Genomic DNA, 56,424 nt, shown 5'->3' on the forward strand with positions numbered 1-56,424 from the left:
CACCGATGTCACCGGCCGGCACGTCCACGTCGGCACCGATGTGCCGGTACAGCTCGCTCATGAAGGCCTGGCAGAAGCGCATGACTTCGGCGTCGCTTTTGCCTTTCGGATCGAAGTCCGAACCGCCCTTGCCGCCGCCCATGGGCAACGAAGTCAGCGAGTTCTTGAAGGTCTGCTCGAAGGCTAGGAATTTCAGTACGCCGAGGTTCACCGAAGGATGGAAGCGCAAACCGCCCTTGTACGGGCCGATGGCGCTGTTCATCTGGATGCGGAAACCGCGGTTGACCTGCACTTTGCCATGATCATCGACCCAGGAAACCCGAAACACGATCGCCCGTTCCGGCTCACAGATTCGCTCCAGAATGCCAGAGGTCAGGTAGTGCGGATGGGCTTCAAGAAACGGCCACAGGCTGCGCAGGACTTCTTCCACAGCCTGGTGAAACTCGGGTTGATCCGGATCACGTTTTTTCAGGCGCGCAAGGAAGGATTCGACGGATTCGATCATGGAAAAGTCTCGGCAAATTTATTGTCGTTGGAGGTGATTGAGCCGGACTGTAACAAACGGATCGCGCACACGAACAGAGCAAAATGTCGCGTTTGTGAAATTAAATGGTGCACAGGATATAAATTAATCCTGATTTTCGGGCAATGTTGCACCTGAATGGGGATTAGACAATCAAGTTATGCACCAACAGTTACACCGCTATCGCTGGCAAGCCAGCTCCTACAGGGATGAGTAATGCCCGGACACCGCTGAACCTGCAGGAGCCGGCTAGCCAGCGATGAATACACCGCGGTCTACCAGAAAAGGCGCAAAAAAAAACGGAGCCCGAAGGCTCCGCTCTTTATGCAACCAACCCGAATCAGGCCAGTTTTTTGTGGCGTACCCGGTGCGGCTGGGCAGCGGCTTCGCCGAGGCGTTTTTTGCGATCGGCTTCGTACTCGGTGTAGTTGCCTTCGAAGAACACCGCTTGCGAGTCGTCTTCGTACGCCAGGATGTGCGTCGCGACGCGGTCAAGGAACCACCGGTCGTGAGAGATCACAATGGCGGCGCCCGGGAAGTCCAGCAGGGCTTCTTCCAGGGAACGCAAGGTTTCAACGTCGAGGTCGTTGGACGGTTCGTCGAGCAGCAGGACGTTGCCGCCCTCTTTCAGGGTCAGGGCCAGGTGCAAGCGACCGCGCTCACCACCGGACAGGTCCTTGACGAACTTCTGCTGATCGCCGCCCTTGAAGTTGAAGCGACCGACGTAGGTACGCGACGGGATCTCGTAGTTGCCGATGCGGATCTGGTCGGAACCGTCGGAGATCTGCTGGAACACGGTCTTGCTGCCGTCCAGGTCTTCGCGGCTCTGGTCCACGCAGGCCAGTTGCACGGTTTCGCCGACTTCGATGCTGCCCGAGTCCGGCGTTTCCTTGCCCATCAGCATGCGGAACAGTGTGGATTTACCGGCACCGTTACCACCGATCACGCCAACAATGGCGCCTTTGGGCATGGAGAACGACAGGTTGTCGATCAACACGCGATCGCCGTAGCCCTTGGTAACGTTCTTGAACTCGATGACCTTGTCACCCAGGCGCGGACCGGCCGGGATGTAGATCTCGTTGGTTTCGCTGCGTTTCTGGAATTCCTGCGATTGCATTTCTTCGAAGCGTTGCAGACGGGCCTTGGATTTCGACTGGCGGGCCTTGGCGCCTTTGCGCACCCACTCCAGTTCTTCCTTCATGGCTTTTTCGTGAGCCGACTGCTGCTTGGATTCGGCAGCCAGACGATCGGACTTGGCTTCCAGCCAACCGGAATAGTTGCCCTCGTAAGGAATGCCCGCGCCGCGGTCGAGTTCCAGAATCCAGCCAGCGACGTTGTCCAGGAAGTAACGGTCGTGCGTGATCGCGACCACGGTGCCCGGGAAGTCGTGCAGGAAGTGCTCCAGCCAGGCAACCGAATCGGCGTCCAGGTGGTTGGTGGGTTCGTCGAGCAACAGCATGTCCGGAGCGGAGAGCAGCAGGCGGCACAGGGCCACACGACGTTTTTCACCACCGGAGAGGAATTCGACCTTGGCGTCCCACGCCGGCAGACGCAGCGCATCGGCGGCGACTTCCAGCTGGCGATCAAGGTTGTGACCGTCGCTGGCCTGCAGGATGGCTTCGAGCTTGGCCTGTTCGGCAGCCAGTTTGTCGAAGTCGGCATCTTCTTCAGCGTAAGCCGCGTAGACCTCGTCCAGGCGTGCCTGGGCGTTCTTGATCACGCTGACCGCTTCCTCGACCACTTCACGCACGGTCTTGGTCGGATCAAGTTGTGGCTCTTGCGGCAGATAACCGATGTTGAGCTCCGGCATCGGGCGGGCTTCGCCCTCGAACTCGGTGTCGACGCCGGCCATGATTTTCAGCAGCGTGGATTTACCCGAACCGTTGAGACCGAGCACGCCGATCTTGGCGCCTGGGAAGAACGACAAGGAGATGTTTTTCAGGATTTCCCGCTTCGGCGGAACAACTTTACCCAGCCGATGCATGGTGAATACGTATTGAGCCATGGAGAACCTAGGGTCAGTGACAGATGAATGATCAGGGCGCAGGGGATGCCTGGCCAGGCCGTGCGCGTCGCCCGATTGAAAGCTTTCAATATGTGCGCGCTGAAAAAGCCTGATTTTAGGAGCTGGAACGCTCCCGCGTAACCGGCAAAGCTACCTGAATGACGGAAGGCCGTCCAGCCGAGCAGGGCTGGCACTTTGCCACAACTCAAGGCATGCTAGCCGCCCTTCGGGCGTCCGGCTTATAGTGCACGTCGCGCCAGCCCAGCCAAACCGCAGGATTAAAGTTTGTCCAACGTCCCTCCGCCCCTGACCACCAGTGCACCGACTGCGGCGCCCGGTTCGCCCCTGCGCGGAACCCTGAAAAGTGCGCTGGCAACGCTGGTGCTGATGCTGCTCGCCCTGATGTTCTGGCAGTTGCTGGATCAGTTGCGCGAAACCCAGAAAACCCAGCGCCAGTACACCATCGACCACACCGCCGACCTCGCGGCACAAGTCAGTCTGAACATGGCGCTCAACGCCCAGATTGCCCTGAATCTGCTGCCGATTGTCGAGCAGCCGCAAAGTGCCGACGAACAGCAGGAGTTGTTGCGCAAGCTGCAAAAGTCCTTGCCCGACCTGGTCAGCCTGGCCCTGCTCAGCCCCTCGGGCAGGATCCTCAATGACAGCGCCAGTAACAGCGAGGATGCCGATTATCTGGCCGAACTGGTCCGGCGCAGTCGCGCCCAGCCACATTATTTCAGCAATGCCATTGATGGCTCTGTGGTGCACCTGTTGCTGCATCAGGCCAGCGGCAGCACTCGCGGTTACTGGGCCTTGCGCCTGAAGCCGACGTTTTTCTCGTCCCTGACCAACATCAATGAAGCGGGCGACCGCCCCCTGTGGCTGGTGGAAAACCGCTTCAACCACCAGATCATCAGTCGTGACGAATCACTGCCTCTGGTCAATCCCGGCACGCTGACCGAGGACGATGTGGCCAACAGCGTGCTGACCGTTCCCTTGAGCAGCAGCGACTGGCAACTGCGCGGTTTGTTCGATCGCCAGCGCGTGCTCGAAGAGCTGTTGCCCGCATTCATCGGCAAATGCCTGTTGGGACTCGCCTTCTCCATGCTGCCGTTCATCGTTCTACTGAACATGCGCCGCCGCCAGCGCCAACTGCATGAAGGCCGTCGCCGCTATCAGGAGATTTTCGAGGGTACCGGCGTCGCGCTGTGCGTGCTCGATATGGCCAGCCTCAAAAACGTCTTCGACAAGGCCCAATTGCACAGCAACGAGCAACTGCATGCATGGCTCGCGGTCCCGGAACAACGTCGGCAATTGCTGCAAGCGCTGCGGGTGACCGAAGTCAACCAGGTCGCCCTGCAACTGCTCAACGTCAACACCTCCCAGCAGGCCTGGGACTTGCTGATAGACAGCAATCCAGTGGATGGCAGCGCCATCGGCAATCAGATGCTCGAAGCAGTGCTCAATCAGCAGGAGCAGTTGGAGCTGGAAATCAAACTGCTGGACGCCACCGGCCGCGACCAACATCTGTGGCTGGTGCTGCGCCTGCCGCAAAACCCGGCCGACTATAAAGCTGTGATCCTGAGCATCACGGACATCACCAGCCGCAAGCTCATCGAACTGTCGCTGCAAGAGCGCGAAAGGTTTTGGTCCGACGTAGTGCGTACCGTGCCCGATCACCTGTACGTGCAGGACGTGATCAGCCAGCGCATGATTTTCAGTAACCACCACCTGGGCCAGACCCTCGGTTACAACCGCGCCGAGCTGCAGCAGATGGGCGAGTACTTCTGGGAAATCCTCCTGCACCCCGAAGATGCCGACTACTACCACCGCTCACGCCAGAGCCAGCGCCTGGGCGGTTACAGTCAATTGATGCAATGCCAATTGCGCTTCCGGCACCGCGACGGCAAATGGCGGCGCTTCGACATTCGCGAACAGGCCCTGGCGCGGGACAAGCACGACCAGGTGACTCGCATCATCGGCGTGGCCAAGGACGTCACCGAACAGATCGAAGCCAGCGAGTCCCTGCGCGACAGCGAACAGCGATACCGGATGCTCGCCGAAAGCATCAGCGACGTGATTTTTTCCACCGACAACCGCATGACCCTCAATTACGTCAGTCCGTCGGTGCAAGCCGTGCTGGGCTACGACGCCGAGTGGATTTTCCAGAACGGCTGGCAATCGACCATCGCCAACCCTCAACAACTGACCGGTATCTACAGCCTGATGGAACGGGTCAACGAAGCGCTGGACCAGCCCGACCAGTTGGCGCTGTTGCGCAACCAGGTGCAGACCCAGTTGTTCCTTTTCGACTGCCTGCGGGCCGACGGTCGCAAGATCCCGATCGAGTTGCGCCTGGTGCTGGTCTGGGACGAGCACGGCGCCTTCGAAGGCGTGCTCGGTGTCGGACGCGATATCAGTCAGCAACGCCGCGCCGAAAAAGACCTGCGCATGGCCGCCACGGTGTTCGAGCACTCGACCTCGGCGATCCTGATCACCGACCCGGCCGGCTACATCGTCCAGGCCAACGAGGCCTTCAGCCGAGTCAGCGGTTATGCCGTGGAGCAAGTGCTCGACCAGCTGCCGAACATGCTGACCGTCGACGAGCAACAGGAAGCCCACCTGCGTTATGTGCTCAAGCAACTCAATCAGCACAGCACCTGGGAAGGTGAAGTGTGGTTGCGGCGCCGCAACGGTGAGCACTACCCGGCGTGGGTCGGCATCACCGCGGTGCTGGACGACGAAGGCGACCTCGCCAGTTATGTGTGCTTCTTCAGCGACATCAGCGAGCGCAAAGCCAGCGAGCAGCGGATTCATCGCCTCGCCTATTACGACGCGTTGACGCACCTGCCCAACCGCACCCTGTTCCAGGATCGTTTGCACACGGCGCTGCAGGCAGCCGAACGGCAGAAGTCCTGGGTGGTGCTGATGTTCCTCGACCTCGACCGTTTCAAACCGATCAACGACTCCCTGGGCCACGCCGCCGGCGATCGCATGCTTAAGGAAATGGCCACGCGCCTGCTCGGTTGCGTCGACGATGACGACACGGTCGCACGCATGGGCGGCGACGAGTTCACCCTGCTCCTGCAACCGCGTGCCAACCGCGAGATTGCCTTGAACCGGGCCATTCACGTGGCCGAACAGATTCTTGCCAGCCTGGTGAAACCGTTCGTGCTCGAAGGCCGCGAATTCTTTGTCACGGCCAGTATCGGCATCGCCCTGAGCCCGCAGGACGGCAACGAACTCAGCCAGTTGATGAAGAACGCCGACACGGCGATGTACCACGCCAAGGAGCGCGGCAAGAACAACTTCCAGTTCTATCAGGCGGACATGAACGCCAGCGCCCTGGAGCGTCTGGAGCTGGAAAGCGACCTGCGCCACGCCCTGGAGCAGAACGAATTCGTGCTGTATTACCAGCCGCAGTTCAGCGGCGACGGCAAACGTTTGACTGGCGCTGAAGCCCTGCTGCGCTGGCGTCATCCGCGCCGTGGCCTGGTGCCGCCAGGGGATTTCATTCCGGTGCTTGAAGAGCTCGGGTTGGTGGTGGATGTGGGGGACTGGGTGATCAGCGAGGCCTGCCGTCAACTCAAGACCTGGCATCAGGCGAAAGTGCGCGTGCCGAAGGTGTCGGTGAACATTTCGGCGCGACAATTCTCCGACGGCCAGCTCGGCACGCGGATCGCCACCATTCTCAAGGAAACCGGCCTGCCGCCGGCGTGCCTGGAGCTGGAGTTGACCGAAAGTATCCTGATGCGTGAAGTCAGCGAGGCCATGCAGATTCTCGATGGCCTGAAAAATCTTGGCCTGAGCATTGCGGTGGACGACTTCGGCACAGGTTACTCATCGCTCAATTACCTCAAGCAGTTCCCGATCGACGTGCTGAAAATCGACCGCACTTTCGTCGATGGCCTGCCCTCGGGCGAGCAGGATGCACAGATTGCCCGCGCCATTATCGCCATGGCCCACAGCCTCAATCTGGCGGTGATCGCCGAGGGCGTGGAAACTCATGAGCAGCTGGATTTCCTGAGGGAACACGGCTGCGATGAGGTTCAGGGCTACCTGTTTGGCCGGCCGATGCCGGCCGGGCAATTTGAAGTGCAGTTCAGCAATGATGCGCTCTTCATGTTTGATTGACTGGAGCCCAAAGCTCCAATCAATCAAACATGAAGACCCGCTGCGAGCTTGAAGCCACAAGCTGTAAGCAAGGGCGAATCGGCTTTTACTTGGCGCTTGAAGCCCGCTTATCCACAACCTGACTGTGTTTCATATCCCTTCTAAAAGCGGTTGGGTTAGAATGCCCCCCTTTTCTGCCCCCGATCCTTGAGGACCGCCATGTTCAGCCGTGATTTGACTATTGCCAAGTACGACGCCGATCTCTTTGCCGCCATGGAGCAAGAAGCTCAGCGCCAGGAAGAGCACATTGAGCTGATCGCTTCGGAAAACTACACCAGCCCTGCGGTGATGGAAGCTCAAGGCTCGGTACTGACCAACAAGTACGCCGAAGGCTACCCGGGCAAGCGCTACTACGGTGGCTGCGAGTACGTCGACGTTGTCGAGCAACTGGCCATCGACCGCGCCAAAGAACTGTTCGGCGCCGATTACGCCAACGTTCAGCCGCACGCTGGCTCCCAAGCCAACGCCGCGGTCTACCTGGCCCTGCTGTCGGCCGGTGACACCATCCTGGGCATGAGCCTGGCCCACGGCGGTCACCTGACCCACGGTGCCAGCGTTTCGTCTTCGGGCAAGCTGTACAACGCCATCCAGTACGGCATCGACGCCAACGGCCTGATCGACTACGACGAAGTCGAGCGCCTGGCCGTTGAGCACAAGCCAAAAATGATCGTCGCCGGCTTCTCTGCCTACTCGCAGATCCTCGACTTCCCGCGCTTCCGTGCAATCGCCGACAAAGTAGGTGCTTACCTGTTCGTCGATATGGCTCACGTGGCCGGTCTGGTCGCTGCTGGCGTCTACCCGAACCCGGTTCCGTTCGCTGATGTCGTGACCACCACCACCCACAAGACCCTGCGCGGTCCACGTGGCGGCCTGATCCTGGCTCGCGCCAACGCCGACATCGAGAAGAAGCTCAACTCCGCGGTATTCCCAGGCGCCCAGGGCGGCCCGCTGGAGCACGTGATCGCTGCCAAGGCGATCTGCTTCAAGGAAGCATTGCAGCCTGAGTTCAAGGCTTACCAGCAACAAGTGGTGAAAAACGCCAAGGCCATGGCCGGCGTGTTCATCGAGCGCGGTTTCGACGTGGTTTCCGGCGGCACTGAAAACCACCTGTTCCTGCTGTCGCTGATCAAGCAGGAAATCTCCGGTAAAGACGCCGACGCCGCTCTGGGCAAAGCATTCATCACCGTGAACAAGAACTCCGTGCCAAACGATCCACGCTCCCCGTTCGTCACCTCCGGCCTGCGCTTCGGCACTCCGGCTGTGACCACTCGTGGCTTCAAGGAAGCAGAGTGCAAGGAACTGGCTGGCTGGATCTGCGACATCCTGGCTGACCTGAACAACGAAGCGGTGATCGACGCCGTTCGCGAGAAGGTCAAGGCTATCTGCAAGAAACTGCCGGTGTACGGCGCTTAATTGCGACGTTAAATCTGCAGCCTAAAAACCGGCCAGTGATGGCCGGTTTTTTTTCGTCTGCACGAATGGTATGGCCGTGTCCTGACCATAACTGGAGCCATTCCAACGCCATCAATTTTAAAAGCCTGAAACAATAAGCACCGGCGAGAAAAGATATTCAGAACTATTTAACTGATACTGTTATCCGCGTTTAAGCCACAACTAAAAACCGCTATCGCTATTCTATTAACTTGATAAAAATATTCGCCAAAGCCACATTCAAATCAACCCAATGGAATTCAAGGATGAATTCATGAGCACCAATAGACAAAAGTCTTTCATCGCAACACTGGAACTTGATGATCACCACGTCGACCTGCTCGGCGAGTTACATGGCACTCCGGTTTTACGCCATGACACATTATTTTCAGGCGGCTTTTATACCGGGGCATCAACCACCCGGGACGACTCCCACCTGCTGGGATCTCGTTCTATTCAGGAAGTCCAAAAACACCCGCCGTTGACGATTTACTTTCGTTGCACCGATGATTACTACCACCTCTACATCCGCTCACACCCCACTTACACCGGATATTGCATCAGCAATGGCGCCGACCGGGTGCTGGGCGCCTATCGGCCTGCGGGCAGCGCCACCACGTCTTTCAATCTCCTGAACCTTGATGACCGAACCATCACCTTGCAAGACATGGGCGGCGTCGAGCAATGGGTTCGGCTACAGGCCCGTCATTCGCAGCCTGTTGGCCACATTCGGCGCGCGGGCGCGCCTTATCGCTATCTGGCCGAGATCGATGGCCAGGGCGTGGTTTTCAAGTTGCGCATCATCGAGCGCAACGCCTCATTCCTGAGTGATCCGGACGAGGTTTGATTGCCCACTGTCAACATTCCACGGCGCTGTACTTCTTCGGTTGTACGGCGCTGCCAATATCTATAACTATCAGGCAATACCATGAACACCGACCAGGAAAAATCCTTTACTGCAACAATGAGTACCCGTTTCGGCTATCCGCACTTCCCCAAGTTGACGTATGGCAGAACTGTCACTACTCCACGCCCCGATTATGAAGCCTTTGCCTTTTCCCATCATCTGGACGTTTCAAACTATCTCTTCCTCAAGCCCGATGTAGCACCCGACGCACTGACCTTTTACTTCCGGTGCCTCCACGATTATTACACCCTCTATATTTTCACCCCTGGCGAGTATTACTACAGAACCATCAGCCGTGAAGAGAAAGACTTCCTGAATTCTTATTCAACCGTAGATGGAGACCAGACCACGTTCAACTTGCTCAACGCCAAGGGCAACATCATCACCCTCGATCAGATCGACACGGATACGCCCACCGTCAGAATACAGACCCGAGGCGGTGCGCTGTTGTGCGCGGGGCAGAGTCGCAATAAACGCGATCCTAAAGTGGGCACTTTCGTGCGCACCGACCCGAATCGCAGCGCAGGTGTACTCGACTTCAAACTGAACATCCTTCAGCGCAACGTGCCTTTTTGAGCTGACCCGTAACCCGTAAAGCCAACCCCTGCCGCCCGGCCAATCAAGGCCGGGCATTTCTCGACTCGGATTCACCTGCAAACACTGATCGATCACCACTGGTCAGACCGGTCATGCCAATTTCATGATTCCCCCTTGTATTCCAGAAAAACCCGAGCGTAGACTGCGCCTGCACTGGACATACCGGTAAGACCACAATAATTAAGTCCTGAATCTGATGTGCCCCGCACACGGCAGCCAGGACACCGACCAGGATTCCTCCCATGCTCAGATGGTGCTCGCGTTCAATCTTCCTCCAAGTGGTTCTCGGACTGGTGCTCGGCATCGTCTGCGGGCTGACCCTTCCCGAATACTCCGCTCAGCTCAAACCACTCGGTGACGGTTTCATCAAACTGATCAAAATGCTCATCGGCCTGATCGTGTTTTGCGTGGTGGTCAGCGGCATCAGCGGTGCGGGCGATCTCAAGAAGGTCGGGCGCATCGGCCTGAAATCAGTCATCTACTTCGAAGTGTTGACGACCATCGCCCTGGTGATCGGCCTGGTCTTAGCCTTCAGCACCGGAATCGGCAGCGGCGCGAACATTCATCTGGAGCAACTCTCCGCCGCCGACATGGGCGACATCGCCCAGCGCGGTCAGCACATGCACACCACCACACAGTTCCTGATGGACTTGATCCCGTCTTCGGTGATCGGTGCTTTCGCTGACAACAACATCCTGCAAGTCCTGCTGTTTTCCGTGCTGTTTGGCAGTGCGCTGAACTTGGTGGGCGAGGCGGCGTCGGGCATTTCGCGATTGATCAACGAGCTGAGCCACGTGATCTTCCGCATCATGGGCATGATCGTGCGTTTGGCGCCGATCGGCGTGTTCGGCGCCATCGCCTTCACCACCAGCAAATACGGCCTGGACTCGCTACAGCACCTGGGCAGCCTGGTCGGTTTGTTTTACCTGACCTGCGTGGCCTTCGTGGCGTTGATTCTCGGCCTGGTGATGCGCCTTTCCGGCCTGAAGATGTGGCCATTGCTCAAGTACCTGCGCGAAGAGCTGATGATCGTCATGGGCACCGCCTCGTCCGACGCCGTGCTGCCACAAATCATGCGCAAGCTTGAGCATCTGGGCATCGGCAGTTCGACGGTCGGGTTGGTGATTCCTACCGGCTACTCGTTCAACCTCGACGGTTTTTCGATCTACCTGACACTGGCCATCGTGTTCATCGCCAATGCCACCGGCACGCCGCTGGCCATGACCGATCTGCTGACGATTCTGCTGGTGTCGTTGATCACCTCCAAGGGTGCACACGGTATACCGGGCTCGGCGCTGGTAATTCTGGCAGCCACCCTGACGGCGATTCCCGCGATCCCGGTGGTGGGTCTGGTGCTGGTGCTGGCCGTGGACTGGTTCATGGGCATCGGCCGGGCGCTGACCAATCTGATCGGCAATTGCGTCGCCACCGTGGCCATCGCCCGCTGGGAAAAGGACATCGATATCCAGCGGGCAAACAAGGTGCTTTCCGGCCAGGTGGGTTATACCTTCCAGCCGAGAAAACCGGTCGCATCGGCGCATCAGCAGGAATTTTGAATGAACGCCGTGCCTGCTCCCGGGCAGGCACGGCCAACAACGTTTTAAAGCTCATGGAGCGAACAGTGATTACCTCGTCGACCGTTGTAAATTCAGTGGTAGAAAAACTTCGGGCCGCGCTGGCCCGTGGTCAGTGGCGCTCCGGTGAAATGCTGCCCGGGCAGCGCGAGCTGGCCGAACAACTGGGCATCAGCCGCCCGAGCCTGCGTGAAGCGGTCACCGTTCTGGAAACCCTCGGTCTGGTGCGCTCGATGCCGGGCAAAGGCGTGGTGGTGCTGGAAGCCAATCTCGCTGACAGCCAGTCGCATGACCGTGCGGTGGCCGCGGCGAGCCTGGAAGACGTGCTGCAACTGCGCTACACCCTCGAACCGTTCATCGTCGGTCTCGTGGCGCAGTCCATCAGCAGCAAAGAAGTCGGGCAACTGCGCCTGACCCTGATGGACATGCGCGAAGCGCTGGAAGCCAACGACAGTGAAGCCGGTGTGAATGCCTACATCGCCTTCCACGAAGAGCTGTTCACGCTGACGTCGAATCCAATCTTCCAGAGCGTGGTCCAGCAGACCAGCAACGCCCTCAAGCAAAGCGCCGAGGTGCTGCGCAACTCGCCGGAGCATCTGGCTGAACGCCTGGAAGAAAACGAAGCCGTGGTGCGGGCAATTCGCGGCAAGAACAGCGCTCAGGCGAGCGCCGAGATGCGTCGACACATTCTTCGCGAGGGCCAGCGGATGGGCATTGAACTGAACATCCCGGAAGACAACATCGGCAGTTGAACCTCTTTGAACCGGAGAAAGGCCATGAACAGCTTCGTTTCAGCGCAAACGCTTACCACCCTACCCTTTCCACCGGCGAAGGATGATCTGTACTCAAGGGTCCTCGACGCCATTCTTGAACAGCGCATTCATGAAGCCAGTCGCTTTACCGAGGAAAGTCTGGCGCAGATGTTCGATGCTCGACGCAGCGACATTCGTGGCGTGCTGACGCGACTGTCCCATCAGCAGATCATTATTTCGCGGGTCAATCATCGTCCCCGCGTCGCGTCGCTCGGTGTCGATCAAGTGCGGCAAACGCTGCATGCCCGGCGACTGACCGAGCTCATGCTGGCGAGGCTGACCTGCCAGAAACCCTGCACGCATGCCATCAAGCGCCTGCGGACGCTGGTCGATAGTGAACGTCGATGCGCCGAGCGTGGCCAGGGGATTCGTCTGTCGGGTGAGTTTCACCTGCAGTTGGCAGAAATGGCGGGCAATGCTCCGTTGGCGCATTTTCTCGGCAGCCTCGTGCCTCTGACCTCCTTGGCGATTGCGCAGTTTGATGCGTGCGTAGAGGACAATTGCGGTTGGCAACTTCACGAGAAAATAGTCGACGCGATAACGCACATGGATACCGCGATGGCCGTGGCATTACTGGATCGTCATCTGGACCATCTGGAGGCGGCGTTGCTGAGCGCTCGACCGCTACCTCGTCAAAACCGTATTGCCGGTTAGCTCGCCGCCACTCGGGCGAACCCTTGGCGTATCTTTTCCTGCGGCAAATCATCGGCAATGAACACGATGACGCTTTCACGCACTTCGTCATCGGCCCATTCGGTATCCCAATCAAAACCGTAAAGCTTCAGCACCCCCTGGAACACCATGCGCCGTGGTTCGCCGAGAATGTTCAGCACGCCTTTGTAGCGCAGCAGTTGTTTGCCGTGATCTTCCAGCAACTCGTTCATGAACTCGCTGAGTTTGTCGATATCCAGCGGCTTGTCGGTACGCAGCACGAGGCTGGAAATGCGATCGATGGACGGAGCCTGGCTCACCGGGCGCAAACTTACGCCACCGCCGAGGTCGGCATTGAGATTGAAACCGCGCACGTCGAGCAATTCGGCCAGGTCGATGTTGCCGTGATCGACCACTCGGATCGGGGCTCGGCGGTTGATACGGGTCAGGCGTTCGCTCAATGCGTTGAAGGTCGGCTCGTCCACCAGATCGCGCTTGCTCACCAGCAAGCGGTCGGCAAAGCCGATCTGCGCCTGGGCGATGGTCTGCGCCAGGTGAGTCTCGGCATGTGCCGCGTCGACCAGCGTGATGATGCCGTCGAGAATGTAGCGCTCGCGCAATTCTTCATCGATGAAAAAGGTTTGCGCCACAGGCGCCGGGTCGGCCAGGCCGGTGCATTCGATCACCAGACGGTCGAAGGCGATGTCGCCGCTGTCCAGGCGTTCGAGCAGCAGGTACAGGGCTTTGGTCAGGTCGGTGTGGATGGTGCAACAGACGCAGCCGTTGGACAGTGTCATTACTTGCACCGGCTCGTCGCCCAACAGTTGGGTATCGATGCCGGCGTCGCTGAATTCGTTTTCGATCACGGCGATTTTCAGGCCGTGCTCGGCTTTGAGTAAATGGCGCAGCAAAGTGGTTTTGCCGGCGCCGAGAAAGCCGCTGAGGATCGTGACGGGGATTGGAGCTGACAAAAGAAGATCTCCCATGCGCTGAAAAAACTGTAGGAGCCCGGCTTGCCGGCGATAGCGACCTGAAGATCGCTATCGCCGGCAAGCCGGGCTCCTACAGTGGTGTGTGCCTAGACCTCGTGCCTCAACAGCACTTCGGCCCACCCTTGCCACCGTAACGGGCTTCCTGACGTTCGCGAAAGAACATCTCGTAGCTCATCACCGGTTTGTCCGGGTGCTTGGTTTGCATGTGCTCGACGTAGTTGTCGTAGTCGGGCATGCCGACCATCAGGCGCGCGGCCTGACCGAGGTATTTACCGAGGCGACTCAGGTCATTGAACATGATCAGGCGTCCGGCAGCGCTTGGTAGGGCGCTTCTTTATCCGTACGTTCTTTTTTACCCCAGGCGGCAATGCCGACCTTGAGCGCATAGAACAGGATGCTGAACACCACGAACAGGAACAAAGCAGTGAGCGTTGCGTTGGTGTAGGCGTTGAAGATCACGTGCTGCATCTGAGTGATGTCCTTTGCCGGAGCGAGAATCTGGCCGTTGGCCAGGGCATCGCTGTATTTTTTCGCCAGGGACAGAAAGCCGATCGCCGGGTTAGCGTCGAACAACTTGATGAAGCCCGCCGTCGTGGTGCAGATCAGCAACCAAACGGCCGGCAACATGGTGACCCAGACATAACGCTGGCGTTTCATCTTGATCAATACAACGGTGCCGAGCATCAGCGCGATACCAGCCAGCATCTGGTTAGAGATACCGAACAGCGGCCACAGGGTGTTGATGCCACCCAGCGGATCGATCACGCCCTGATACAACAACCAGCCCCACATCGCCACACAGCCAGCGGTGGCGATCAGGTTGGCGGTCCAGGACTCGGTGCGTTTCAGCGCCGGCACGAACGAACCAAGCAAGTCCTGCAGCATGAAACGACCGGCACGGGTACCGGCGTCCACAGCGGTGAGGATGAAGAGCGCCTCGAACAGGATCGCGAAGTGGTACCAGAACGCCATGGTGTTTTCACCCGGCAGCACACTGTGCAGGATCTGCGCGATACCGACCGCCAGGGTCGGTGCACCACCGGCACGGGCCAGGATCGTGGTTTCACCGATGTCATGGGCGACCGCTTGCAGCGCTTCCGGGGTGATGGCAAAGCCCCAGCTGCTGACCGCTGTCGCTACCGACACCACATCACCGCCGACCACCGCCGCCGGGCTGTTCATGGCGAAGTACACGCCTGGCTCAATCACCGAAGCGGCCACCATGGCCATGATCGCCACAAACGACTCCATCAGCATGCCGCCGTAACCGATGTAACGGGCGTTGACCTCGTTATCGAGCAGCTTCGGCGTGGTGCCGGAGGAAATCAGCGCATGGAAACCGGAGACCGCACCGCACGCGATGGTGATGAACAGGAACGGGAACAGACCGCCCTTCCATACCGGTCCTGTGCCGTCGACGAACTGGGTCAGTGCCGGCATTTTCAGCTCGGGCATGGTCACCAGAATACCGATGGCCAGGGCGACGATGGTGCCGATTTTCAGGAACGTCGAGAGGTAGTCTCGCGGCGCCAAAATCAGCCACACCGGCAACACTGCCGCGACAAAACCGTAGCCGATCAGCATCCAGGTGATCTGGATACCGGTGAAGGTAAAGGCCTTGGCCCATACCGGATCGGCAGCAATCTGCCCACCGAGCCAGATCGAACCCAACAGCAACAGCACGCCGATGATCGAAATCTCGCCGATACGCCCCGGGCGGATGTAGCGCATGTAAATGCCCATGAACATCGCGATCGGGATGGTCGCCATCACCGTGAAAATACCCCAAGGGCTTTCGGCCAGGGCTTTCACCACGATCAGCGCCAGCACCGCAAGGATGATGATCATGATCAGGAAGCAGCCAAACAGCGCGATGGTGCCGGGAATTCGGCCCATTTCTTCGCGAACCATGTCGCCCAAAGAGCGACCGTTGCGGCGGGTGGACATGAACAGGACCATAAAGTCCTGAACGGCACCGGCCAGCACCACGCCGGCGATCAGCCACAGCGTGCCGGGCAGATAGCCCATCTGCGCCGCCAGAACCGGCCCCACCAGTGGCCCCGCGCCAGCGATGGCCGCGAAGTGGTGACCGAAGAGGATGTGTTTGTTGGTTGGAACGTAGTCCAGACCGTCATTGTTGAGTACGGCGGGGGTAGCCCGTCGCGGGTCGAGCTGCATCACATTGTTAGCGATGAACAGACTGTAGTAACGGTACGCGACCAGATAAATGGCCACGGCAGCGACCACAATCCACAAGGCATTGATTGCCTCACCTCGGCGCAATGCCACTACACCCAGGGCGCACGCCCCTACGATTGCCAGCACCAGCCAGGGTAGATGGCGTAGCAGGCTATTATTATTTTTCATTTTATTATTCCAGCCAGAGTGGACAAGAAAGAAAGCCACACCGAGTTTAGCTCTCCTGACGCTAAAGACCATACCCCAACGTTGGTCTAGAGCCCTGTCCTGGCTGGCAGGTTTGAACAATGCGGGTCTATAGTCAGCGAACATCCAGAGGATTACGCCATGAGCGAGCACCCCGCCAATCGCCGTCGCTTCAAACGAATTGCGTTCGATGCCAGGACCGAGCTGCGCCAGGGCGAGTACATCTGGCCGGTAAAGCTGATCGACCTGTCGCTCAAGGGGCTATTGATCGAGCGGCCCGAACCCTGGCTGGGTGATGGTGAGCAAGACTTTCAGGTCGACATTCAACTGAGCGATGACATCGATATCGAAATGGACGTGCACCTGGCCCATGAAGAAAACGGCCAGCTCGGATTCGTCTGCCGGCACATCAGCCTGGAATCGATCCAGCGCCTGAGACGATTGATTGAGCTGAACCTGGCCGATCCACAGGAACTGGAGCGGGAGTTGGGTGCGCTGATCGAAGTTTGAACGCTGCCCTGTGCAGGGCTGCCGCGAGCTGCTCCTGCAGGGGAGATTGTCGTTATTCGAAGAGTGCGTCGAGGGCTTGTTCCAGACGGGTCACGGCGATGATCTGCAACCCTGGCGGCGATTCCTTCGGCGCATTGCCCTTGGGCACGATGGCCCGCTTGAACCCGTGCTTGGCCGCTTCCTTCAGGCGTTCCTGACCGCTGGGCACCGGGCGTACTTCGCCGGACAGACCGACCTCGCCGAACACCAGCAAATCGTGGGGCAGTGGCCGGTTGCGCAGACTGGACATGACGGCCGCCATCAACGCCAGATCGGAGGCGGTTTCCAGCACCTTCACCCCGCCTACCACGTTGAGGAACACATCCTGATCGTGGGTCGGAATGCCGCCGTGTCGGTGCAGCACCGCCAGCAACATCGCCAGGCGGTTCTGATCCAGCCCCAAGGTCACCCGCCGAGGGTTGGCCAGGTGGCTGTCATCCACCAGCGCCTGGACTTCCACCAGCATCGGACGGGTGCCTTCCCACGTGGCCATGACCACACTGCCCGGGACTTCCTCCTGAGCACGGGTCAGAAAAATCGCCGATGGGTTGGAGACTTCTTTCAAACCCTTGTCCGTCATGCCGAACACACCGAGTTCGTTAACCGCACCGAAACGGTTTTTCACCGCCCGCAGCAAACGCAGACGACCATCGGACTCGCCTTCGAAATACAACACGGTGTCGACCATGTGCTCCAGCACCCGTGGACCGGCCAGCGCGCCTTCCTTGGTGACATGCCCCACCAGGAAAATCGCCGTCCCGCTCTGCTTGGCGTAACGCACCAGCAATGCCGCGCTTTCGCGCACTTGGGACACGCCGCCCGGCGCGGATTGCAACTGTTCGGTGAAGATCGTCTGGATCGAGTCGATCACCATGACCTTGGGTTTCTCGAGACGCGCCGTGGCGATGATGGTTTCGATACAGGTTTCGGTCATGACCCGCAGTTGATCCTGCGGCAAGCCCAGGCGACGGGCACGCATCGCCACTTGTTGCTGGGATTCTTCTCCCGTGACGTACAGGGCCGGCATGGTTTTGGCGAGATTACACAAGGTTTGCAGCAGGATGGTCGATTTGCCGATGCCAGGGTCACCGCCGATCAGCACCACCGAGCCGTCGACGAGTCCACCGCCCAACACCCGGTCCAGCTCACTCGACGCAGTGGAGAAACGCGGGATCTCTTCGACACTGACTTCGGCCAGGGTTTTGATCTGCGCCTGTTGACCGGTCCAACCCGTGCGTCCAGTGGGCGCCGCCGCCCCGCCGCTTTCCACCATGGTTTCTGTCAGCGTATTCCAGGCGCCGCACTCGCCGCACTGGCCGGCCCATTTCGGGAAGGTTGAGCCGCACTCCGTGCAGCCGTACATGCGCTTGGCCTTGGCCATCTGAACTCCCGGCAAAAATCGCGATGATAGCTCAGGTGAGAGCGATCAGCGCGATGCTGTGGTCGGAACGGGTGGAGAATTGTATTTGGCGGTTCTGAGTATTTCGGCCTATATCCATCACTGTTATTAACCAAGTGACAACCAGGCGATTGAAGTCTCATCGTGCACTGGACAAAAATAATTCTGACGCAAAGATCAAAGCATCCTGTACAAGTTTTCGGCAACACACTCCATCACACTCAATGAACCGACAATAAAACCTGTACAACAGTTAACGATCTTAATTCACGATGTACAACTATCAAAGTCTAACGAACGCTGCAATGTAAGCTCACGACCAAGTAACCACGCCTTAGCCGGGGAAAATATCGATAACTTCGTTAATAAAATCCAGTCTTTCAAATCTGCCGAACACCACAGGAACCCGGAGCAGGCAACTGTTACGACTTCGATAGTAAAGACGCATACAATTTCCATTCATTTGCCCCATCCGCCGTTGAGCTCATGATTAACAATCAGCAACAGCCCCCCCTCAAAGGTTCGTCCGCAAAGCTCTCGGCTCTGTGTGGTGGGCTCGCTAGCAAAACTTTTCGCCATGGGCCCGGTCGATTGCAGGCAAGCTTCGTAAGCAGTTGTTTCGGGCAGGGAGCACATGACTGATTTACACTGCGTTGACCAATCTCATCTGTAACAAGGAAATAACCTATGGGCGTGATAAACGAGTTCAAGGCCTTCGCGGTCAAAGGCAATGTGATCGACATGGCCGTCGGTATCATCATCGGCGCCGCTTTCGGCAAGATCGTGACGTCGTTCGTAGGCGATGTGATCATGCCACCCATCGGACTGCTGATCGGTGGTGTGGACTTCAGTGACCTGGCCATTACGCTCAAGGCCGCTCAGGGAGACGTCCCGGCGGTGGTGCTGGCATACGGCAAGTTCATTCAGACGCTGATCGACTTCATCATTGTCGCCTTTGCGATCTTCATGGGTGTCAAGGCCATCAACCGTCTCAAGCGTGAAGAAGCTGCCGCCCCTACCCTGCCGCCGGTTCCGACCAAGGAAGAAGAGTTGCTGGGTGAGATTCGTGACCTGCTCAAGGCTCAGAACAGACTGCCCTGAATGCCTGCTCAAAAAATGGCGCCCTAGAGGCGCCGTTTTTTTACCAGAAATTTTCCACTGCCACCTGACCAGGGCGGCGGCTGAGGCTTAACTGCATATCGCGCTGTTTGAGTAATTTACGCGTGTCATCGATCATCTGCGGATTACCGCAGAGCATGACCCGCGAGTGCTCAGGCGTCAGGGCCACCCCGGCAGCGCGCTCCAGTTCGCCGTTTTCAATCAGCGAAGTAATCCGGCCGTTCAGGGCGCCTTGATGTTGTTCCCGCGTCACCGTATTGATGAGCTGAAGCTTGTGGGCGAATTCCGCCAGATACTCGCGCTGTGCCAGGCCCGCAATCAGTTCCTGATACGCCAGTTCACTGGATTCGCGCACGCTGTAGACCAGGATGATTCGCTCGAATTTCTCCCAGACCTCAAAGTCCTGCAGGATCGACAGAAACGGCGCAATGCCGGTCCCCGTGGATAACATCCACAGATCACGCCCGTCGACAAAACGGTCGAGGGTCAGATAACCAAAGGCCTGACGATCGACCAGCAAGGTATCGCCGACACCCAGTCGGCTCAGTTCGCTGGTGAATTCGCCTCCCGGAACAACGATGGAAAAGAACTCCAGAAACTCGTCATGAGGCGATGACACCATGGAATAGGCGCGCCACACCGTACTGCCATCGGCCCGGGTTACACCCAGTCGGGCGAACTGGCCTGCGCGAAAGCGATACCCGGCATCCCTCGAAGCCCGAAGGGTAAACAGGTTTGGGGTCAATGGCCGGACGTCGAGCAGGGTCTGGCGAGTAAATTTCTCTTCACTGACACTCATTGGGCTCTCCAATCAACAGACGATCCCAGTGTCTCGCAAAGAGCCCGGCATAAACACCGATGATTTGTGGTGCCTTTACCCAGGGCCTCCACTTCTCATTTCCGTTTCAATTATTCCCCAGCATAACTAACTACGCGGTTAAATATTCTCTGTTTGTATTAAACCCACCATACAAATTCACCCTGCCATCAAGGGAAATGTTCAGAACCAGAAACAGCGTTAAACGTGTATTAGCAAAACAAAAAAATCTCAGTGAGCTCTCAGACTTATCCTACAATCCAATTCGCGCCCCTTTGGATCCAAGCGCCCCCAAGCTGAATTTACACGACGGAGCCGATAATGGAACGATGGAAGGAGCTACAACTCATACAGTTGTCCAAAACAACCGAAATGAAGAGCGCCTATCAGGTCTCATTAAGTTTTGCGAAAAACATCGGGTACAAATTTTTTTCTTTTTCAACAACTTGCCCGGCAGAAAATGAGTATTTTCACTCGGTACGTTTTAACAACTATCCGACCGACTGGAATCGCGAATATGAAAAAAACAAGTTCAGTACCATTGACCCGATAGTGGCACATTGCAATCAATCCATGCTGCCAGTCCTGTGGACTGAGGAACTCTTCACTAACACGCCATGGTTATGGGATGCATTGGAGCAACAGGGGCTGCAGCATGGTTGGTCACAAGCCATCCATGACGAGGAAAGTGGTCTTTGCAGCACGTTGAGCCTGGCCAGAAGCCATTGCGCGATCAGTGCGTGGGAGCTCTATGAAAACCTCGGTTTCTCTCTGTTTATTGGTAATCATCTGCATAAACTGATGGTTCAGGCGATGCCCCACGCAGCGAAACCACCGCCAATGACGCAGTTGACGCCACGGGAAGTCGACGTATTGAAGCTGGCGGCAGATGGCAAGACAGCCTACGAAAGCGCCAGGATCCTCAATCTCAGTGCTCGCACTGTCAATTTCCATGTACAGGAATCCATTCGCAAACTCGGGGTCAACAACAAGATTTCCGCCGTCATTACCGCCGCCAAGGCGGGCTATCTGAACCGCAATGCGATGCGCTGAAGCGAAACCTGCGAGTAATCCGATACAAAAAAACGTACCATTCGCGGTCCCTCCTGAGTGATGACGTGTGACTTGTCCACGACGCAGTCCACTCGGTCGGCCCCGCCGCCAAGACGCCTCCGGGCCGCGGGATACCCGTTGATTACCCAGAGCCCCGCCCCATGCCTTTGCTCGAAACACCTTTCGCCAGCCTCGACCTGATCCGCCAGCCTGAACAGCAGAATGAACCGCTGCAAGCCTTCGATGCGGCAGATGAATACCTGCTCAATCATCTGGCCGAACAGCAGCCCTCGATCGATACACGGGTCCTGGTGCTGAACGACAGCTTCGGCGCATTGGCAGCCAGCCTGGCAGGCAAGGTCAAGGTGCTCAGCAGCGGTGATTCGTTCCTGGGCTATCAAGCGCTGGAAAAAAACCTGGCCCGCAATGGTCAGGCGTTTGATGCGGTGTCGCACGTGCCTGCCAGTGAAATCGTTGCCGGGCCCTTCGACCGAGTGTTGATCCGGGTGCCCAAGACCCTGGCCTTGCTGGAGGAGCAGTTGATCCGCCTGCAAGGGCAACTCGCACCCGGTGCCCAAGTGGTCGCCGGTGCAATGATCAAACACCTGCCGCGGGCGGCGGGTGACTTGCTCGAGCGCTACATCGGCCCGGTACAGGCGTCGCTGGCGGTCAAGAAAGCCCGGCTGTTGATTGCCACGGTTGAAGACAAAATGCCTGCTACATCACCCTACCCGACCCGCTATCGTCTCGACGAGCCGGCCATTGAATTGCTTAACCATGCCAATGTGTTCTGTCGGGAAGGGCTGGACATTGGCACCCGGGCTTTTCTGCCGCACCTGCCAAAAAATCTAGGCACGGCGCGCGTCGCCGACCTCGGTTGCGGTAATGGTGTGCTGGCGATTGCCAGCGCGCTGCAAAATCCCGACGCCCAGTACACACTCGTGGACGAGTCGTTCATGGCGGTGCAATCGGCTGCCGAAAACTGGCACGCTGCATTGGGCGACCGCGGCGTTATCGTGCGTGCCGGCGATGGGCTGGCCGGGCAGGAACCTCAGTCGCTGGACGTGGTGCTGTGCAATCCACCGTTTCACCAGCAACAAGTGGTCGGCGATTTCCTCGCCTGGCGCATGTTTCAGCAAGCCCGGGAAGCGCTGGTAGTCGGGGGCGCGTTGTACATCGTCGGCAACCGTCACCTGGGTTATCACAGCAAACTCGCGCGCTTGTTCCGCGGTGTCGAGCAAGTGGCGGCCACGCCGAAGTTCGTGATCCTCAAGGCGCGTAAGTAACGGCAAAAAAAACCCTCCATCAGGAGGGTCATAAATCCGTGCCGCAAGGCAGCGAGATGGGATGTAAGGGGTTTCAGTGAGTGGCCAGGCCGGCGGCGTTCATGAACATCCGCATCAGGCTGGCGACGATGAACAGCGCACCGACGCTGCCGGCCCAAATCATGGCCAGCCAGCCGAGCCGCTGCCACAGCGGTTTTTTTTCGGCTTCTTCGATGTCGTGCAGGGAATGTTTGCCAGACATGACTCAATTCTCCGTCAAAGCTGGATGGCGTCTGTGAGGACGCCATCGCGAGCAGGCTCGCTCCCACAGGTTCGTGGTGTTGAGGTTTAGTGGTAACCGTCTTCGTGGGTGACCTTGCCGCGGAAGACGTAGTAGCTCCAGAAGGTGTAGCCCAGGATGAACGGGATGATGAACAGCGTACCCACCAGCATGAAGCCCTGACTCTGCGGCGGTGCGGCGGCGTCCCAGATCGAGATCGACGGCGGCACGATGTTCGGCCACAGGCTGATCCCCAGGCCGCTGTAGCCGAGGAAGATCAGCACCAGCGTCAGCAGGAACGGCGTGTAGTTCGCATTGCGCGCCACCGCGCGAATCAGGCCGTACAACGTCACCAGCACCAGAATCGGCACCGGCAGGAACCAGAACAGGTTCGGCAGGGTGAACCAGCGTGCGGCGATATCCGCGTGGGCCAGCGGGGTCCAGATACTGACGATACCGATCACCGCCAACAACACAAACGCCAGCGGCCGCGCCAGGTCATGCATCTGTTCCTGCAACTTGCCTTCGGTCTTCATGATCAGCCAGGTGCAGCCGAGCAACGCGTAAGCCACCACCAGCGCCGCACCGCAGAACAGGGTGAATGGCGTCAGCCAATCCAGTGAGCCACCGGCAAACTGCCGATTGACCACCGGCAGACCATCGATGAACGCCCCCAGTGCCACGCCCTGGAAGAACGTTGCAGCCACCGAACCGCCGATGAATGCCTTGTCCCACAAATGGCGTTTGTCGTCCTTGGCCTTGAAGCGGAACTCGAACGCCACGCCGCGGAAGATCAAGCCGACCAGCATGAAGATCAGCGGCAGGTACAACGCCGAGAGCACCACCGAATAGGCCAGCGGGAAAGCGCCGAACAGCGCCGCGCCGCCCAGCACCAGCCAGGTCTCGTTGCCGTCCCAGACCGGCGCAACGGTGTTCATCATCACGTCACGGTCGGTCTTGCCGGGAATGAACGGAAAGAGAATGCCGATGCCGAGGTCGAAGCCATCCATGACCACGTACATCATGATGCCGAAGATGATGATCACGGCCCAGATCAGCGGAAGATCAATACCCATGATTCAAATCTCCTTGGTCAGGCTATGGTCGGTTTGGTCGTCATCGGCAGCCGACAACGGACGAGCCGGCGTACGTTTCTGGCCAGGGCCACCGTCGTTGGTTTCTTTGCCTTCATCGATCTTCGGCCCTTTGCGCACCAGGCGCATCATGTAGCCAAGCCCGGCACCGAACAGCGCGAAATACACCACGACGAACAGGATCAGGGTGATGCTCATCTGCATGAAGCTATGGTTGGACGACGCATCCGCCGTGCGCATCAGCCCGTACACCACCCACGGCTGACGGCCGATTTCGGTGGTGAACCAACCGGCGAGGATCGCGATCAATCCGGATGGTCCCATCCACAACGCCAGGTAGAGGAACGGTCGCGATGTATAGAGCTTGTCGCTTTTGCGCAGCCACAGGCTCCACAAACCGGTGAAGATCATCAGCAAGCCCAGGCCGACCATGATCCGGAACGACCAGAACACGATGGTCGAATTCGGCCGGTCTTCAGGCGGGAACTCCTTGAGCGCCGGTACCTGTTTATCCAGCGAGTGGGTCAGGATCAGGCTGCCCAGGTAGGGGATCTCGACCGCGAATTTGGTCCTCTCTTCTTTCATGTCCGGCCAGCCGAACAGGATCAGCGGCGTCGGCTCGTCACCTTTGTTTTCCCAGTGGCCTTCGATCGCGGCAATTTTCGCCGGCTGATGCTCAAGGGTATTGAGGCCGTGGAAGTCACCGATGACCGCCTGGATCGGCGCCACGATCAGCGCCATCCACATCGCCATCGAGAGCATGGTGCGAATCGCCGGGTTGTCCTTGCCGCGCAGCAAATGCCAGGCTGCCGAAGAGCCCACGAAGAACGCCGTGGCCACAAACGCCGCCGTCGCCATGTGCATCAGGCGATAGGGGAACGATGGGTTGAAGATCACTGCCAGCCAGTCGGTTGGAATCACCTGGCCGTTGATGATTTCAAAGCCCTGCGGTGTCTGCATCCAGCTGTTGGAGGCGAGAATCCAGAACGTCGAAATCAGCGTACCGATGGCCACCATGACGGTGGAAAAGAAGTGCAAGCCGCGCCCGACCTTGTTCCAGCCGAACAGCATGACGCCCAGGAATCCGGCTTCGAGGAAGAATGCCGTGAGCACTTCATACGTCAGCAACGGACCGGTCACCGCTCCGGCGAAGTCCGAGAATCGGCTCCAGTTGGTGCCGAACTGATAGGCCATGACCAGCCCCGAAACCACGCCCATGCCAAAGTTGACAGCAAAGATCTTCGACCAGAAATGGTAAAGGTCCCGGTACGTGTCGTTATGGGTCTTGAGCCACAAACCCTCGAGCACCGCCAGGTAACTTGCCAGGCCAATGGTGATGGCCGGAAACAGGATGTGAAACGAGATGGTGAACGCGAACTGGATTCGGGCGAGATCAAGTGCCTCTAAACCGAACATAAGTCTTCCTCTATCAGGTAGTACGGCTGCTGGCTGGAGGCCTGCATCCTCGGTTCCCACGGATATGGAGTGCGGCGAATCTCTGTTGTTCTTTTTTTCTACGCATCACAACGCAGGGAGTCTGGCCTTGCGGCCGCCAGATCGATTGCTGCTGAGGGTTTTGATCTGGATCAAGTAACGTTGAAAGAGTAGTCCCATTTCCGGGGGGGAACCGCGTGGTCTTTTGCCGCGTGACAAGTTGCCTCATAGGGCTGTGGTATTCACTGTGGCGAGCGAGGTTGCTCGCACTCGACTGCGCAGCAGTCGTCATACCGATCAATGCGGTTACCCTGAAGCGCTGAAATGCCAGGGTTTGAGGCCGCTTCGCAGCCTGACGGGAGCAAGCTCCCTCGCCACAGGAATCCGGCTTAGCCGAAGATCGGTATCTAGCTAACTAAATTTTCTGACATGGCAACTTCCTGTTACAGGTTGGTGATAACCTTCCCCTTCCCTCGTCCCCCCAAGATTTGCCCGCAGATGCCCAGCCAAGAGCCCTTGCTGTTACGTCACCATCGCCCATTCCTTGCGTTCTGGCTGGCCCGGGTCTTTACCGCCAGCGGTTTTCAGATGCTCACGGTGGCCATTGGCTGGAACCTGTACCAATTGACCGGCAACGTGCTCGATTTGGGTCTGGTCGGGTTGGTGGAATTCGCGCCGCGGGTGCTGTTCATGCTGCACACCGGGCATGTCGCGGACCGCTACGACCGGCGCAAGGTCGCGGCCCTCTGCCAATCCCTGCAAGCGCTGATCGCCCTGTCGCTGGCCATTGGCAGCGCGACTGATCACGTCACCCGGGAAATGATCTTCATCCTCGCCTTCCTGCTGGGAGCCGCCCGCTCCTTCGAGATGCCAACCACCCAGGCCTTGCTCCCGAGCATCGTGCCAAGCGCCCTGTTTCCACGTGCCGTAGCCGCCGCGCAATCGGCCCAGCAATCGGCAACCATCGTTGCCCCGGCCCTCGGCGGTTTGCTCTATGCGTTTGGCAGTGTGTGGGTCTATGGCCCGACGGTGGTTTTGTACATCATCGCTTGCGCATTGATGCTCAATTTGCCCGCTCGGCAAACGCCGCTGAACAAGGGCAAGGCGACCCTGGATTCGCTGCTGGCGGGTATCCGTTTCATTCGCAGTCGGCCGGATATCCTCGGGGCGATTTCCCTGGACCTGTTCGCCGTTCTGCTCGGTGGCGCCACGGCGCTGCTGCCAGTCTTCGCCAAGGACATCTTGTTGACCGGCCCGTGGGGATTGGGCCTGTTGCGTTCAGCCCCGGCGGTGGGCGCGCTATTGATGTCGCTGTACCTGGCGCGGTTTGCCGTGGAACGCAATGTCGGGCGGGTGATGTTCACCGCCGTGGGCGTGTTTGGCGTGGCGACCATCGCCTTCGGCCTGTCGACCTCGTTCTGGTTTTCCCTGGCCGTGCTGGTGGTGCTGGGCGCGGCCGACATGATCAGCATGGTGATCCGCGCCTCGTTCGTACAACTGGAAACCCCGGACGAAATGCGCGGTCGGGTCAGTGCCGTGAACGGTCTGTTCATCGGCGCCTCGAACCAGTTGGGCGAGTTCGAATCCGGCCTGACCGCCCACTGGTTCGGCACCGTGCCGGCCGTGGTCATGGGGGGGATTGGTACGCTGGTGGTGACCGGGACCTGGATCAAGCTGTTCCCGACACTGGCTAATCGGGACCGCATGCATGTGCCAAAGGAAGAGGTGAAGGTTTAAGGCCGTTACCAACCACAGATTTGCCGACCAGGTGCAATACATAGATACCGCATAAAGTGTAATGTATCGCCTTACACTTTCCCCATGATCAAATCCTTTCAACACAAAGGCCTTCGTGGCTTCTATGAAACAGGTTCGACTCGCGGGATTCGAGCAGATCATGCGAAGCGCCTGGCTCGGATGCTGCAATTCATGGATCGCGCCACGGTCCCTGACGACCTCGACCTCCCGGGCTGGCGATTGCATCCGCTGCGGGGAGGGTTGACCGGGTTCTGGTCGCTGAGTGTCTCAGGGAACTGGCGAGTCGTTTTTCGTTTTATTGGCACAGATATCGAACTGGTCGACTATCTGGACTACCACTGACAGGAGGCAGGACATGCCTATGCACAACCCGCCGCATCCTGGCGAAACACTGTTAATGGATGTATTGCCCGAACTGGGTATCAGTGTCGCGGAACTTGCCCGGCACCTGGGATTCGCTCGCCCGCACTTGTCGCGAGTACTGCATGGACACGCGCCAATCAGTCCGGACCTGGCAGTACGCCTGGAGCGGGCCGGGATTGGCAAGGCGCGGACATGGCTAGGGGTTCAGACCGACTACGATCTCTGGCAGGCGGAGCATCGTGAGCAACCGCTCATCAAACCCATCGCCGCTCACGCCTGACGCTGCCTACCCCCCCAACTCCCCCGCCACCGTCGTTCGCATGGCTTTGCCGCAGAGCTGTTCCACCAGCGTCAGCGCAAACGCCAGCGCTGCCCCCGACCCCTGGGCGGTGATGCAGTTACCATCGACCACCACCGGTTGATCAACAAAGTTGCAACCTGAGAGCTGATGGCTGACTGAAGGCAGACACGTCATGCGCCGCTGTTTCAATACGCCAAAGGCTTGCAACGCCAGCGCCGGGGCTTCGGCAATACCGGCGAACAGGCGACCGGCCGTGGCCTGATCCTTGATCAACTGTTGCAATGGCTGGTGGGCTGCCAGGTGCTGCGCCCCGACGGAGCCACCGGGCAGGACGATCAGGTCGAAAGGCTGCGCCAGCAAGTCCACCAGCATGGCATCAGCGGTCAGGCGAGTACCGCGTGCGCAGGTCAGCATGCGCCGCCCTTCGATGCTGGCCGCCACGACTTCAACCCTGGCGCGGCGCAGTACATCAATCAGGGTCACGGTCTGCAGGTCATCGGTGCCCTCAGCGAGGGTAATCAAGGCTCGAAAGGTCATGGGAACATTCCACAGGAGGGTTCTTGAAGCGTAGTCAGCTTTCCTTACCCTTGTTCGAGCCTGGTCGTTACCTGATGTAAAGCTGCGTCGACATCGTGTTGCGCGGCGCGTTGATCGAGGTATTGCTGAAGGTGAAGGTGCCTTCCTGTTTGCCCGCCAGGCTGAAAATGTACAAGTTGCCGACGATTTTTGTTCGTTGCGAGCAATCCGTCAGGTTGCCGTTTTCGTAAGCGCAGACGGGCGTACGGGTGCCATTCACCTCGAAACCATCCAGCGTGGCATGCGGTTGGCTGCGGCCGTAGCCCACTTCCAGCACGTAGATCCGGATATTCGGGCCATTGTGATTGCACCGCGTCTGCGTCTGCCCTTCATCAATGTTTTCAAAACCACATTCAGGCGATTCGACCTTGAGCACTTTTACCTGGGTCAACGGCGGTGCCGAAGCCGCCGTGGCGCCTTGTGCCGCCAGCAGCAATGCCATCAAGCCACCGGACAAGATCGACAGACGCGTTTTCATCCAATTACCCCCCAAAAAAACCAGCGCGCAGTATGGCGGGTTTACGTTAAACGCAAAACATCGACGACGATCACCGCCATAAGCAGCCATAACCCTGCGCGGCTGGTATGATGCGCGGCTTTTTCCGACCCACAGAAAAATCCCAGGCGCCTGCAGTGGTCTGTGCTTTGCTGTTGAGGTCGATACATTCACGGCGCCGGGCGCGCAACGGGGAGCAGACATGCTGGAAAGGCTGTTTCAACTCAAGGCACACAACACCAATGTACGCACCGAGATTCTGGCGGGCGTCACGACCTTTTTGGCCATGGCCTACATTCTGTTCGTCAACCCGAGCATCCTCGGCGAGACCGGCATGGACAAGGGCGCGGTGTTCGTCGCCACCTGCCTGGCAGCCGCCATCGGCTCGGCAGTCATGGGCCTGATCGCCAACTACCCGATCGCCCTCGCACCGGGCATGGGCCTGAACGCCTTCTTCACCTACACCGTGGTCCTGCACATGGGCCACACCTGGCAGGTGGCGCTGGGTGCGGTGTTCATCTCAGCCGTGTGTTTCTTCCTGCTGTCGATCTTCCGCATCCGTGAATGGATCATCAACAGCATCCCGCTGCCGCTGCGCTCGGCGATTGCCGCCGGTATCGGCCTGTTCCTGGCGTTGATTGCCCTGCACAACGCCGGCATCGTCGTCAGTAACCCGGCGACCATGGTCGGCCTGGGCGACCTGAAACAACCGGCGCCGATCCTCGCCACCCTTGGTTTCGCCCTGATCGTCGCCCTTGAGGCCCTCGCGGTGCGCGGCGCGGTACTGATCGGCATTCTGGTGGTGACCATCGCCTCCATCGCCCTGGGCTTCACCCCGTTCGGCGGCGTGATGTCGATGCCACCGTCGCTGGCCCCGACCTTCCTGCAACTGGACATCAAGGGCGCGCTGGACATCGGCCTGGTCAGCGTTATCTTCGCCTTCCTGTTCGTTGACCTGTTCGACAACTCCGGCACCCTGATCGGCGTCGCCAAGCGCGCCGGGCTGATGGGCAAGGACGGCCACATGCCGAAAATGGGCCGTGCGCTGATCGCCGACAGTACTGCGGCGATGGCCGGTTCCCTGCTGGGCACCTCGACCACCACCAGCTACATTGAATCCGCCGCCGGCGTGAGTGCCGGTGGCCGCACCGGCCTGACTGCCATCGTGGTGGCGTTTCTGTTCCTGCTGGCGCTGTTCTTCTCGCCACTGGCCTCTAGCGTCCCGGCGTTCGCCACGGCGCCAGCACTGCTGTTCGTCGCCGTGCTGATGACTTCCGGCCTGGCCGAAATAGACTGGGACGACATTACCGTCGCCGCGCCTGTGGTAATCACCGCACTGGCGATGCCGTTCACTTATTCCATCGCCAATGGCATCGCCTTCGGCTTCATTGCCTGGACCGCCATCAAGCTGATGTCCGGTCGTGGCCGTGAGCTGAACCCGGCGCTGGTGATCCTGTCGATTCTGTTCGTGATCAAGCTGGGTTGGTTTAACGCATGACTTTTGATTCCCAGGCCTACGCCATTCAGCTCGAAGAAAAGGTCACGCGTTTGCGTGACCTGCTGGCCCCGTTCGATGCGCCCGAGCCAGCCGTCTTCGATTCGCCGCTGCAGAACTTCCGCCTGCGCGCAGAATTCCGTCTGTGGCGCGAAGCCGGCGAGCGTCACTACGCGATGTTTTCCCAGGAAGACAAACGCACGCCGATTCTGATTGAAGCGTTCCCGATCGCCAGCCTGCGCATCAACCAGTTGATGCCGCAACTCAAGGCCGCCTGGCAAGCCAGCGCACCGCTCAGCCACAAGTTGTTCCAGGTGGAGTTCCTGACCACCCTGGCCGGTGACGCGATGATCACCCTGTGCTACCACCGTCCGCTGGACGAGCACTGGCACGCAGCGGCGTCGAAACTGGCAGCCGAGCTGAACGTCAGCATCATCGGCCGCTCCAAGGGCAAGCGCGAAGTCATCGGTCACGATTACGTGGTCGAGCGGCTGGAAGTCGGCGGCCGCACCTTCAGCTATCGCCAGCCAGAAGGCGCGTTCACCCAGCCCAATGGCACCGTGAACCAGAAGATGCTCAACTGGGCCTACGACGCGCTGGGCGATCGCCCGGACGATTTACTGGAGCTGTATTGCGGCAACGGCAACTTCACCCTGCCGCTCGCCACCCGCGTGCGTAAAGTGCTGGCCACCGAAATCAGCAAGACCTCGGTCAATGCGGCGCTGAGCAACCTCAGCGAAAACGCTGTGGATAACGTCACGCTGGTGCGTTTATCCGCCGAAGAACTGACCGAAGCGCTGAACGAAGTGCGGCCGTTCCGTCGCCTGCACGGCATCGACCTCAAGAGCTACGAGTTCGGCAGCGTCTTCGTCGACCCGCCGCGCGCCGGCATGGACCCGGACACCTGCGAACTGACCCGGCGTTTCGACAACATCCTCTACATCTCCTGCAACCCGGAAACCCTGGCGGCCAACATCGCCCAACTGCACGACACCCACCGCATCACCCAATGCGCGATGTTCGACCAGTTCCCGTGGACCCATCACATGGAATCCGGGGTGTTGTTGACCCGGCGGTGAGTGCAGATGCAATGAACGAATCAGCCGTCATAACGACGGCTTTTTTGTCGGCGTTCAAAGCACGATGTCGACCTTGCGCGGACGCCCACCTTTCTTGCCATTAGCCCGCGCGGCTTCGGCTTTGGCAGCGCTGCTCTGACGACCATTGCGCGAAGCAATCACCGAAGCGGCCATCGCCATCAACGGCTCACTGGCCGAGATCAATCCGGCGATAGATATGTGCAGGTCCTTACCTACATGACAGATGGCACTGCCGGTAAAACCTACCTCCAAACCAGCGAAGTCTTCGATTTCGAATCCTTCGAACTCAGGGTAATTTCCAACCGGCAGCAATATCCCGCTGCCATCTTCGAAGCTGACCGCCAGACACGGAGCCTCATAGGTTACCGATGTAGCCTGTAACCCGCTGTTTGGGCGCGACTTGCCCCGTTCAATAGCTCGTTCAAGGCGAGCCTCTGTTACCGGCCTGTCTACCTGGACCTTGGCTTTTACCGTTTTCATAATTCGATCTCCACACATTCCTGTGCATCTATCAGGGATAGCCGCGTTTTGTTCGTTTCAGGCTCATAACAAGCTGAAGCGATCATGTTGGTGGTGCTGACAATCCTTTTCACCACGACGACCTCGCTGGTTTGCCAATCCCACAATTGATTATCAAGGCAGGCCGTCTGCAGCTTTCGCCACCAGATACAGCGAGCCCGCAATAAATGGGTCGGTCGCTTCAGCGACTGGCGCAACCCTTCAAGCACCGCAATCGGTGGCCGACGCGAGAGCGGAACAACGTCCCAGAGCTCGACGCCGTTGCGCCAGAAACTGAATTTGAACCGCGCACTCCACGAATCTGCCTCCACATGTGCATGGGGCGGACAGTGCTCATCGCGCAACATGATGACTACCGAGAGCCCTTTGTAGCTGCATACTTTCATGCTAACCCATCTGTTAGGTTAATGAGCCCGAAGACTCGATATTCCCTGAAAAAACCGACCACTGGTGATCATCACCAAATGGTGTTTGCGTGACTGAGACTAGCGCTCAGCCGCGCTCCAGTGCGTTGGATAACGCCAACGAATCGTAAGCAATCCTTTCCCTGCGCCCACAAAAAAGCCGCCACGAGGACGGCTGTTTTGCTTTGCAGCAGAATCAACCCGGCTGGTTTTTCCGGAACTCAGTCGTGGTAATGCCCTTATATCCCCAGTTATCGGTGTCGATTTCTTCGATCACGATATGGGTCAGCTCCGGCGGCTTGCCGAGCACGCGTTGCAAGGTCTCGGTGATCTCGGCGATAACCTGGGCTTTTTGCTCCCGGGTAACGCCGTCACGGGTGATGCGTACGCTGACGAAGGGCATGTTGCTTCTCCTGCTCGCTGATTTGAACTCACTGTATCTGTGTGCAGGTATTTGATAAATACTGATCAAGACACTTCATTTGATCCCCGGTGTAATCAATCATGCAGCGACAATTCGACGATCTTCAGTTGGGCAGCATCGAGCTGTTTTGCCTGGCCGCCGAGGCCGGTAGCTTCACGGCGGCGGCGTTGGTGGCGGGCGTCACGCCGGCGGCGGTGAGCCGTTCGGTGTCGCGCATGGAGGAGCGCCTGGGCGTGCGGTTGTTTGCGCGCACGACCCGCAGCGTCAAGCTGACTGACAGCGGCCGGCGCTATTACGAAGAATGCCGTCAGGCATTGGCGCAACTGGTGGAGGCCCAGCGCGAGGTCATGGGCCAGCAACAAGTGCCGTCCGGGACACTGCGTATCAGTATCCCGACCACCTATGCCCACCACCGGATCCTGCCGTTGATGCCAGCCTTCCGTGCGCGCTTTCCGGCGGTGAAAGTCGAGTCGCACATCAGTAACCGAAACATCGATTTCGTCGGCGAAGGCTATGACATGGCCATTCGCGTACGCGCGATTCCGGATTCCGGCTTGATCGCCCGGCCGTTGGAGGACGCCGCGCTGGTGATGATTGCCAGCCCCGAGTACCTCAAGCTCGCCGGTACCCCGCAGACCCTCGACGATTTGCAGCAACATGACTGCATTCAGTACGAACTGCCCAGCAGCGGCCGGCGCATTGCCTGGTTGTTCAATGACGATGGCGTTCAGCGGGAGATACTGGCCGAAGGCAATTACGTTTGTTCCGATGATGTTTTGGGCGGCGTGACCCTGGCGAAACATGGCGCCGGTCTGTTCCAGACCTATCGTTTCATCGTCGAAAAAGAACTGGCGGACGGCTCGCTGGTGGAAGTCCTCAAGCCCTATGGCGGGCGCTCGCGGCCGTTCACCTTGCTCTATCCGCAAAGCCGCCATATGCCCTTGCGACTGCGCGCGTTCATTGATTTTCTGGTGGAGCATTTGCCACGCTGAAATCGAAAACGTCCGATCACCGCACACAATACGCCGGGGAACCGCCGCTTCAATTGACCAAATTAACCAGCTAGTACAATTTATCTCCACAGGCCGAAACCTACGGCCAATGCCAAAAATAATAAGTGGAGAAACATCGATGTCCCCCATCATTCTGGTGCTCAACGGCCCGAATCTGAACCTGCTCGGCACTCGCGAACCGGCCACCTATGGCCATGAAACCCTCGCTGATATTTCTGCGCTGTGCGGCCGTGCCGCCGAAGAGTTCGGTCTGGCGGTGGAGTTTCGCCAGACCAACCACGAAGGCGAACTGCTCGACTGGATTCACGCCGCTCGGGGCCGCTGTGCCGGGATCGTGATCAACCCGGCCGCCTGGACTCACACGTCGGTAGCCATCCGCGATGCTTTGGTCGCCAGCGAGTTGCCGGTGATTGAAGTTCACCTGTCCAACGTCCACGCCCGCGAAGCTTTCCGTCACCATTCCTTTGTGTCAGCCATTGCCACTGCGGTGATGGCGGGGTTCGGCAGCCATGGCTATCGCCTGGCGCTTGAACACTTCAGCCAACGTCTGAAAGGGTAACCATCGTGAGCCAGAACCAAGCGGTATTGGCCGGACTGATCGGCGCCGGCATCCAGGCATCCCGCACCCCGGCATTACACGAGCATGAAGGCGATGCCCAGGGTTTGCGCTACCTCTATCGCCTGATCGATCTCGATCAGTTGCAACTCGACAGCACTGCCCTGCCCGACCTGTTGAGCGCCGCCGAGCGCATGAACTTCACCGGGCTGAACATCACCTTCCCGTGCAAGCAGGCGATCATCCCGCTGCTCGACGAATTATCGCCGGAGGCCCGGGGGATTGGCGCGGTAAACACCGTGGTTCTCAAAGATGGCAAACGCATCGGCCACAACACCGATTGCCTGGGCTTTGCCGAAGGTTTTCGCCGAGGCTTGCAAGGCGTTGCCGTTGAGCGCGTTGTGCAGATGGGCGCCGGGGGTGCCGGTGCGGCCGTGGCCCACGCGCTCTTGAGTGAAGGCGTACGGCAATTGAGCATTTTCGATGTGGACATCAGCCGCGCCCACAGCCTGGCCGACAACCTCAACCATCATTTCGGCAGCGGGCGCGCGGTGGCCGGTCATGATTTGGCGCTGACGCTGACCGAGGCAGACGGCCTGGTAAACACCACGCCGATGGGCATGAAAAAACTCCCGGGGATGCCGGTGCCGGTCGAATGGCTTCGGGCTGAACTGTGGGTGGCGGAAATTGTGTATTTCCCGTTGGAAACCGAACTGCTGCGCAACGCCCGCGCGCTGGGATGCCGGACGCTGGATGGCGGCAACATGGCGGTGTTCCAGGCCGTGAAGGCGTTCGAATTGTTCAGCGGCGTGGAGCCGGACGCGCAGCGGATGCTGGCGCATTTTCAAAGCATGAATGGTTGATGCCCGGCTTGTGGCGATGGCGATTGTAAAGACGCTATCGCCAGCAAGCCGGCTCCTGCAAAGGTGATTCACACTGCCGAATTACGCCTGCAAATAGCGCAAAACCGACTCGCAAATCATCTCGCGATGACGCTGCTTGATGCTTTCGTCCGGCAAGTCGATCTGAAAGATCTCGCCAAAGGTGTGGCGGTTCGACACGCGATAGAAACAGAACGAGCTGATCAGCAAGTGCACATCCAGCGCATCAAGCCCCGAGCGGAACAGCCCTTGCTCGGCGCCGCGACGGAGAATCTCGCCTAATGAATCGAGGATGGTGTTGTTCATCGCCTTGATCACATCGGAGCGCTTCACATACTCGGCGTTGTGAATGTTCTCGATACAAACGATACGCACGAAATCGACATTGCGATCATGGTGATCGAAGGTGAATTCCACCAGCCGGCGAATCGCCAGCACCGGTGCCAGTTCAGCCAGGTGCAATCGGCTTTCGGTGTTGCGAATATCCCCGTAGAGCTTTTCCAGCACTTCGACGTAGAGCTGTTCCTTACTGCCGAAGTAGTAATAGATCATGCGCTTGGAGGTGTGGATGCGCTCGGCGATGGCATCGACGCGGGCACCTGAAAGACCCTGCTGAACAAACTCGACAATCGCTTCCTGAAGGATGTTCTCGCGGGTTTTTTCCGGGTTGTTCTTGCGACTCTTGCGCGGCTCGGCCGTCACTTGCTCGGGCACTGCGGAGAGTTCTGAAATTATCGTCATTGCGGGCTCACGGCCATCACTGCACAGGCTGGCGATTATGAGCCGCGCCGCACAGCGAAGGAAGCCGTGCGGCAGCGGTTTGTCGGCGTAGTTACGATTTTCCTACAACTTTGCCTGACGTACGGCACCGCTTCGGGATTTGGCCATGGCCGCCAACCGCACCGCCACGTTGGCCGCGCCGTAACCGGCATAGCCGTTCTTGCGCTGGATGATCTCGAAAAAGAAGCGTCCCTCGAACGGCTCGGTGTAAACGTGAAACAGCTCGCCGCCCTGGGCATCACGGTCGTACAGCACGTTGTAATAGGCCAGTTCACTGAGGAACTCGTCGTCAAAATCGAAACGTGCCGCCAGGTCATCGTAGTAGTTGAGCGGGATATCCAGCAGCGGCACGCCGGCCTCTTTGGCGCGGCTGACCTGAGCGAAGATATCGTCGCAATCAAACGCAATGTGATGCACGCCGGAGCCGCGATAACTCGACAGCGCGTGTGAGATGGCGGTGTTGCGGTTTTCGGAAATGTTCAGCGGCAGGCGAATCGAACTGTCGCGGCTGCGCAGTGCGCGGCTTTTCACCAGACCATAAGGATCGGGCAGCACCACTTCGTCATCGGCTTCGAAGTCCAGCAGGCTCTTGTAGAACAACACCCAACTGTCGAGGCTGTCGGCCGGCAATGCCATGGCCATGTGGTCGACGCGCTTGAGTCCGCCAGCTGTCTGCGCCTGCGGGAACAGATTGAAGTCAGTGCCATAGACGTCGGCCTGCTGGTCGACCAGGTAAATCAGGCTGCCATCCGGCGCACGCACGGCCGCGAGCTCCAGCTCGTTCGGCCCCACCAGCCCGCGATAGGGCTGGCATTTATAAGCCACGGCCCGAGCCAGCGCACTGGCGCTGTCCTTGACCCGCAGGGCGGTGGCGCACAATGACGGACCGTGCGCCTCGAAGAAGCTGTGGGCGAACGAGTACGGCTCGCAATTGAGGATCAAATTGATATCGCCCTGGCGCAGCAGGCTGACGCTCTTGGAGCGATGCTGGCCCGCCTTGACGAAGCCCAGTCGCTCCAGCCAATGGGAAAGCTTGGCGCCGAGGCTTTCGTCCACGGCGAATTCAAGAAACTCGATGCCGTTGTATTCGCTGGCCTTCGGCGTCTCGAACAGGATGTCGAGGTTGGTCGAGGGCTTGGCTGCCTGTTCCAGGCGCTGGCGGGTTTTCTCTTCAAGGTAAAGCAACGAGCGCAAACCGTCGGCAGCATTGGCCCGGGGCGGCGCGGCACGGAAACCGTCGTTGAAGATTTCCAGCGACAGCGGTCCGGTGTAGCCACTCTTGATGATTGGTGCGAGGAAGCCTGGCAGATCGAATTCGCCCTGACCGGGGAAGCAACGGAAATGCCGGCTCCACTCCAGCACGTCCATGGCCAGGATCGGCGCGTCGGCCATTTGCACGAAGAAAATCTTGTCGCCGGGAATCTCGGCGATGGCGCTCGGGTCGCCCTTTAGCGACAACGTATGGAAGCTGTCGAGCAACACACCAAGGCTTGGATGATCCGCCTGACGAACAATGTTCCACACCTGTTGCCAGGTGTTCACATGCTTGCCCCAGGCCAGCGCTTCGTAACCGATACGCAGGCCACGGGCGCCCGCGTGTTCGGCCAGCAAGCGCAAATCATCGACTAAAATCTGTTCATCACCTATGGAGTCTGCCGAGGCGTTGCTGCACACCAGCACCAGGTCCGTGCCCAGCTCCTGCATCAAGTCGAACTTGCGCTCGGCCCGTTCCAGATTGCGTGCCAGGCGGTCGCGGCGGCAGCCTTCGAAGTCGCGGAACGGTTGAAACAGGGTGATGGCGATCCCGAGATCGGCGCACATCTGCCTGATTTCCCGAGGGCTGCCGTCGTAGTAGAGAAGGTCGTTTTCGAAAATCTCGACACCATCAAAACCGGCAGCGGCGATGGCTTCGAGTTTTTCCGGCAGGGTACCGCTCAAGGACACGGTGGCAATGGAACGCTGCATGTTTCGACTCCTGATCGTGGAGACAATCTTGTTAGGGGCATCGCACGCTGGCTCTGTCTCGGAGCTGACAAAGGCAGCATCTACAGGGAGTGCGTTTAGCTTTGATTGAATTATTGGCTGCATGATCCTTCAGGGCAATTTAAAGTGTACTACCCGGTTAGTTTTGCGTGCGATTATCGAACACAATGGCCATTGGCGAATTGACGATTTTTTGTTCACTGCTCAACATCAACGCCACATTGAGCCAGGTTGAAAACCATCCGGCTCGGTTACCAAAGACTCGGAACACCACATAAAAATAATCGGTGGACTACATGAATCCTTCCCAAAGTTCTCCCGTGGAGCACGCCTCCATGACTACTGCCACTGGTGGCATCGGCGACAAAATCCGCGGCGCCATGGCTGTCGGCAAAACCCGTTGGGGAATGCTGGCGCTGGTGTTCTTCGCCACCACCCTGAACTACATCGACCGCGCCGCCCTCGGCGTCATGCAGCCCATCCTCGCCAAGGAAATGAGCTGGACGGCGATGGACTACGCCAACATCAACTTCTGGTTCCAGGTCGGCTACGCCATTGGCTTCGTGCTGCAAGGCCGTTTGATCGACCGGGTTGGCGTCAAGCGCGTGTTCTTCTGCGCCGTGCTGCTCTGGAGCCTGGCGACCGGTGCCCACGGCCTGGCCACGTCGGCGGTCGGTTTCATGGTCTGCCGCTTCATTCTCGGCCTCACCGAAGCCGCCAACTACCCGGCCTGCGTGAAAACCACGCGTCTGTGGTTCCCGGCCGGTGAACGTGCGGTAGCCACCGGTATTTTCAACGCCGGTACCAACGTCGGCGCGATGTTCACGCCGATGCTGTTGCCATTGATCCTCCACGTATGGGGCTGGCAAGCCGCGTTCCTGTGCATGGCGTCACTGGGCGGGATCTGGTTGCTGTTCTGGGGCCTGAAATACTTCAACCCGGAAGATCACCCGAGCGTTAAAAAATCCGAACTGGACTACATCCAGAACGAAGTCGAACCTGAGCAAACCCGCGTACCGTTCTCGAAAATCCTGCGCATGCGTGGCACCTGGGCTTTCGCCCTCGCCTACTCGATCACCGCGCCGGTGTTCTGGTTCTACCTGTACTGGCTGCCGCCGTTCCTCAATCAGCAATACAACCTGGGCATCAACGTGACCCAGATGGGTATTCCGCTGATCATCATCTACCTCACCGCCGACTTCGGCAGTGTCGGTGGCGGGATTCTCTCCTCGTTCCTGATTGGCCGCGGCGTCAACCCGATCAAGGCGCGACTGATGTCCATGTTCCTGTTCGCCTGCTGCATCATCGGCGTGATCATGGCAGCCGGTTCCAGCAACCTGTGGGTCGCGGTGGCTGCCATCTCTCTGGCCATCGGTGCGCACCAGGCCTGGACCGCGAACATCTGGAGCCTGGTGATGGACTACACGCCCAAGCACATGATGAGTACGGTGTTCGGTTTCGGCGGCATGTGTGCGGCGATTGGCGGGATGTTCATGACCCAGTTGGTCGGCCATATCCTGACGGTCACCAACAACAACTACACCGTGCTGTTTACCCTGATTCCGGCGATGTACTTCATCGCGCTGATCTGGATGTACTTCATGGCACCGCGCAAGATTCCGACCATCACTGACTGACGTTCAACGCATTATCCCTGTGGGAGCCAGCCTGCTGGCGATAGCGAATTGTCATTCAACATTGATGTTGCCTGACCCGACGCCATCGCCAGCAGGCCAGCTCCCACAGTTGTTTGCGCAGCCCTTCTACTTACGGCTTTGCTGCCAGGCCGCCGCCAGGCCACTGCAGCAAATCACGGCGATACCGATCACGGTGGTCAGGGTCGGCGTATGGGAAAACAGCAACCAGCCCAACAGGCCGGCAAAGATAATCTGGCAATAGCTGAACGGTGCCAGCAATGCCGGCGCCGCGAGACGGAAAGCCTGGGTCAGAAACAGGTGCGCGGTCATCCCGCAGGCCCCCAACGCGAGCATCATCGCGCCATGCGCAAGGCTCGGCGTCTGCCAGAAGAACGGCACCAGCGCACTCATCACCAACGTGTTGCACAGCCCCGCGAAGAAGTTGCTGGTGGTCGGGCTGTCGATGTTGCTGAGCTTGCGCGTCAGCAATTGGTAGAAGCAGAAAAACAGCGCCGAGCAGAATGGCAACAGCACCGCCGGAGTGAACAAATCACCGCCCGGGTGAACGATGATCAGCACCCCGACAAAGCCAGAAATGACCGCCAGCCATTGCCCGCGCGTGACTCGCTCGCCCAACAACGGCACCGACAATGCGGTGACCAGTACCGGTGCGAGGAAGTTGACCGACGTGGCCTCGGCCAGCGGGATGTACATCAAGCCGGTGGTGAAAAACAGACTGGTGCCCAGCAGGCACAGTGCGCGGATCAACTGCAGCAGCGGCCGCTTCGTGCGTAAAACCCGCAGCCCCGATTGCGGCAGGAAAATCCCGGCCATCAGCAACGTGTGAACCACGTAACGCGCCCAGACCACCATGACGATCGGATAGAAGCCGGAGAGGTACTTCGAAAATGCATCGTGACTGGAAAACAGAAACGTCGCGACAACGATCAGCAGGATCCCCTTGAAGGGCTGATTGACGCCGGAGAGCGGGGTGCTGACGGTCATGAAGGCCTCTAAGTGAAATAGGTATGTGCCGAGGGAGCTTGCTCCCGCTGGACTGCGCAGCAGTCCCAAAACAGCATCGACGACCGCTTCGCGCTCGAACGGGAGCAAGCTCCCTCGCCACACAAGCAAGTCAAATCCGCGCCAACAGTTCCCTGGTTTTATCCAAAGCCATCTGCGCCCGATCCAACCCACTCACACCCTGTTCCAGCAACTGCACAGTGGGAATCTCCAGGCTCAATGGAATGTTAGCCGGCAAACAGCGCAACAACCCCGACAGGTCGCAATCGCCGTCACCCGGGAAACGTCGCTCGTTACGCGCCTGACGCAAAATCTCGGCCATGTCTGCCGGTCGCGGTCCGGCGACGTCGCACAACTGCGCATACCGTAACCGTGAAGGGGCGACGCTTGCCAGATCTTCCAACCGCGATCCCGAGCGGTCGAAGTGAAACGCATCCACCAGCACCGCCGCGTTTTCCCGGTCGGCGTTCTCGACGATACGCACGGCTTGTTGCAGATTGCGCGCGTCGGTCCAGGGCATGAATTCCAGATGGGGGTGCAGGCCATAGGGTTTCGCGAGATCACAAAGCCGGGCAAAGTTTTCCGTCAGCCGTTGTTCGTCAGGATCGTTACCGGCCACCAGCAACTCACTGGCCCCAAATTCGGCACCGACTGCCAGAATATTCTCGAATTCGGCGACGACGGTATCCGGTTTCAGACGCAGGATTTCAACGTCCAGCACACGAATGCCGGTGTCGCGCAGACGGGCCAGGGTCTGACGGCGTAAATCGCCATCGGCCACCAGGGCAAAATGGTGTTCCTCCGGTGTCGCCGGTACCAAGCGCAAACCGACGTGGCTGTAACCGGCCCGGGCCGCGACCTCGACCATCTGCGGTGGTGACAACTCCAGCACGGTCAGACTGGCCAGGGAAAAGATTCGTTCGCTCATGGTCAGTCCTCGATCAACGACGGTACGCAAGCGCGACCGGTTTCGGCCGCTTCGCGAATGGCTTCGATCAGCGCCAGCGTGCGCGCGGCATCGGCGGCACTCACCAGCGGCTCGACCTCCCGGCGCGCAACGCGCACGAAATGCTGCAACTGCAAACGCAGGGCTTCATCGGCACTGAAGCTTTCCTGAGCTTGCAGCAACGGCTGGTGCCAGCCGCCATCGACTTCGTTGTAGTGCCAGCGTTTAAGTTGCGGAATGCTCAACGCGCCACCGGTCCCGGCCAGCAAATAACAAGGCTGGTCGGCCTGACGCGGATACACCGGGTTCTCCCCCGAATCCAGTTCCCAACTCCAGGGCGCGGCCACCGCATCGGAGCCGGTCAGACTGCCCAGCGCGCCGTTGTCGAATTGCAGCAGCACCGCCGCGCAATCCTCGTTGGCAAACCCGCGAATCGCATGGCTGGTAATGGCCTGCACCTGACGCACTTCGCCGCACAAATGCCGCAGCAGATCGAGGTCGTGAATCAGGTTGGTCAACAACATCCCCGCACCGGCCTCGCGGCGCCAAGGCGTTTCGAAATAGCTGTCGGGCTTGCGCAACTGCCAGAGCGCCGTGACCGTGGTCAACCGGCCCAGCGCGCCGCTGTGGATAAGTTCATGGGCCCGGACGATCAATGGATTGTGGCGACGGTGATGGCCGACCAGCACCGGTACGCCGCTCGCCTTGGAGGCAGCCACCAACTCTCGAGCTTCATCGAGGTGCACACCCACCGGTTTTTCCAGCAACACCGGCACGCCAGCCGCGAGACAATCGAGCGCAGTGCTGACGTGCAGTGTGTTGGGGTTGGCGACGATGACCGCGTCTGGCTTCGCCTGCTCCAGCATCTGACGGTAATCGGCGAAGTAACCTACCCCCCACTCAACCGCCAAGCTGGCCGCTTGCGGACCGGGATCCGCCACGGCGCACAAGGTCGCTTCAGTCAGGGACTTCAGATGCTGGTAATGCTGCTGGCCCATATTGCCAGCGCCGATCAATGCGATTCGAAGGGGCCAATTCAAGATGCGGTCCTCTTGGGGTTCTTGTTGGAAAAGCGAATTCCATTAATTTAGAACCGAGTTCCACAATCTTACACAGACCGACAGGGAAAGTGTTCGAACAGCGCACAGCTTCGCCGGCAAATTGCAAGTGAACCTGTGGGAATTGCGCTAGCTCAGACAAACAACTCCGACGCCAGACTCGCTGCCGCCAACTCTTCGGTAAACGTCAGCAACAAGGGCGCCAGTTCATGCAACCGCGCCCCCGGCATCCGTGCACTTGGCCCGGCGATACTGAGCACGCCAATCACCCGCCCATCCCCCGGATGACGCACCACCGCGGCAATCGCTGAGGTGCCGACGGCTGAACTTTCTTCGACGCAGGCGTAACCCTGCTCCCGCGCCAGACGCAGGCGTTCGAGCAGTTCGATGTTCGAGCGGGGGGCATTCGGCCCGAGCTCCGGCGGCCGGTCAGCCGCTTGGCGCTCCACCAGCGACAAGGCCTCGGCATCGCTCATGCACGCCAGCCAGGCATGCCCCGAAGCGGTGTAGAACAAGGGCGCATCACGGCCCATGTCCGGGTCGTAACGCAGGCCCGAACGAGCGCCCTGGGATTTGGCGATCCAGGTCTGGCGCTCGCCCTCGATCACCCCGAGACGCACCAACTCTCCGGTTTCCTGAGCCAACCGGTCGAGCACCGGTTGCACGATATCCGCACCACTGCTCGACAGATAACGGAACCCCATTGCCACCAGTTTGGTCGACAAGTGGTAACGCAAATTTTCCGGATTCTGCCGCACATAGCCCAACCGAATCAGCTCGGCCAGCAGGCGGTGGGTCGCGCTTTTTGGAATGTCCAGTTGCTCCGCCAGCGTCTGCATCGGCAAGCCGCGGGGGTCGCTGGTAAGGTTTTCGAGCACACTGAAAACACGTTCGATCTGACTGCCGGCCATGGGAATTTCCACGCAAAATTTGCTCGAGTCTAGAAGACAACCCGCCGAATGCGAAATCTGGAACTGCCTGTCCGATAACCGCCCGCTTTACTATCCTTCGACTTGCCCGCTCCGGGCAGCCTCTTATATTTTCTGGAATCAGATTCCAGAATAACAATACCGGAGCTCCTGCCATGCCTGCCGATCCGCACTTCATCCCCGACGTCGATTGCGATGTACTGATCGTCGGCTCAGGCGCGGCGGGACTGTCAGCCGCCGTGACTGCGGCCTGGCACGGACTGAAGGTGATTGTGGTGGAAAAGGACCCGGTGTTCGGCGGCGCCACGGCCTGGTCAGGAGGTTGGGCCTGGGTGCCGTGCAACCCGTTGGCGCGACGTGCCGGCATCGTCGAAGACATCGAGCAACCGCGCACCTACCTGAAACACGAATTGGGTGAACAGTACGATCCGGCAATGATTGATGCATTCCTCCACGCCGCTCCGCACATGGTCGCGTTTTTTGAACAGCACACCTCGTTGCAGTTCGCCGATGGCAATGCCATTGCCGACATTCATGGCGATACACCCGGTGCCGGCACCGGTGGCCGCTCAGTGATCGCGGCGCCCTACGACGCAAGAAAGGTCGGCAAACTGCTTAAGCGTTTGCGTAAAACCATGCGGGAAACATCCTTCATGGGCATGCCGATCATGGCCGGTGCAGACCTTACGGCCTTCCTCAACCTGACCCGCTCGCTGTCGGCGGCCTGGCACGTCACCCGGCGCTTTAGCCGTCACCTGTTCGACCTCGTCGTGCACGGTCGCGCCATGCAACTGGTCAACGGCGTGGCCTTGGTGGCGCGTTTGGCAAAGTCTGCCGAAGACCTTGGCGTGTTGCTTTGGGAGTCGGCGCCGGTCACGCAATTGCTGCGCGAGAACAATCAGGTGCAGGGGGCGATCGTCAGCACCGCCAACGGCGCGGTGCGCATCCATGCACGCAGGGGCGTGGTGCTCGCAGCCGGCGGTTTTGCCAATGACATCGAACGGCGCAAAGCGTTGTTTGCGCGCACGCCGACCGGGCATGAGCACCTGGCCTTGCCGCCGCTCGGCGTGTCCGGCGATGGCCTGCGACTGGGCGAAAGCGTTGGCGCCAAAGTGGATGTCGACATGGCCTCCCCCGTGGCCTGGGCACCGGTTTCGCAAGTGCCGCACCGCGACGGCAGCGTCGGCCATTTCCCGCACATCATCGAGCGCGGCAAGCCCGGAATCATCGGCGTCTTGAGCAACGGCCAGCGCTTCGTCAACGAAGCCAACGGTTACTACGACTACGTGACAGCCATGGTCGCCGCCGCCCCGCAAGGTCAAGAGGTCGCCTCCTGGCTGATCTGCAACCATCGCTTTCAGCGGCGGTATGGCTTGGGCATCTCTCGGCCGTTTCCCGTGCCGCTGTCGTCCTTTATCCGCAGCGGCTATCTGAAAACCGGCAACACCCTTGAGGAATTGGCGTCGGCTTGCGGCATCGATCCCATCGGCCTGTGCACGACCGTGTCGGACTACAACCGCCATGCACGCCATGGCGAAGATCCGCAGTTCGGTCGCGGCTCGACGCCCTACAACCGCAAACAGGGTGACGCCTTGCAGCAACCCAACCCGTGTGTCGCGCCGATCGAACAGGGTCCGTTTTACGCCGTGAAAGTCCAGCCCGGCAGCTTCGGCACGTTCGCCGGGCTCAAGGTCAACCCGCACGCCCAGGTGCTGGATGACGTGGGTCAGGCCATTGCCGGGCTGTATGCGGCGGGCGGGGACATGGCGAGCATCATGGGCGGCCACTATCCCGCCGGCGGCATCAACATCGGCCCGGCGCTGACCTTCGGCTACATCGCCGCACGCCACATCGCAGGCGCCACCGCTTTTGAAAAGGAGATCGACCATGCCGCACATCGTTAACCCGCAAGGCCGGCGCTCGCCCTCTCGATAAAAAACCATCGCACAACGGAATTCGATGGGTAATCCGCGTTCAATACAAGCCTGAATCGTTCTCGGCAGCCACCAGGGATTGCCGGGAACATCGGTGTGCACGGAAAAAGCCGGACGACCGGACTGGCGCCGCTCCCACTTGGCAGCAACACTCATCGCACGGACAACCAGAGGATTCCCACATGCTATGGAAAAAAGGCCGACGCAGTGACAACGTGGTCGATGCCCGTGGCGACGCTGTCGGCGGCGGTGGCGGAATGCGCTTTGGTGGCGGCAAAGGCCTGAGCCTGACCGCAATCATTCTGATCGTCGGGGTCGGCTGGCTTACCGGCCAGGACCCGATGCAGATCCTCGGGGAACTGACCGGCCAGATGGGCGAGCAATCGGCACCGGCCACCAACCAGACGCGCAAGGCGCCGCCGGCCAATGATCAAAGCGCCGAATTCGTGCGTTCGATCCTTGGCGACACCGAAGACACCTGGCGGCAGATTTTCCAGCAGGGCGGCCGGCAATATAAGGACCCGACCCTGGTGCTGTTCAGCAATCGGGTGAATTCGGCCTGCGGGCTGGCGACGTCCGCGACCGGTCCGTTCTATTGCCCGGCAGACCAGAAAGTCTATTTGGACATGGCGTTTTTCCAGGAGATGTCGCAACGCTTTTCCGCCGCTGGCGACTTCGCACAGGCCTACGTGATCGCTCACGAAGTCGGACACCATGTGCAGACCTTGCTCGGCGTTTCCGCGAAAATTCAGGCAGCCCGCCAGCAGGGCCGGCAGATGGAAGGCGACGGTGGCTTGCTGGTGCGCCAGGAACTTCAGGCTGACTGCCTGGCCGGGGTCTGGGCCAACAATGCGCAGCAACGGCTGAACTGGCTGGAACCGGGCGACATCGAAGAAGCATTGAACGCTGCAAACGCCATCGGCGACGACCGCTTGCAGCAACAGGGTCAGGGCCGTGTGGTCCCGGACTCGTTTACCCATGGTACGTCAGCGCAACGGGTGCGCTGGTTCAAAACCGGATTCGCCCAAGGCCAGGTTGGCCAGTGCGATACCTTTGCGGCGAAAAATCTGTAAATGAAGAAGTGGTTGTTGGTTTTGCTGTTCACTTGCGCAACGTCCCAGGCCGCCGAGCATGGGGTCAAAGAGCTCAGTCCCGGGCGCCTACTGTTGAAGTCAGGTGAAATAGCGGTGGACATCAGCCCTGCTCCGGCAAAAATCGAGCGCGTGTTGATCATCGTCCATGGCCGGTTGCGCAATGCGCAAACCTATCTCCAGAGCGGTAACCGCGCGGCTGAGCTGGCCGGTCAACGTGACACGACCCTGGTGATCGCCCCGCAGTTTCTCAATGAAACCGACGTCGAAAAGCATCCTGTGGCTGACACTGTACTGCGCTGGCACGGCAATGAGTGGATGGCCGGCGGCGAATCCACCGCACCGTTTCGCATGAGTTCCTTCGAGGCGCTGGACGAAATCATCGCCCGGCTGGGTGATCGTCAGCAGTTTCCAGACGTGAAGCAAATCGTCATCGCCGGTCACTCCGGCGGCGCGCAGGTGGTGCAGCGCTACGCCTTGCTGGGCCACGATCAGTCGGCACTGCAGGCCGCTGGAGTAAAGCTGCGTTATGTGATCGCCAACCCTTCCTCCTATGCATATTTCGATGAACGCCGGCCGGTTGCCTTCAACCATGCCGCTTGCCCGGACTTCAATCGCTGGAAGTATGGGCTGACAGATTTACCCGCCTACGCCGACGGACAAACCGCTGCGCAATTGCAGGAAAAGTACCTCAAGCGTGAAGTCGTTTATCTGCTGGGGCAGCAGGACACCGACCCGAATCATCCGGCGCTGGATAAAAGCTGCGAGGCCAAGGCCCAAGGTCCGTATCGACTGGCCCGTGGGCGTTTTTACTTTAATTATCTGAAGCGCTTGCAACCGCAAGGGTTGAATCAGCAGCTGATTGAAGTACCCGGCGTCGGGCATGACGGGGATGGGATGTTGACTTCGCCAGAGGGGCAGAAGGCGTTGTTTGGCCAATAACCTGCGTTGTCAGGTCCGACGCATTCGCGAGCAGGCTCGCTCCCACAATGAAATGCGATCGACTGTGGGAGCGAGGGCCTCAAGCGCGAAGCATTTCCCGTAATGCCGCACAATCCGCCGCATGCCAATCCGTCAACTCCGGCCACGGATTATCCGGCAGATTCACTAACACCGTCCGCGCGCCTGCTGCCCGTCCGCAGTCCAGATCAAAACGGTAATCACCGACCATCACCATCTCGCTGGCCGGCACCTTCCAGGCTTCGGCCAATTTCAACAAGCCACCAGGATGCGGCTTTGGCGGTGCCTCATCGCGACCGAGCACATCCTCCACCGCGAAACAGTCGGCCAGGCCAATCGCCTCAAGCGTGACATGCGCCAACTCGCGGGCATTGCGCGTGAGAATGCCCAGGCGATAACCGCGCCCGGCCAACTCGCGCACCAGTTCCACCGCACCCGGCGCCGGTTTCGAGCCCAGCGCCAGATCCCGTTCATGCTCCAGCAGCCAGGCGTGCTTGGCCGCCGCTTCATCGGCGGGCAGCGCGGCGAGGTGAGTCAGGATGTCGTCTTGCGCCGGGATCGCCAATGCCACGCGAATCGCCGCGAAATCATGCACGGCCACCGTCAGGGTGCCGTCCATGTCGAATACCCAGTGGCTTACGTCGGTCAGGCTCATGCCCAGTCCTTGCGATGGCGGATCAGGCCTTCCTGAGTGACCGAGGCCACCAGTTGCCCGGCGCGGTTAAACACGCTGCCACGGGAGAACCCACGGGAATTTCCGGCCCACGGACTGTCCATCGCATAGAGCAACCAGTCATCCGCGCGCAGGTTGGCGTGGAACCACAACGCATGGTCAAGGCTGGCGACCTGCATATCCTTGTGCCAGACCGATTTACCGTGCGGCTGCATCGACGTGACGAGCAGACCGAAGTCCGAGGCGTAGGCCAGCAAATATTTGTGCAGTGCCGGGGAGTCGATCAAGGCACCGTCGGCGCGAAACCAGACGTACTTGATCGGATCGGAGGGCAACGGGTTGTAGGGATCTTTCTCGGTTACCGGGCGAAATTCGATCGGCTTCGGGCACAGCAGCTTTTCGCGCATTTTCTCGGGGATCAAGTGCGCACGTTGCTGGGTCAATTCCAGCTCCGACGGCAGGTTCTCCGGGCCGACCACTTGCGGCATTTCACTCTGATGCTGGAAGCCGACTTCGTCGTACTGGAACGAAGCGCTGCACGTGAAGATCGGGTGGCCCTTCTGGATTGCCGTCACGCGGCGCGTGCTGAAACTGCCGCCATCGCGAACCCGGTCAACCTGATACACCACTGGCAAACCGGCATCGCCCGGACGCAGGAAATAACCATGCATCGAATGCACATGACGCGCCTCTTCCACCGTCTGACTGGCCGCCGACAGCGACTGACCGAGCACCTGGCCACCGAACAACTGACGAAACCCCAGATCCTGGCTACGGCCACGGAACAGGTTTTCTTCGATCGGCTCCAGCGTCAGCAGGTCGACCAGATCTTCCAACACTTGGCTCATTCAGACTCTCCTCACACAACGCAATACCGCGCAGTCCTGGCTGCGGCGGTCAATTCATTTAATGGCCCGGGCCAACATGGGGTCCATTGTAAACGTCCGTGTCAGGTTATCCATGCAAGGTTTGCAGCCATTGTTCACGGCTGATGCGGTACAACACGTGATGCCGCAGGGGATGATCGACGGCGAGCTTGGGGTGATCGAAGTCATCGGCCGGATCGTGATGCATGCCAATCGCCTGCATGACTTTCTGCGACGGCAGATTACTGTCGGCGGTGAAGGACACGACTTCGTTCAGCAGCAAGCGGTCAAACCCGCAGCGCAGAGCCGTCCACGCCGCTTCGCTGGCATAGCCAAGGCCCCAATGCTCCCGCGCCAGGCGCCAGCCGATCTCGACGGCCGGGGTGAATGGCGCCTCGAAACCGACCACGCCGAGCCCGGTAAACCCGATGAACTGGCCGGTATCCTTGCGCTCCAGCGCCCAGAGGCCAAAACCGTGCTCGGCAAAATGACCACGGATTCGCCCGATCAATGACGCACTTTCCAGTCGGCTCAAGGGTGCCGGAAAATAACGCATGACCTGCGGATCAACGCACATCGCGGCAAACTCCGGTAAATCCTCATCACGCCATTGCCGCATCAGCAATCGCGCGCTTGCCAGCTCAAGTATCGGCTCCATCGTGCCACTCCCCCATTTCCATGCCTCAAGTCTACAACGCTGGTAGGATCCGTCTCTCATTCCTGTCCGAAATCATCATGCCGCTGCCGCTGATTTATCACGAAGACTACAGCCCCGAGTTTCCGGCGGATCACCGCTTCCCGATGGACAAGTTTCGCTTGCTGCGCGATCACCTGGTGGACAGTGGCCTGACCCGCGACGCCGATCTGCTGCGCCCGCAATTGTGCCCGCCAGAGATTCTCGCCCTCGCCCATGACCCTTCGTATATCGAACGCTACATGACGGGTGAGTTGTCCCGTGAAGATCAACGGCGCCTCGGCTTGCCCTGGAGCGAAGCGCTGGCGCGGCGCACGGTGCGAGCGGTCGGCGGCTCGCTGCTGGCGGCCGAGCAGGCGCTGGAACATGGGCTGGCCTGTCACCTGGCGGGCGGCACTCACCACGCGCATTACGATTATCCGGCGGGCTTCTGCATCTTCAACGACCTGGCGGTGATCAGCCATTACCTGCTGCAAAGCGGTCGGGTAAACCGGGTGCTGATTTTTGATTGCGACGTGCATCAGGGCGACGGGACTGCACGCATTCTGCACAACACCCCGGAAGCCATTACCGTTTCCCTGCATTGCGAAAAGAACTTTCCTGCACGCAAGGCCGAAAGTGACTGGGACATTCCGCTGCCCAATGGCATGGGCGATGCCGATTACCTGAAGGTGGTGGACGATGCGCTCAACTACTTGCTGCCGCTCTATCAGCCAGACCTGGTGTTGTATGACGCTGGCGTCGATGTGCACAAGGACGACGCCCTCGGTTATCTGAAACTCACAGACGACGGCGTCGCCGCCCGCGATGAAAGCGTGATGCGCCATTGCCTGGGCCGGGATATTCCCGTGGTGGGCGTGATTGGCGGCGGCTACAGCAAGGACCGCAAGGCTCTCGCCCGTCGCCACGGTATCCTTCATCACAGTGCGCAGCGCGTCTGGCAGTCATCAGGTTGTCACTGACCTGTGGATGCTTTACCCACAATGCCTGTGGAACCGCCTGTGGATAACCTGAGTGAAAGGGACTACAGCCCACGCCACGCATAGGCTACAGACCACTGATTGTTTTTTAACCAGCATTGGCAAACACCACTGAACCCTGTGGGAGCGGGCTTGCCCGCGATGAGGCCGGCACATCCAGCATCTTCGTAAACTGACAGACTGCCATCGCGAGCAGGCTCGCTCCCACAGGGATCCGGGCTGCTAGAATGCGCGGCTTATCCCGTCAGACCGCAGTGCATCCCATGACCCAATCCTCGCCAACCCTCCCTCACCAAGTCGCCATCATCGGCGGCGGCCCCGCCGGTCTCATGGCGGCCGAAGTGTTGAGCCGGGCCGGGATCAAGGTCGATCTGTACGACGGCATGCCTTCGGTGGGAAGAAAATTCCTCCTGGCCGGCGTCGGCGGCATGAACATCACCCACTCCGAAGCCTACCCGGCGTTCCTCTCGCGCTACGCCGAACGCGCACCGCAGATTGCGCCGCTGCTGCGCAGCTTCGGTGCCGATGCGTTGTGCCAGTGGATTCATGAACTGGGCATCGAAACCTTCGTCGGCAGTTCCGGCCGGGTTTTCCCGACCGACATGAAAGCCGCGCCGCTGTTGCGCGCCTGGCTCAAGCGTTTGCGCGACAGCGGCGTCGTTATCCACACCCGCCACCGCTGGCTTGGCTGGAATGATCAAGGTGATTTGCGCATCGCCAGCACTGAAGGCGAAAAAACCGTACACGCCGACGCCACCCTGCTCGCCCTCGGCGGCGGCAGTTGGTCGCGCCTCGGTTCGGACGGCGCCTGGATGCTGCCACTGGAGCAACGCGGCGTAGGACTGGCGCCGCTGCAACCGAGCAATTGCGGCTTCGAAGTGCAGGCCTGGAGCGATTTGTTGGTCAGCAAATTCGCCGGTGCCCCGCTGAAAAACATCGCTATCGGCCTCAACGACGACGTGCCCCGGCTCGGTGAATGCGTGATCACCGCCACCGGTATCGAAGGCAGTTTGATCTACGCCCTGTCGGCGCCTATCCGCGAGGCGATCAACCTGCAGGGTTCGGCCACGATTCACATCGATCTCCTGCCGGGCCGGCCTGTGGATAAAGTCCAGGCAGCGCTGAGCAAACCACGGGGCTCACGCTCCATGGCCAAGCACTTGCACAGTCAGTTGGGCATCGATGGGGTGAAAGCGGCGCTGTTGCGAGAACTGACCACGGCCGACACCTTCACCGACCCGGGGCTGCTGGCCAAAGCGATCAAGGCGCTGCCGCTGACACTGGTGAAAACCCGTCCACTGGACGAAGCCATCAGCAGCGCGGGCGGTGTGTTGTTCGAGGCGATGGATGAGCGTTTGATGCTCAAGCAGTTACCGGGCGTGTTCTGCGCGGGAGAGATGCTGGACTGGGAAGCGCCGACGGGCGGCTATCTGCTGACCGCGTGTTTTGCCAGCGGGCGTGCGGCGGGAATGGGGATGGTGGAGTGGTTGCGACGCAAGGGCTGAAAACCGAGTCATCCCCATCGCCAGCAGGCTGGCTCCCACAGGGGATTTGTGTCGTTCACAAAAAACTGTGGGAGCCAGCCTGCTGGCGATGACGGCCTAACAGACACCGCTTGTAATCAAGGCTTACGCTTACGCGGCCCGGTATTGAACACCGGCACTTTTCGCACAGGCTTGATCGAAGGTTCTGCCGGCGCAACTTCCCCGCTATCAACCCACTTACCCAGGTTGCGCTTACCGCCGCCGCCACCGGACGCCTTTGGCTTCTTCGGTTTCTTCGGCTTCTTGACCACTTGCCCGCTGGCATCGGTATCCGGCACGCGGTGCTCGGGTTCGAAGTCCGGTTCGTTCTGACGCTTCAAGGTCTGGCGGGTCAACATCTCGATGGCCGACAGCAGATTCACTTCATCGGCGCACACCAGGGAAATCGCCTCGCCGGTCGAGCCCGCACGGCCGGTACGACCGATGCGGTGGATGTAATCCTCTGCGACGATCGGCAAGTCGAAGTTGACCACCAGCGGCAAGTCTTCGATGTCCAGGCCACGGGCCGCGACGTCGGTGGCAACCAGGATCTGCACGTCACTCGCCTTGAAACGGTCCAGTGCGCGTTGACGGGTGGCCTGCGGCTTGTCGCCGTGGATGCCGTCGGCGTTGATGCCCAAGCCCTGGAGTTTTTCCACCAGCGCGTCCACGCCGTTGCGGGTCTTGGCGAACACCAGCACTTGCTTCCACTTGCCCTTGCGCATCAGGTGCACAAACAGTTCCGGCTTGCGCTTCTTGTCGACAGTGACAATCCACTGCTTGACGGTGTTGGCCGCCACGTTGCGCGGGCTGACTTCAATGCTCAGCGGGTCGTTGAGCATTTGCCCGGCCAGCAGGCGGATGTCGTCGGAGAAGGTTGCGGAGAACAGCAGCGTCTGACGTCTCGAAGGTAGCGCGCGGTAAATGTTCGCCAGCTCCTCGGAAAAACCCAGATCGAGCATGCGATCGGCTTCGTCCAGCACCAGGGTTTGCAGCTGGTTGAACTTCAGCGCGTTCTGGCGGAACAGGTCGAGCAAGCGGCCCGGGGTCGCCACCAGCAGGTCGACGCCGCCGCGCAGCTTCATCATTTGCGGGTTGATGCTGACGCCGCCGTAGACCGCGTAGGTGCGCAGCGGCAGGTTCTCGGCGTACTGGCGCACCGCTTCGTGAACCTGCTCGGCCAGTTCGCGAGTCGGCACCAGGATCAGCGCGCGCACCGAGTTGGCGGTGACTTTCGGCCCTTCCATGGCCAGCAGTTGCAGCAGCGGCAGGGCGAAACCGGCGGTCTTGCCGGTACCGGTCTGGGCGGCGGCCATCAAGTCGCGACCGGCCAGCACGGCCGGAATGGCTTGCGCCTGAACCGGCGTCGGAGTCTGGTAGCCGAGCGTCTCGAGGGAGCGCAGCAAGGGTTCGATCAGGCCAAGGGTGGCGAAAGTCATGGGAATACCGTAGGAAAAATCAGCGCGGTTGTGCGGAACAAGTGTGCAATGCCGCGCAGTTTACCCTAATTCACACGAGATTCTGTCGGCACCACCTTCACCGTCGGCAGCGCCGGAGCACGACGCCACTGCGGCAAGCCGATCAGCACCACAGCGCTGATGATCACCGCCATCGCCAACGCTTCCTCGATGCCGATGGTCTCGCCGACAAACACGATCCCCAATAACACCGCCACCGCCGGGTTGACGTAGGCATAACTGGTGGCCGCCGCCGGGCGCACATGTTTCAACAGGTACATGTAGGCGTTGAAGGCGATGATCGAACCGAACACAGTCAGGTACGCGAGTGCGGCCCAGCCTTCGATCGGCGGTACCTTTTCCAGGTGTTCACCACTGACCGCGCTGGCGATCAGCAGCACTACGCCGCCGACCAGCATCTCCACGGCGCTGGCCATCGCACCTTGGGGCAACGGCAGGTGTTTGCTCCAGACGGAACCGAACGCCCAGGTCGCCGCCGCAAAGATCAGCAGTGCAGCGCCCAGCGGGCTCGATTGCAGGTTGGAGCCGAGGTTGAGCATGGCGATACCGATCAAGCCCAGCACAATCCCCGCCCATTCGAGACGGGTATTACGCGCGCCCCAGAAATATCCGCAGAGCAAGGTAAACAACGGCACCGTCGCCACCGCCAACGCCGCCACCCCGGAAGCCACGCCGGTGTGCTCAGCCACGCTGACCGCGCCGTTGCCACAGGCCAGCAGCAAAATCCCGATGATCCCGGCGGCTTTCCACTGCGCCCAGGTCGGTGCCGGCGCCCCGCGCCAACGCAGGAAGGCATACATCAAACTCCCGGCGATCACGAAACGAATCCCCGCCAGCAGCAGCGGCGGCCAATACTCCACGCCGATGCGAATCACCAGATACGTCGAACCCCAAATCACGTACAACGCGAAGAAGGCAGCGATTAACGGCAAGGGAAAGCGACGTGGACCAGGCATGGCAGGCAGCTCACAGGCAAGACAAGTGAACGGCTATTCTAAAAAGGCGGGCGCGTAAAAATAAGTTACAAAACCTGTTTAAAGCGCCGGTACACTTTTCAAAACACGGCATTCAGCGCTATAAACCGTGTTTTCGAAAGTCGGCTATTTTCAGGAGTCAGCTCGATGGATAAGTACGACCGAATGCTGCTCAGCGCCCTGCTGGAAAACGGTCGCGCGTCCTACGCCGACCTCGCGCGCAAGGTCAACCTGTCCGCCCCGGCCGTGGCCGAACGCGTGGCCAAGCTCGAAGCCAGCGGCGTGATCACCGGTTATCAGGCGAAGGTCGACATGGCCAAGCTTGGCCTGCCGATCCAGTGCGTCATCGAACTGCGCCTGAACCAGCACGGCAACCAGAAAGCCTACGACGAACTGATCAAAATCCCACAGTTAACGGAATGCCACCGGGTGACGGGCGATCCGTGCGTGATCATGCAAGCGGCGGTGGGTTCGATGCCGGAGCTGGAGGACCTGATCAACCGGATTGCCACGTTCGGGTTCAGCAAAACGTCGATTGTGTTGTCCAGCGCGATAGAGAAGCGCGTGCCGCTGGGGCATATCGAGGGGAATGGCAAGTCGATCTAGGATGCAGAAGATCCATTGTGGGAGCGAGCCTGCTCGCGAAAGCGGAATGCCAGTCGACATTGATGTTGAAGGTAAATTGCCTTCGCGAGCAGGCTCGCTCCCACAGGGGTTATGCGCTGTTTTCGGGATTAGCGGTAGCGCTGGAGGTGCTCGGTTACTTTCGCCGCCGGCACCTTCTGCAACTTGCACAGCAAATCATGGGACAACTCGCGCAAGCCGTGCTTTTGGCGCAGCTCTTCGGCCAGGTGCGCCGTCAGGTTGGCCGCCATCTCGGCATCGGCCATCGCCCGGTGAGCCTTGCCGGTGTGGGGCAGGTTGGCAAACGTGGTGAGGGTGCCGAGTTTGTGGTTCGGCGCGGCGGGCATCAGCCGGCGGGCCAGCAGTAGCGAACAGGCAAAGTTTTGCAGGCGGGTGCGTTTGATCCGGCCCAGTTCGAAGTCCCAAAACTTTTGGTCGAACGCGGCGTTGTGCGCCAGCAAAGGCGTGATGCCGACGAATTCATTCACTTCGTTCATCACCTGCTCGGCCGAGGGCGCCGTGCGCAGCATGGCGTTGCTGATGCCGGTGAGTTGTTCGATGAAGGCCGGGACGCGCACGCCGGCGTTCATCAGGCTCTGGTAACGCTCGACGATGCGCCCCTGTTCAAGGATCACCACGGCAATCTCCGTGGCCCGGCAGCTGCTGCTCGGGGAGATCCCGGTGGTTTCAAAGTCGATGACTGCGATGCGTTCCAAACCTGTTTCAACTCCGTAAAAAATCAATTCTTGAGCAGCAAGGCGCCTTCGATCGGCACATAGCGGCTGGCAGCGCGGATCAGCGAATTGGCGGTCAGGCCCGGCACACCGTAGGCCACCGCTTGCACCCCGTGTTTGCTGATGATGCGTTCGAGCAGCATGTCGAAATCACCGTCGCCGGAGGCCAGGACGATTTCGTCGACGTGGTCGGCGGCGTCCATGATGTCGAGGGTGATGCCCACGTCCCAATCGCCCTTGGCCGAGCCATCGCTGCGCTGGATGTACGGCTTGAGTTTCACCGTGAAACCGAGGTTTCGCAGGATCTGCTGGAACTGCTGCTGCTTGCTGTCGCCACGGTCGATCGCGTAGGCATAGGCCTCGACGATCTCGCCCTGTTTGCTGACATCCGCCCACAGCGCGGCGTAGTTGAAGTGGCAACCATAGGCCTGACGCACGGTGTAATAGAGGTTCTGGACATCGGCGAACACAGCGATCTTTTTCACCGCACATCCCCTTGGGCGCAGGCAGGATCAGGCACCAGGCCCGAAAAGTTGCCCAGTATGCCAGCCAAAAGGAGTGTTCCGCGAATAATCGCCTGCAAGCACTTGG

54 protein-coding genes (1 of these 54 running past the window's edge) are annotated in these 56,424 nt (G+C 59.5%); 26 read left to right on the top strand and 28 right to left on the bottom strand.

The features are described 5' to 3' along the window. Together gdhA and ettA are read right to left on the bottom strand one after the other, a co-directional pair. Positions 1 to 505, bottom strand: partial view of an NADP-specific glutamate dehydrogenase gene (gene gdhA / locus M5G20_RS28760; protein WP_273921940.1) — the 5' portion only. Its footprint begins 833 nt before the window's first position; only the first 505 of its 1,338 coding nucleotides appear in the window; it begins with the start codon at positions 503 to 505; the stop codon falls past the left edge of the window. Between the two features lie 358 nt (positions 506 to 863). Then, positions 864 to 2,528 (bottom strand): energy-dependent translational throttle protein EttA, encoded by a 1,665-nt coding sequence (gene ettA / locus M5G20_RS28765; RefSeq protein WP_075948376.1) that lies wholly within the window; start codon positions 2,526 to 2,528, stop codon positions 864 to 866. Between the two features lie 285 nt (positions 2,529 to 2,813). On the opposite strand from ettA, the gene M5G20_RS28770 reads away from it, so the two are divergent. From M5G20_RS28770 to M5G20_RS28800, 7 genes are all read left to right on the top strand, one after another. Next, a complete protein-coding gene (locus M5G20_RS28770) occupies positions 2,814 to 6,662 on the top strand; it encodes a bifunctional diguanylate cyclase/phosphodiesterase (protein ID WP_273921941.1) in 3,849 nt (1,282 codons plus the stop codon). A 198-nt stretch (positions 6,663 to 6,860) separates the two neighbouring features. Beyond that, positions 6,861 to 8,114 (top strand): serine hydroxymethyltransferase, encoded by a 1,254-nt coding sequence (gene glyA / locus M5G20_RS28775; protein WP_273921942.1) that lies wholly within the window; start codon positions 6,861 to 6,863, stop codon positions 8,112 to 8,114. 292 nt (positions 8,115 to 8,406) lie between these two features. Continuing rightward, entirely contained in the window at positions 8,407 to 8,979 is a 573-nt protein-coding gene (locus M5G20_RS28780) for a hypothetical protein (RefSeq protein WP_273921943.1), read from the top strand. An 81-nt stretch (positions 8,980 to 9,060) separates the two neighbouring features. After that, positions 9,061 to 9,615, top strand: a complete 555-nt coding sequence (locus tag M5G20_RS28785) for a hypothetical protein (RefSeq protein WP_273921944.1) — start codon at positions 9,061 to 9,063, stop codon at positions 9,613 to 9,615. 263 nt (positions 9,616 to 9,878) lie between these two features. Next, the gene (locus M5G20_RS28790) at positions 9,879 to 11,192 is read left to right on the top strand and encodes a C4-dicarboxylate transporter DctA (RefSeq protein ID WP_273921945.1); all 1,314 of its coding nucleotides are present in this window, start codon (positions 9,879 to 9,881) and stop codon (positions 11,190 to 11,192) included. 65 nt (positions 11,193 to 11,257) lie between these two features. Next, on the top strand, positions 11,258 to 11,962 hold the full coding sequence (locus M5G20_RS28795; RefSeq protein ID WP_273921946.1) for a FadR/GntR family transcriptional regulator: 705 nt from the start codon (positions 11,258 to 11,260) through the stop codon (positions 11,960 to 11,962). A gap of 24 nt (positions 11,963 to 11,986) precedes the next feature. Further along, positions 11,987 to 12,676: a GntR family transcriptional regulator gene (locus tag M5G20_RS28800; protein WP_273921947.1), complete on the top strand. Its 690-nt coding sequence runs from the start codon at positions 11,987 to 11,989 to the stop codon at positions 12,674 to 12,676. Here the strand turns inward: M5G20_RS28800 and yjiA are convergent. The 3 genes from yjiA to M5G20_RS28815 all read right to left on the bottom strand — a co-directional run bounded on the left by yjiA (position 12,673) and on the right by M5G20_RS28815 (position 16,032). After that, positions 12,673 to 13,644, bottom strand: a complete 972-nt coding sequence (yjiA, locus tag M5G20_RS28805) for a GTPase (RefSeq protein ID WP_273921948.1) — start codon at positions 13,642 to 13,644, stop codon at positions 12,673 to 12,675. The two genes, M5G20_RS28800 and yjiA, sit on opposite strands and share 4 nt — an antisense overlap. A gap of 121 nt (positions 13,645 to 13,765) precedes the next feature. Continuing rightward, entirely contained in the window at positions 13,766 to 13,963 is a 198-nt protein-coding gene (locus M5G20_RS28810) for a YbdD/YjiX family protein (RefSeq protein ID WP_007895266.1), read from the bottom strand. Positions 13,964 to 13,965: 2 nt separating this feature from the next. Next, a complete protein-coding gene (locus tag M5G20_RS28815; RefSeq protein ID WP_150734720.1) occupies positions 13,966 to 16,032 on the bottom strand; it encodes a carbon starvation CstA family protein in 2,067 nt (688 codons plus the stop codon). Between the two features lie 159 nt (positions 16,033 to 16,191). Here M5G20_RS28815 and M5G20_RS28820 point away from each other — a divergent pair, with 159 nt between their 5' ends. Continuing rightward, positions 16,192 to 16,560: a PilZ domain-containing protein gene (locus tag M5G20_RS28820; RefSeq protein ID WP_273921949.1), complete on the top strand. Its 369-nt coding sequence runs from the start codon at positions 16,192 to 16,194 to the stop codon at positions 16,558 to 16,560. A 52-nt stretch (positions 16,561 to 16,612) separates the two neighbouring features. Here M5G20_RS28820 and radA read toward each other — a convergent pair whose 3' ends face one another. Beyond that, positions 16,613 to 17,980, bottom strand: a complete 1,368-nt coding sequence (gene radA / locus M5G20_RS28825; RefSeq protein WP_150734718.1) for a DNA repair protein RadA — start codon at positions 17,978 to 17,980, stop codon at positions 16,613 to 16,615. Positions 17,981 to 18,685: 705 nt separating this feature from the next. Between radA and mscL the strand changes: the two genes are divergently transcribed. After that, positions 18,686 to 19,099 (top strand): large-conductance mechanosensitive channel protein MscL, encoded by a 414-nt coding sequence (gene mscL / locus M5G20_RS28830; RefSeq protein ID WP_273921950.1) that lies wholly within the window; start codon positions 18,686 to 18,688, stop codon positions 19,097 to 19,099. A 40-nt stretch (positions 19,100 to 19,139) separates the two neighbouring features. On the opposite strand, the gene M5G20_RS28835 is transcribed toward mscL, so the two are convergent. Further along, positions 19,140 to 19,916: a ferredoxin--NADP reductase gene (locus M5G20_RS28835; protein WP_273921951.1), complete on the bottom strand. Its 777-nt coding sequence runs from the start codon at positions 19,914 to 19,916 to the stop codon at positions 19,140 to 19,142. 339 nt (positions 19,917 to 20,255) lie between these two features. Between M5G20_RS28835 and M5G20_RS28840 the strand changes: the two genes are divergently transcribed. Further along, positions 20,256 to 20,987: a helix-turn-helix transcriptional regulator gene (locus M5G20_RS28840; protein ID WP_273921952.1), complete on the top strand. Its 732-nt coding sequence runs from the start codon at positions 20,256 to 20,258 to the stop codon at positions 20,985 to 20,987. A 161-nt stretch (positions 20,988 to 21,148) separates the two neighbouring features. Beyond that, on the top strand, positions 21,149 to 22,273 hold the full coding sequence (locus tag M5G20_RS28845; protein ID WP_273921953.1) for a methyltransferase: 1,125 nt from the start codon (positions 21,149 to 21,151) through the stop codon (positions 22,271 to 22,273). A gap of 73 nt (positions 22,274 to 22,346) precedes the next feature. Here the strand turns inward: M5G20_RS28845 and M5G20_RS28850 are convergent, their stop codons facing one another. The 3 genes from M5G20_RS28850 to M5G20_RS28860 all read right to left on the bottom strand — a co-directional run bounded on the left by M5G20_RS28850 (position 22,347) and on the right by M5G20_RS28860 (position 25,042). Continuing rightward, positions 22,347 to 22,514, bottom strand: coding sequence for a DUF2474 domain-containing protein (locus tag M5G20_RS28850; protein WP_273921954.1), 168 nt, complete (start codon positions 22,512 to 22,514; stop codon positions 22,347 to 22,349). Between the two features lie 86 nt (positions 22,515 to 22,600). After that, entirely contained in the window at positions 22,601 to 23,608 is a 1,008-nt protein-coding gene (cydB, locus tag M5G20_RS28855; RefSeq protein WP_150734713.1) for a cytochrome d ubiquinol oxidase subunit II, read from the bottom strand. Positions 23,609 to 23,611: 3 nt separating this feature from the next. Further along, positions 23,612 to 25,042, bottom strand: coding sequence for a cytochrome ubiquinol oxidase subunit I (locus tag M5G20_RS28860; RefSeq protein WP_273921955.1), 1,431 nt, complete (start codon positions 25,040 to 25,042; stop codon positions 23,612 to 23,614). A 516-nt stretch (positions 25,043 to 25,558) separates the two neighbouring features. On the opposite strand from M5G20_RS28860, the gene M5G20_RS28865 reads away from it, so the two are divergent. From M5G20_RS28865 to M5G20_RS28875, 3 genes are all read left to right on the top strand, one after another. Continuing rightward, positions 25,559 to 26,797, top strand: a complete 1,239-nt coding sequence (locus tag M5G20_RS28865; RefSeq protein ID WP_212626510.1) for an MFS transporter — start codon at positions 25,559 to 25,561, stop codon at positions 26,795 to 26,797. Between the two features lie 84 nt (positions 26,798 to 26,881). Next, positions 26,882 to 27,160 carry a type II toxin-antitoxin system RelE/ParE family toxin gene (locus M5G20_RS28870; protein ID WP_150734710.1) on the top strand — a complete coding sequence of 93 codons (279 nt, stop codon included), beginning with the start codon at positions 26,882 to 26,884 and terminating at the stop codon, positions 27,158 to 27,160. A gap of 13 nt (positions 27,161 to 27,173) precedes the next feature. Further along, on the top strand, positions 27,174 to 27,461 hold the full coding sequence (locus M5G20_RS28875; protein ID WP_150734709.1) for a HigA family addiction module antitoxin: 288 nt from the start codon (positions 27,174 to 27,176) through the stop codon (positions 27,459 to 27,461). A gap of 6 nt (positions 27,462 to 27,467) precedes the next feature. Here the strand turns inward: M5G20_RS28875 and M5G20_RS28880 are convergent, their stop codons facing one another. Both M5G20_RS28880 and M5G20_RS28885 read right to left on the bottom strand, forming a co-directional pair. Further along, positions 27,468 to 28,019, bottom strand: coding sequence for a DJ-1 family glyoxalase III (locus tag M5G20_RS28880; RefSeq protein ID WP_273921956.1), 552 nt, complete (start codon positions 28,017 to 28,019; stop codon positions 27,468 to 27,470). 67 nt (positions 28,020 to 28,086) lie between these two features. After that, a complete protein-coding gene (locus M5G20_RS28885) occupies positions 28,087 to 28,536 on the bottom strand; it encodes a DUF4879 domain-containing protein (protein ID WP_273921957.1) in 450 nt (149 codons plus the stop codon). A 220-nt stretch (positions 28,537 to 28,756) separates the two neighbouring features. Between M5G20_RS28885 and M5G20_RS28890 the strand changes: the two genes are divergently transcribed. Next, positions 28,757 to 30,052, top strand: a complete 1,296-nt coding sequence (locus M5G20_RS28890; RefSeq protein ID WP_273921958.1) for an NCS2 family permease — start codon at positions 28,757 to 28,759, stop codon at positions 30,050 to 30,052. After that, positions 30,049 to 31,128 (top strand): tRNA (uridine(54)-C5)-methyltransferase TrmA, encoded by a 1,080-nt coding sequence (trmA, locus tag M5G20_RS28895; RefSeq protein ID WP_273921959.1) that lies wholly within the window; start codon positions 30,049 to 30,051, stop codon positions 31,126 to 31,128. The genes M5G20_RS28890 and trmA overlap by 4 nt, the downstream gene beginning before the upstream one ends. A 54-nt stretch (positions 31,129 to 31,182) precedes the next feature. Here the strand turns inward: trmA and M5G20_RS28900 are convergent, their stop codons facing one another. The 3 genes from M5G20_RS28900 to M5G20_RS28910 all read right to left on the bottom strand — a co-directional run bounded on the left by M5G20_RS28900 (position 31,183) and on the right by M5G20_RS28910 (position 32,475). Beyond that, a complete protein-coding gene (locus M5G20_RS28900) occupies positions 31,183 to 31,629 on the bottom strand; it encodes a DUF2442 domain-containing protein (protein WP_273921960.1) in 447 nt (148 codons plus the stop codon). Then, positions 31,626 to 32,054, bottom strand: coding sequence for a DUF4160 domain-containing protein (locus M5G20_RS28905; RefSeq protein ID WP_273921961.1), 429 nt, complete (start codon positions 32,052 to 32,054; stop codon positions 31,626 to 31,628). The genes M5G20_RS28900 and M5G20_RS28905 overlap by 4 nt, the downstream gene beginning before the upstream one ends. A 214-nt stretch (positions 32,055 to 32,268) precedes the next feature. After that, positions 32,269 to 32,475, bottom strand: coding sequence for a tautomerase family protein (locus M5G20_RS28910; protein WP_034148192.1), 207 nt, complete (start codon positions 32,473 to 32,475; stop codon positions 32,269 to 32,271). 101 nt (positions 32,476 to 32,576) lie between these two features. On the opposite strand from M5G20_RS28910, the gene M5G20_RS28915 reads away from it, so the two are divergent. The 3 genes from M5G20_RS28915 to M5G20_RS28925 all read left to right on the top strand — a co-directional run bounded on the left by M5G20_RS28915 (position 32,577) and on the right by M5G20_RS28925 (position 34,928). Further along, positions 32,577 to 33,488 (top strand): LysR family transcriptional regulator, encoded by a 912-nt coding sequence (locus M5G20_RS28915; protein ID WP_273921962.1) that lies wholly within the window; start codon positions 32,577 to 32,579, stop codon positions 33,486 to 33,488. A 139-nt stretch (positions 33,489 to 33,627) separates the two neighbouring features. Beyond that, positions 33,628 to 34,068, top strand: a complete 441-nt coding sequence (aroQ, locus tag M5G20_RS28920; protein ID WP_150734704.1) for a type II 3-dehydroquinate dehydratase — start codon at positions 33,628 to 33,630, stop codon at positions 34,066 to 34,068. A gap of 5 nt (positions 34,069 to 34,073) precedes the next feature. Further along, on the top strand, positions 34,074 to 34,928 hold the full coding sequence (locus M5G20_RS28925; protein ID WP_273921963.1) for a shikimate dehydrogenase: 855 nt from the start codon (positions 34,074 to 34,076) through the stop codon (positions 34,926 to 34,928). A gap of 81 nt (positions 34,929 to 35,009) precedes the next feature. Here the strand turns inward: M5G20_RS28925 and M5G20_RS28930 are convergent, their stop codons facing one another. Continuing rightward, positions 35,010 to 35,687 carry a TetR family transcriptional regulator gene (locus tag M5G20_RS28930; protein ID WP_273921964.1) on the bottom strand — a complete coding sequence of 226 codons (678 nt, stop codon included), beginning with the start codon at positions 35,685 to 35,687 and terminating at the stop codon, positions 35,010 to 35,012. Positions 35,688 to 35,789: 102 nt separating this feature from the next. Then, entirely contained in the window at positions 35,790 to 37,691 is a 1,902-nt protein-coding gene (quiC, locus tag M5G20_RS28935; RefSeq protein ID WP_273921965.1) for a 3-dehydroshikimate dehydratase QuiC, read from the bottom strand. A gap of 353 nt (positions 37,692 to 38,044) precedes the next feature. On the opposite strand from quiC, the gene M5G20_RS28940 reads away from it, so the two are divergent. Continuing rightward, the gene (locus M5G20_RS28940) at positions 38,045 to 39,346 is read left to right on the top strand and encodes an MFS transporter (protein WP_224791280.1); all 1,302 of its coding nucleotides are present in this window, start codon (positions 38,045 to 38,047) and stop codon (positions 39,344 to 39,346) included. Between the two features lie 126 nt (positions 39,347 to 39,472). Here M5G20_RS28940 and M5G20_RS28945 read toward each other — a convergent pair whose 3' ends face one another. From M5G20_RS28945 to M5G20_RS28960, 4 genes are all read right to left on the bottom strand, one after another. Then, entirely contained in the window at positions 39,473 to 40,351 is an 879-nt protein-coding gene (locus M5G20_RS28945) for a DMT family transporter (protein ID WP_273921966.1), read from the bottom strand. A gap of 130 nt (positions 40,352 to 40,481) precedes the next feature. Then, positions 40,482 to 41,297, bottom strand: coding sequence for a sugar phosphate isomerase/epimerase family protein (locus tag M5G20_RS28950; RefSeq protein ID WP_273921967.1), 816 nt, complete (start codon positions 41,295 to 41,297; stop codon positions 40,482 to 40,484). A 2-nt stretch (positions 41,298 to 41,299) separates the two neighbouring features. Beyond that, positions 41,300 to 42,355, bottom strand: coding sequence for a Gfo/Idh/MocA family protein (locus M5G20_RS28955; protein ID WP_273921968.1), 1,056 nt, complete (start codon positions 42,353 to 42,355; stop codon positions 41,300 to 41,302). 152 nt (positions 42,356 to 42,507) lie between these two features. After that, on the bottom strand, positions 42,508 to 43,284 hold the full coding sequence (locus tag M5G20_RS28960) for an IclR family transcriptional regulator (RefSeq protein ID WP_273921969.1): 777 nt from the start codon (positions 43,282 to 43,284) through the stop codon (positions 42,508 to 42,510). 173 nt (positions 43,285 to 43,457) lie between these two features. Here M5G20_RS28960 and M5G20_RS28965 point away from each other — a divergent pair, with 173 nt between their 5' ends. From M5G20_RS28965 to M5G20_RS28975, 3 genes are all read left to right on the top strand, one after another. Continuing rightward, complete coding sequence (locus tag M5G20_RS28965) at positions 43,458 to 45,206, top strand: FAD-dependent oxidoreductase (protein ID WP_273921970.1); 1,749 nt, start codon at positions 43,458 to 43,460, stop codon at positions 45,204 to 45,206. Between the two features lie 212 nt (positions 45,207 to 45,418). Further along, positions 45,419 to 46,309 carry a KPN_02809 family neutral zinc metallopeptidase gene (gene ypfJ, locus M5G20_RS28970; RefSeq protein ID WP_273921971.1) on the top strand — a complete coding sequence of 297 codons (891 nt, stop codon included), beginning with the start codon at positions 45,419 to 45,421 and terminating at the stop codon, positions 46,307 to 46,309. Next, on the top strand, positions 46,310 to 47,269 hold the full coding sequence (locus M5G20_RS28975) for an alpha/beta fold hydrolase (RefSeq protein WP_273921972.1): 960 nt from the start codon (positions 46,310 to 46,312) through the stop codon (positions 47,267 to 47,269). Positions 47,270 to 47,348: 79 nt separating this feature from the next. On the opposite strand, the gene M5G20_RS28980 is transcribed toward M5G20_RS28975, so the two are convergent. The 3 genes from M5G20_RS28980 to M5G20_RS28990 form a co-directional block, all read right to left on the bottom strand. Then, positions 47,349 to 47,942 (bottom strand): HAD family hydrolase, encoded by a 594-nt coding sequence (locus tag M5G20_RS28980; protein ID WP_273921973.1) that lies wholly within the window; start codon positions 47,940 to 47,942, stop codon positions 47,349 to 47,351. Then, positions 47,939 to 48,808 carry an acyl-CoA thioesterase II gene (gene tesB / locus M5G20_RS28985; protein ID WP_273921974.1) on the bottom strand — a complete coding sequence of 290 codons (870 nt, stop codon included), beginning with the start codon at positions 48,806 to 48,808 and terminating at the stop codon, positions 47,939 to 47,941. The genes M5G20_RS28980 and tesB overlap by 4 nt, the downstream gene beginning before the upstream one ends. Positions 48,809 to 48,914: 106 nt before the next feature. Further along, entirely contained in the window at positions 48,915 to 49,484 is a 570-nt protein-coding gene (locus M5G20_RS28990; protein WP_273921975.1) for a GNAT family N-acetyltransferase, read from the bottom strand. Between the two features lie 77 nt (positions 49,485 to 49,561). Between M5G20_RS28990 and M5G20_RS28995 the strand changes: the two genes are divergently transcribed. Together M5G20_RS28995 and M5G20_RS29000 are read left to right on the top strand one after the other, a co-directional pair. Further along, complete coding sequence (locus M5G20_RS28995) at positions 49,562 to 50,482, top strand: histone deacetylase family protein (RefSeq protein ID WP_273921976.1); 921 nt, start codon at positions 49,562 to 49,564, stop codon at positions 50,480 to 50,482. A gap of 281 nt (positions 50,483 to 50,763) precedes the next feature. Further along, complete coding sequence (locus tag M5G20_RS29000; RefSeq protein ID WP_273921977.1) at positions 50,764 to 52,005, top strand: TIGR03862 family flavoprotein; 1,242 nt, start codon at positions 50,764 to 50,766, stop codon at positions 52,003 to 52,005. A gap of 116 nt (positions 52,006 to 52,121) precedes the next feature. On the opposite strand, the gene M5G20_RS29005 is transcribed toward M5G20_RS29000, so the two are convergent. Together M5G20_RS29005 and yedA are read right to left on the bottom strand one after the other, a co-directional pair. Next, the gene (locus tag M5G20_RS29005; protein WP_273921978.1) at positions 52,122 to 53,462 is read right to left on the bottom strand and encodes a DEAD/DEAH box helicase; all 1,341 of its coding nucleotides are present in this window, start codon (positions 53,460 to 53,462) and stop codon (positions 52,122 to 52,124) included. A 65-nt stretch (positions 53,463 to 53,527) separates the two neighbouring features. Further along, positions 53,528 to 54,457 (bottom strand): drug/metabolite exporter YedA, encoded by a 930-nt coding sequence (gene yedA, locus M5G20_RS29010; protein ID WP_273921979.1) that lies wholly within the window; start codon positions 54,455 to 54,457, stop codon positions 53,528 to 53,530. Positions 54,458 to 54,622: 165 nt separating this feature from the next. Between yedA and M5G20_RS29015 the strand changes: the two genes are divergently transcribed. Then, positions 54,623 to 55,081 carry an Lrp/AsnC family transcriptional regulator gene (locus tag M5G20_RS29015; protein WP_273921980.1) on the top strand — a complete coding sequence of 153 codons (459 nt, stop codon included), beginning with the start codon at positions 54,623 to 54,625 and terminating at the stop codon, positions 55,079 to 55,081. Between the two features lie 128 nt (positions 55,082 to 55,209). On the opposite strand, the gene M5G20_RS29020 is transcribed toward M5G20_RS29015, so the two are convergent. Continuing rightward, positions 55,210 to 55,815: a 3'-5' exonuclease gene (locus M5G20_RS29020; protein WP_273921981.1), complete on the bottom strand. Its 606-nt coding sequence runs from the start codon at positions 55,813 to 55,815 to the stop codon at positions 55,210 to 55,212. A 23-nt stretch (positions 55,816 to 55,838) separates the two neighbouring features. Further along, complete coding sequence (locus tag M5G20_RS29025) at positions 55,839 to 56,318, bottom strand: LabA-like NYN domain-containing protein (protein WP_008022614.1); 480 nt, start codon at positions 56,316 to 56,318, stop codon at positions 55,839 to 55,841. Positions 56,319 to 56,424: the final 106 nt, after the last annotated feature.

This window comes from Pseudomonas sp. TNT2022 ID1044, from assembly GCF_028656895.1.
Lineage (GTDB): Bacteria > Pseudomonadota > Gammaproteobacteria > Pseudomonadales > Pseudomonadaceae > Aquipseudomonas > Aquipseudomonas reinekei.

Excerpts from the sequence above, each read along its gene's own strand:
- ettA (WP_075948376.1), bottom strand. The coding sequence starts at position 2,528 with ATGGCTCAATACGTATTCACCATGCATCGGCTGGGTAAAGTTGTTCCG.
- glyA (WP_273921942.1), top strand. The coding sequence starts at position 6,861 with ATGTTCAGCCGTGATTTGACTATTGCCAAGTACGACGCCGATCTCTTT.
- M5G20_RS28780 (WP_273921943.1), top strand. The coding sequence starts at position 8,407 with ATGAGCACCAATAGACAAAAGTCTTTCATCGCAACACTGGAACTTGAT.
- M5G20_RS28785 (WP_273921944.1), top strand. The coding sequence starts at position 9,061 with ATGAACACCGACCAGGAAAAATCCTTTACTGCAACAATGAGTACCCGT.
- M5G20_RS28790 (WP_273921945.1), top strand. The coding sequence starts at position 9,879 with ATGCTCAGATGGTGCTCGCGTTCAATCTTCCTCCAAGTGGTTCTCGGA.
- M5G20_RS28800 (WP_273921947.1), top strand. The coding sequence starts at position 11,987 with ATGAACAGCTTCGTTTCAGCGCAAACGCTTACCACCCTACCCTTTCCA.
- M5G20_RS28810 (WP_007895266.1), bottom strand. The coding sequence starts at position 13,963 with ATGTTCAATGACCTGAGTCGCCTCGGTAAATACCTCGGTCAGGCCGCG.
- M5G20_RS28815 (WP_150734720.1), bottom strand. The coding sequence starts at position 16,032 with ATGAAAAATAATAATAGCCTGCTACGCCATCTACCCTGGCTGGTGCTG.
- M5G20_RS28820 (WP_273921949.1), top strand. The coding sequence starts at position 16,192 with ATGAGCGAGCACCCCGCCAATCGCCGTCGCTTCAAACGAATTGCGTTC.
- radA (WP_150734718.1), bottom strand. The coding sequence starts at position 17,980 with ATGGCCAAGGCCAAGCGCATGTACGGCTGCACGGAGTGCGGCTCAACC.
- mscL (WP_273921950.1), top strand. The coding sequence starts at position 18,686 with ATGGGCGTGATAAACGAGTTCAAGGCCTTCGCGGTCAAAGGCAATGTG.
- M5G20_RS28835 (WP_273921951.1), bottom strand. The coding sequence starts at position 19,916 with ATGAGTGTCAGTGAAGAGAAATTTACTCGCCAGACCCTGCTCGACGTC.
- M5G20_RS28840 (WP_273921952.1), top strand. The coding sequence starts at position 20,256 with ATGGAACGATGGAAGGAGCTACAACTCATACAGTTGTCCAAAACAACC.
- M5G20_RS28845 (WP_273921953.1), top strand. The coding sequence starts at position 21,149 with ATGCCTTTGCTCGAAACACCTTTCGCCAGCCTCGACCTGATCCGCCAG.
- M5G20_RS28850 (WP_273921954.1), bottom strand. The coding sequence starts at position 22,514 with ATGTCTGGCAAACATTCCCTGCACGACATCGAAGAAGCCGAAAAAAAA.
- cydB (WP_150734713.1), bottom strand. The coding sequence starts at position 23,608 with ATGGGTATTGATCTTCCGCTGATCTGGGCCGTGATCATCATCTTCGGC.
- M5G20_RS28860 (WP_273921955.1), bottom strand. The coding sequence starts at position 25,042 with ATGTTCGGTTTAGAGGCACTTGATCTCGCCCGAATCCAGTTCGCGTTC.
- M5G20_RS28865 (WP_212626510.1), top strand. The coding sequence starts at position 25,559 with ATGCCCAGCCAAGAGCCCTTGCTGTTACGTCACCATCGCCCATTCCTT.
- M5G20_RS28870 (WP_150734710.1), top strand. The coding sequence starts at position 26,882 with ATGATCAAATCCTTTCAACACAAAGGCCTTCGTGGCTTCTATGAAACA.
- M5G20_RS28875 (WP_150734709.1), top strand. The coding sequence starts at position 27,174 with ATGCCTATGCACAACCCGCCGCATCCTGGCGAAACACTGTTAATGGAT.
- M5G20_RS28880 (WP_273921956.1), bottom strand. The coding sequence starts at position 28,019 with ATGACCTTTCGAGCCTTGATTACCCTCGCTGAGGGCACCGATGACCTG.
- M5G20_RS28885 (WP_273921957.1), bottom strand. The coding sequence starts at position 28,536 with ATGAAAACGCGTCTGTCGATCTTGTCCGGTGGCTTGATGGCATTGCTG.
- M5G20_RS28890 (WP_273921958.1), top strand. The coding sequence starts at position 28,757 with ATGCTGGAAAGGCTGTTTCAACTCAAGGCACACAACACCAATGTACGC.
- trmA (WP_273921959.1), top strand. The coding sequence starts at position 30,049 with ATGACTTTTGATTCCCAGGCCTACGCCATTCAGCTCGAAGAAAAGGTC.
- M5G20_RS28900 (WP_273921960.1), bottom strand. The coding sequence starts at position 31,629 with ATGAAAACGGTAAAAGCCAAGGTCCAGGTAGACAGGCCGGTAACAGAG.
- M5G20_RS28905 (WP_273921961.1), bottom strand. The coding sequence starts at position 32,054 with ATGAAAGTATGCAGCTACAAAGGGCTCTCGGTAGTCATCATGTTGCGC.
- M5G20_RS28910 (WP_034148192.1), bottom strand. The coding sequence starts at position 32,475 with ATGCCCTTCGTCAGCGTACGCATCACCCGTGACGGCGTTACCCGGGAG.
- M5G20_RS28915 (WP_273921962.1), top strand. The coding sequence starts at position 32,577 with ATGCAGCGACAATTCGACGATCTTCAGTTGGGCAGCATCGAGCTGTTT.
- aroQ (WP_150734704.1), top strand. The coding sequence starts at position 33,628 with ATGTCCCCCATCATTCTGGTGCTCAACGGCCCGAATCTGAACCTGCTC.
- M5G20_RS28930 (WP_273921964.1), bottom strand. The coding sequence starts at position 35,687 with ATGACGATAATTTCAGAACTCTCCGCAGTGCCCGAGCAAGTGACGGCC.
- quiC (WP_273921965.1), bottom strand. The coding sequence starts at position 37,691 with ATGCAGCGTTCCATTGCCACCGTGTCCTTGAGCGGTACCCTGCCGGAA.
- M5G20_RS28940 (WP_224791280.1), top strand. The coding sequence starts at position 38,045 with ATGACTACTGCCACTGGTGGCATCGGCGACAAAATCCGCGGCGCCATG.
- M5G20_RS28945 (WP_273921966.1), bottom strand. The coding sequence starts at position 40,351 with ATGACCGTCAGCACCCCGCTCTCCGGCGTCAATCAGCCCTTCAAGGGG.
- M5G20_RS28950 (WP_273921967.1), bottom strand. The coding sequence starts at position 41,297 with ATGAGCGAACGAATCTTTTCCCTGGCCAGTCTGACCGTGCTGGAGTTG.
- M5G20_RS28960 (WP_273921969.1), bottom strand. The coding sequence starts at position 43,284 with ATGGCCGGCAGTCAGATCGAACGTGTTTTCAGTGTGCTCGAAAACCTT.
- M5G20_RS28965 (WP_273921970.1), top strand. The coding sequence starts at position 43,458 with ATGCCTGCCGATCCGCACTTCATCCCCGACGTCGATTGCGATGTACTG.
- ypfJ (WP_273921971.1), top strand. The coding sequence starts at position 45,419 with ATGCTATGGAAAAAAGGCCGACGCAGTGACAACGTGGTCGATGCCCGT.
- M5G20_RS28975 (WP_273921972.1), top strand. The coding sequence starts at position 46,310 with ATGAAGAAGTGGTTGTTGGTTTTGCTGTTCACTTGCGCAACGTCCCAG.
- M5G20_RS28980 (WP_273921973.1), bottom strand. The coding sequence starts at position 47,942 with ATGAGCCTGACCGACGTAAGCCACTGGGTATTCGACATGGACGGCACC.
- tesB (WP_273921974.1), bottom strand. The coding sequence starts at position 48,808 with ATGAGCCAAGTGTTGGAAGATCTGGTCGACCTGCTGACGCTGGAGCCG.
- M5G20_RS28990 (WP_273921975.1), bottom strand. The coding sequence starts at position 49,484 with ATGGAGCCGATACTTGAGCTGGCAAGCGCGCGATTGCTGATGCGGCAA.
- M5G20_RS28995 (WP_273921976.1), top strand. The coding sequence starts at position 49,562 with ATGCCGCTGCCGCTGATTTATCACGAAGACTACAGCCCCGAGTTTCCG.
- M5G20_RS29000 (WP_273921977.1), top strand. The coding sequence starts at position 50,764 with ATGACCCAATCCTCGCCAACCCTCCCTCACCAAGTCGCCATCATCGGC.
- M5G20_RS29005 (WP_273921978.1), bottom strand. The coding sequence starts at position 53,462 with ATGACTTTCGCCACCCTTGGCCTGATCGAACCCTTGCTGCGCTCCCTC.
- yedA (WP_273921979.1), bottom strand. The coding sequence starts at position 54,457 with ATGCCTGGTCCACGTCGCTTTCCCTTGCCGTTAATCGCTGCCTTCTTC.
- M5G20_RS29015 (WP_273921980.1), top strand. The coding sequence starts at position 54,623 with ATGGATAAGTACGACCGAATGCTGCTCAGCGCCCTGCTGGAAAACGGT.